The organism is Bordetella genomosp. 9, assembly GCF_002261425.1.
Lineage (GTDB): Bacteria > Pseudomonadota > Gammaproteobacteria > Burkholderiales > Burkholderiaceae_B > Bordetella_C.
On the sequence record NZ_NEVJ01000003.1, the window covers coordinates 3482118 to 3538013 of the forward strand.

A 55896-nucleotide genomic window follows, 5' to 3' on the forward strand; every position below is an offset into this window, starting at 1 on the left:
TGAGCCGCGCCTGATCAAGCGCTGCCAGGTCATGGCGGACAAGTATTTTCCGGAGGCGTTCGCAGGACGGACATGATCGCGCGCTCGGGACGACGAGCGGCGCCACATAAGCGGCCCACGCCGCCTACAACGAGGAGACAGACATGAAGGTACGAGACATGGCCGGCCGGGCACCGGCAGGAGACGCCGTGGCGAAGATGGCCATCGCGGCCGTCTTCGGCATCGCCGCGATGGCCGCGACGAGCGCCGCCGCGCGCGCCGATGACTATCCGTCGCGGCCGATACGCATGGTGGTGGGCTACGCCGCCGGCGGCCCCACCGACGTCATCGCGCGCGTCATGGCCAAGGAGATGACGGAAAGCCTGGGCGCTTCCGTCGTGGTCGAGAACAAGCCGGGCGCCAGCGCGTCGATCGCCGCCACCGATGTGATGCGCGCGCCGCCCGACGGCTACAAGCTGCTGGTCACGTCGCTGACGCTGAACGTGAATCCGCTGCTGTATCCCAAGCGCTATGACTACGATCCGGTGAAGGCGTTCGAACCGGTCACCAACTTCGCCAACAACCCGATGTTGCTGGTCACCCATTACAACTCGCCGTACAAGGACCTGCCCAGCTTGATCGCGGACGCCAAGGCGCATCCCGGCAAGCTGACGTTCGGTTCGTCGGGCGTGGGCGGTTCGGCCCACCTGGCCGCCGAAATGCTGGCGACCGAAGCCGGGATCAAGATGGTCCACGTGCCCTTCAAGGGCAACGGCCCGGCCCTGCAGGAGATGGTGGCGGGGCGCATCAGCTTCATGTTCTACCCCAGCGTGGGCATCGCCAACTATGTCGCCGCCAAGCAGTTGCGCGTGCTGGCCGTGGGCACGGACAAGCCGGAGAAAGACTTTCCCGGCGTCCCCACCATGGACAGCCTGGGCTACAAGGGCTTTGAGCAGGGCGCGCCCTGGGTGGGCATGCTGGCGCCGGCCGGCACGCCCAAGGCCATCGTCGACAAGCTGAACAAGGCGGCCGTGGACGCGCTGGCCAAGCCCGCCGTGCGCGAACAGCTGGCGCAACTGGGCGCCGTGGTGGTCGCAGACAGCCCGGCGCACTTCCGCCAGTTCCTGATCGAGGACAAGGCGCGCTGGGCGGACGTCATCAGGAAGGGCAACGTGACCGCCGACGATTCGGGAAATTGACCATGCGGCCCGGATCCCCTCGCCCCGAGGATGGCGCACCGTGAGCGGCATCGCGCTGGACGATTGCTACTCCGTCGACCGGCTGCGGGCGGCCGCGCGCGCGCGCCTGCCCGCGCCCGTGTTCGACTTCTTCGAAGGCGGCGCGGAAGACGAGGTCACCTTGCGCGACAACGTGGACGCGTTCCGCCGCGTCCGCCTGTTGCCGCGGGTGCTGCGCGATGTGTCGCGGGTCGACCCGAGCGCGATGCTGCTGGGCCGGCGCGCGCAGCTGCCGCTGGCCATCGGGCCCACCGGCGCGGTCGGTTTCGGCTGGCGCGGCGGCGACGTGGCGCTGGCGCGTGCCGCAGCCCGGCTGGAGCTGCCCTACGCGCTATCGACGTCGGCGACGGCGTCCATCGAGGAAATCGCCGAACAGGCGCCGGGCCGGCTCTGGTTCCAGGCTTATATCCTGCAGGACAAGGCCAGGCTGGACGCGTTGATCGGCCGCGCGCTGGCGGCCGGCTATGAAGGCCTGGTCATCACTGTAGACCTGCCCGTGGGCGGCAAGCGCGAGCGCGACCTGGCGCATGGGCTGGGCTTTCCGATGAAGATCACGCCGCGCAATTTCTGGCAGTTCGCGCGTCGTCCTGCGTGGTCGCTGGACATGCTGGTACGCCGGCCGCCCGTCATGCCCAGTCTGGCCGGCATGAAGAAAGTCGAAAGCAACCGCAAGGCCATGCAGTCCGTGGCGGGCCGCAATTACGATCCCGCCTTCGACCTGGCCGCGCTGGCGCGCATCCGCAACCGCTGGCCGCGCATGCTCATCGTCAAGGGCGTGGTGCATCCCGCCGACGTCGACGCCATCGTCGCATTGGGCGCGGACGCCCTGGTGGTGTCCAACCATGGCGGACGCCAGCTCGATACCGGTATCGCCACGCTGGACGCCCTGCCCGCCGTCGTGGCGGCGGCGCGGGGCCGGGTGCCGGTGCTGCTGGATGGCGGCGTGCGGCGCGGCAGCGACGTCTACAAGGCGCTGGCGCTGGGCGCGGCGGGCGTGCTGACGGGGCGCGCGACGCTGTATGGCGTGCTGGCCGGCGGCCAGGCGGGCGTGCAGCGCGCGCTGCACATCCTGGCCGACGAACTGGCGCGCACCATGCAGCTGTGCGGCACGCCGACGTTGGCGGGTATTTCGCGCGATGTCCTGCGCATGCCGGACGCCCTGACCATGCCCTGGGCCGCGTCCGCCCTGGCATGTGCCGAAGCACCGCGGCAGCCGCCGGATGCCGCGCACCGTTACGCCAAGGAGCTGGAATGAACGACACGATCAGCCTGTGCCGCAATCAGGTCATGGGCTTCTTTCGCGACCTGGACGACAATGCCTACGACAGCCTGGTCGGCCGCATGACGCCGGATGGCATATGGCATCGCCAGGGCAAGATCCTGAACGGCCGTGCGGACGTATTGCGGGCACTGTCGGCGCGATCGCCGACCATGCGCATCCATCACCTGATCAGCAACCTGTACGCCGACCAGGCGGACGAGCGGCGCTGCGTCATGCGCGGCTATATGCTGGTGGTGCGCCATGATTCCGGCCGCCCGCTGCAAGGCCCCGCGCCGCTGTCCGGGATCGAGAACATCCGTACGACGCATATCGAGCTGGTGCGCCTGGACGACGCCTGGCTGATCGCCCGCATGCGCAACGACGAACCGAGCTTCGCGATGCAGGCCCAGGCCAGCGAGGCCCAGACCATCACGAGGAACACGCAATGAAGTGGATACGCTATACGCAGGCGGGCCGCACCGGCTACGGCATCCTGGAAGGCGAGCGCATCGCCGCCGTGCGCGGCGATCCCTTCCAGGGATATGAGAAAACCGGCGAAACCGTCCGCCTGGACGACGTGCGCCTGGAAGTACCGGTAGTGCCTCCCACCTTCTACTGCGTGGGCCTGAACTACGTCACGCACATCGGCACCGAAGGCCTGAAGATTCCCACGCAGCCGGACGTGGGCTACCGCGCCAACAACGCGCTGCTGGCGCATGGGCAGGACGTCGTCATGCCCGCCGACGCCACCAAGGTTCATTATGAAGGCGAGCTGGTGGTGGTGATCGGCAAGAAGACGCGCAACGTCAGCGAGGCGGAAGCACGCCGCTGCGTGCTCGGCTACACCATCGGCAACGACGTCAGCGAACGGGTGTGGCAGGGTTCGGACCGCACATTCTGGCGCGCCAAGAACAGCGATACCTTCAAGCCCATGGGGCCTTGGATAGAAACCCAGGCCGATGTGGACGCGATGGAAACCGTGGTGCGGCTGAACGGCGAGGAACGCACGCGGTTTCGCACCGACGATATGCTGTTCGGCATCGACCGGTTCATCAGCACGATGAGCCGTTACCTGACCTTGTACCCCGGCGACATCCTGTGGATGGGGACCGACGGACATTCGCCGGACCTGCGCGACGGCGACGTGGTCGATATCTCCATCACCGGACTGGGCACGTTGACGAATCGCTTCGTACGGGCAAAATAGAAAGCCCCTTCATCCGGAGACCGCCATGCGCGCTGCCCTCTATTCCAGGAACGGACCCGCGCGGGACGTCCTGCAGGTGACCGACCTTCCGACGCCGGAACCCGGCCCGGGGGAAGTGCGAGTGAAGCTCGCCGTCTCCGGCGTGAATCCTTCGGACGTGAAATCCCGCGCCGGCAGCCGTCCGGTGACGCAAGGCTATGTGGTGCCGCACAGCGATGGCGCCGGCGTGATCGACCGCGTGGGCGGCGGCGTGGCGCAGGGCCGGGTGGGCGAACGCGTGTGGATATGGAACGGCCAGTGGCAACGTCCCATGGGCACGGCCGCCGAGTACATCGTCCTGCCTGCGGCCCAGGCGGTGCCCCTGCCCGGGGACGTGAGCTTCGAGGCCGGCGCATGCATGGGCATTCCCGGGCTGACCGCGATGCATGGCGTGATGCTGCTGGGCGACCTGGCGGGCAAGACCGTGCTGGTGACGGGCGGCGCGTCGGGCGTGGGCTACTACGCGGCGCAGATGGCGCGCCTGCGCGGCGCCCGGGTCATCACCACGGTCGGATCCGTGGAAAAGGCGGGCGTGCTGGAAAAGGCCGGCATCGCGGACAACATCCTGTACAAGCAGGAATCCGTGCCGGACCGACTGCTGGAGATGACCGGCGGCCGGGGCGTGGACGCCATCATCGATATGGATTTCTCCACCACCGCGGCCCTGGTGCCGGCGGGCGCGGTGGCGCCGCATGGCGTGATCGCGGTGTACGGGTCGAATCAGCGCGGCGATATCCCCTTGAACTTCGGTGCGTGGCTGCCGCGTTCGCTGGGCCTGCACTTCTACCTGGTCTACGACCTGCTGCCCGAACAGCGGCGGCAGACCGTCGATGCGCTGGATGCGCTCCTGCGCGGGAACGCGCTATCGCATCTGGTGGCGCCTGCGTATGCGCTGGATGACATCGCCGACGCGCACGAAGCGGTGGAGTCGGGACGCATCGTCGGCAACGTGGTGGTGGCCCTGCCGGCGTAGCACCGGTTCAATCGTCGTCCGGCCACATCAGCTTGCCGGCCAGTCCGGAAAACGTCGTGGCGGAGAACTTGGCCATCAGGCGAGACCGGTACATCTCGACCGTGCGAGGGCTCAGGTTGAGTTGCCGCGCGACCATTTTGCTGGTCTGGCCCTCGGCGATCAGCAGCGCGATTTCGCGCTCGCGGTCGCTGAGATCGGGCGTCACGGGATGCCGCGTGCTCAAGTCCTCGAAGGTCCAGATGCACAGCGCCAGCGGTTCGGCCGGCGTCAACGACCGGCCGATCAGCCGGCACCAGAACAGGTCGCCGTCCAGGCGTTTCATGATGCGTTCGCAGGCGTAGACGCCGTGGGCGTTCATCGCCGTCCTGGCGCCGTCGGTGGCGCGCACCGCGTCGCGCCGGGCCGGATACAGCGCGTCGAAGCTGGTTTCGTTCAGCGTGCCCGGGGGATATCGGAAGATTGCTTCCAGGCGCGCGTTCGCCTGTTGGATGATGCGCCAGCGCGCCACGCACAAGCCGGCGGGGGCCAGCATGAAGGCCTGTCGATAATCGAGCTGCGGCTGCACATCCATGCGGCCTCCCGGAATCGCGCCGGCGCGGCGCGTAAGCCGAAATCTACGCCACTAGTCGCCGGTCGTGATATGCGCCTTCTGTATGATTTCTCGCGCCGTTTCGATCTCGCGGCCCAGGAATTTGGCGTAGTCGTCCGCCGTTCCGCCGACGGGTTCGAAGCCCAGGTCGACGATGTGGCGGGCGACGTCGGGCGTCTTCAGGCGGGCACCGAAGCCGGCGGCCAGCTTGCGGATCACCGCGTCGGGCACACCCTTGGGCGCGATCACGCCATAGGAGATCACGCCGGCCACTTCGGGTACGCCCGCTTCCGCGAATGTCGGAACATCGGGCAGCGAGGCGAGTCGGTGCGCGCCGGTCACCGCCAGGGCGCGGAGCCGGCCGGATTGGATATGCGGCAGCACGGTGGAGGGCGCGGAGAAATTGACCTGGGTTTCGCCGGCCACCACCGCCATGACCGAAGGCGCGCCGCCGCGGTAAGGCACGTGGACCAGGCCCGCGCCCGTCACCATGTTGAACTGTTCGCCCGCCAGGTGCAGCGCCGTGCCGTTGCCGGCGGAGCTGAAATTGAAGCGCCCGGGATGGGCCTTGGCCATCGCGACCAACTCGGCGACGCTGCGAGCCGGCACGTCCTTGTTCACCGACAGCACGATGGGGGACGTGGCCGCCAGGATCACCGCGCGAAAATCCTTGCGCGTGTCATACGGCAGCTTGCTGCCCAGCAAGGTCGCGTTGATGGGAAACGCGCTGTCCACCACGCCCAGGGTATAGCCGTTCGGCTGCGCCGTGGCGACGACGTTGGTGCCGGCGACCGATGCGCCGCCGGCGCGGTTTTCAACGATGATGCGATCGCCCAGGCCGCCGCCCGGGGTGCTGGCCAGCAGGCGGGCGATGACATCGGAAGCGCCGCCCGGCGCATAGGGGACGACGATGCGTATCGGCTGGGCCGGGAAATCGTCGGCGGCATGCGCGGGCGCGCCGGCCGCGGCGGATAGCGCCAGGGCGGCGCCGAGCAGAGCGGTACGCGGAATCATCGCGGGTCTCCTGGTGGGTGTCGGGCTATTCCGTCGCGGCGTACGCGCGCAGGACGTCGGGGTCCGGTTCGAAGCCCAGGCCGGGCACGTCCGGCACCTGGACCATGCCGTCGCACGGCAGCGTGACGCCGCCGGACAATTCGACGGGCATGTCGCAATAGAAGCGTTCGAGTATCGGCGGCGTCTTCAAGGTGGCCAGCACATGCATCGTCGCCAGCAGGCCGGGCCCGAAGTACGCGCTGTGCGGCATCAGGCGGATGTCGCGCGCGCCGGCGTCGCGCGCGATTTCCAGCAGCGCCGTGATGCCGCCGGTCTTGATGGCGCTGGGCTGCGCGTAGGCGATGCCCGTACTGTCCAGCACACGCCGGAACTCGACGGGATTGCCGACGTTCTCTCCCATCGCCAGCGGGATGTCGATGCGGCGCGACAGCTCCGCCATGGCGCTGTAGTCGTCGACCGGGAACAGCGGCTCTTCCAGCCACATGGGATCGAAGGCGGCGACGTCGTGCGCGAACCGTTCGGCCGCCGGCAGGTCGAACGGGCAGTTCAGGTCCACCATGAGACCGATGTCCGCGCCGATCGCGGCGCGCGATTCGCGTACGGATGGGACGTCGCGTTCGTGCAGTTTCACGTACCGGTAGCCTTGATCCACGGCGCGCGCGGCATGGCGCGAGGCCAGCTTCGGATCGCGGTAAGGCAGCAGGCTGGCGTAGACGGGCATCCGCGCGTTGCGCAGGGGGCCGATCAGCGCGTGCACCGGGCGCTGGACGGCCTTGGCGGCGATGTCCCACAGGGCGATGTCGATCGCCGATATCGCATATTGCAGCGGGCCCGCGCGGCCGAAGTGGTAGAGGGTGCGATCGAGCTTGTCGATGACGTCCTCGCGCCGCAGCGCGTCCTCGCCGACGCACAGCGGCGCGACCAGGCGATCGATCAGCAGGCGGGTGACGGGCCAGATACGTACGCCGAACGCGTCGCCCCAGCCGACGATGCCGTCTTCCGTGGTGACCTTGACCAGCAGGCTTTCCATGTTGGTCCGCGGTCTGCCTCCCAGGGGCAAGGGCGGCGCCCCGCTGTCGTAGGGGATGGCGATCGGCAACGTTTCTATGGATGCTATTTTCATGGTCTTGCCTTCAGGCCGTGACGACTGCGTGGTGTCCCAGGTAGTTTTCCAACGCGTCGGGGTTGGCGTCGATGCCGATGCCGGGCGCGTCGTCGAGCACGATGCGGCCTTGCGCCGGCGCGGGAAAGCCGGGCGCGCCCAGGGTGCGCAAGGGGTTCGGATTGGCGTCGAGTTCCAGCACGCCGTCGCCGCCGGCGGCGCACAGCACGTGGGCGGCCAGCGCGGCGCCGATATGCGAGCCGAAGGCATGCGGGCAATAGCGCTTGCCGCGCGCCAGCGTCTCGCGCGCCAGCGGCAAGACCTGGCTGACGCCGCCCCATTTGCCCAGGTCGGGCTGGACCACGTCCAGCCACTCGAAGGCGGCGCGGAAGGCATCCACGCCCAGCAGGTTTTCGCCACCCGCCAAGGGATGGCTGGCGGCGCGCAGGGTTCGCCATTCCTGCGCCGGCCGCTCGGGACCGATGGGTTCTTCTACCCATTGCAGCGGCAAGCCGCGGATGCGTTCCAGCGCCCGGCTGGCGCTGTCGACGTTCCAGCCGCAGTTGGCGTCGATCATGGCGCTTTCATCGCCGTCCAGGCCCTGCACCGTGCGGCGCAGGTCGTCCAGCGCGCCCTCGTCCTGGAAGCCGGCCTTGAACTTGAACGCGCGAAAGCCGCGCTCACGCAGATCGTCCAGCGCCTGCCGCGACAATGACGGCGACACGCCGCTGGCGTACACCGGCAGGGCGCGCGGCTGTCCGCCCAGCAAGCGGTACAGCGGCATGCCGCGCACGCGCGCCGCCAGGTCCCACAGCGCGCAGTCCAGGCCCGCCAGCACGTGGGCGATGGGGCCGGGCTCGCCGGCAAGGCGCAGCATGGGAATCATCGCGGCGTGGAGCGCTTCCTGCAGCGCGGGGATGTCGGCGATCTTCCTGCCGATCACGCGGGGCGCCACCAGTTTTTCCAGGATGGCGGCGCGGTGGTAGGCGCCGAAGGGCGGATGGCCGCTCCATATCTCGCCCCAGCCGTGGTGCCCGGATGCATCCCGCACCCTGAGCAGCGCCGAGGTGCGTTGCGTCGACGTTCCGAAGGAGGACTTCACGGCGGGCGGTGCGTCGTCCTGGAAGACGTAGACCTCGATGCGGTCGACCTGGAGAGAGTCGCCGTCTGGCACGGCGGCGGGCAGGGCCGCGGACATAGGGTGGGAATGCGGGTCGGGAGACATCTGTGATCCTGCGGTGCGATGTGATGCGATGCGGTGCTATGTGGCGCCATGCAGTGCGTTGCCGTGCCAACGGGGTGCCATGCGGGGTGCTATGCGGGGCGTGGGGAAGGTCGCCGCGGGCTCACCGGTTGGTGAGCCCCGGTGAGCGCGCCACCACATCGGCCCACAGTCGCGACTGGGCCTGCCATTCCTTCTGGAAGTCGGCGCTGGAACCGCCGCCCGGCTCCAGGCCGCCGCCACGCAGCGCGGCCTGGATGTCGGGCACGGCCAGCGCGCGGTTCATCGCGGCATTCAGGCGGTCGACGCGATCGGCCGGTACGCCGACGCGGGCGAACATGCCGGCCCAGGACGATATTTCCATGCCTGGCACGCCGGCTTGCGCCATGGTCGGCACGTCGGGAAAGGCGGCCGAGCGCGCGCGGCCGGTGGTGGCCAGGCGCTTGACGCGCCCGGAACTGACGAAGGGTTCGGTGACCGCCTGCGTTTCGATCAACATGTCGGCGTTGCCGGACGCCACCCCCAGCGCCGCCGCCGGACTGCCGTTGAACGGCACCTGGTAGATGTCCGCCCCGGTCTGCTGCTTCAGGACTTCGGTGGCGAGCTGCGCGGCGCTGCCCGGGCCGCTGTTGGCCGCGACCAGCGCACCGGGTTTCTGGCGTGCGCGGGCGATCAGGGCCGCCATGGAATCGATGCCGCTATCGCTGCGCACGACCAGGAAGAAGTCGGTCGAGTACATCTTGCCGACGGCCTTCAGGTCCTTCAGGACGTCGACGGCCTGGCGCGGATAGACGTGGGGATTGATGGCCATGGTGCTGCCGGCGGCCACCAGCACGGTGTAGCCGTCGGCGGGGTTCTTCAGCACCTCCTGCGCCGCGATCTGGCCATTGGCGCCCGGGCGGTTCTCGATCACGACCGGCTGGCCCAGGGCCTGCGCCATCGATTGGGCGATCGCGCGAGCACCGGTGTCCGGCGTGGAACCGGCGGGCGAGGCGATCACCAGCGTGATGGGGCGTGTGGGGAAGTCCTGTCCCGCGGCGTGGACGCTTGCCACGCACGCCGTCAGACAGGCCACGACGAAAAGCAGTCGGCGCATGGTTGTCTCCAGTGCCGGGACGTCGCGTGCCTGGGGATCGGCGCGTCGCGTTCCGGTCGACTATCGGTCGATCGTAGGCCGATCGGGCATGGATGGTCTAATACCAAAATGATCCTGCGCGATACGTGCGGCGTTTCACCCCAACGGCGCGCGGGACGGCATGCATTGCAACCTTGGAAGGGTGATCGGAACGCCATGTCGACGCGCGCATCCAGCCTGGACCTGAGGATGGTCCAGCAATTCCTGGCGGTGGCCGAGACGCTGAGCTTTCGCAAGGCGGCGGAACAGATGCATATGGCGCAGCCGCCCTTGAGCCAGGCCATCATGCGCCTGGAGTCCCTGGTCCAGGCCAGGCTGTTCGAGCGGTCGCCGCGCGGCGTACGCCTGACGCCCGCCGGCGAGGTCTTCAAGCTGGAGGCCGCGCGGCTGCTGAACCAGGCCGACCGCGCGCTGGAGCGGACGCGGCGCGCGGGACGCGGCGAACTGGGCACGGTGCACGTGGGCTTCATCGGGCCGGCGATGATCGCGCTGCTGCCCAAGGTGATCCGGGCGTTCCGCGAACGCTACGCGGGGGTCGAGCTGGCGCTGCACGAAGGGAGCTCGATGCAGGTGGCGGGGATGATCCATTCGGATACCGTGGACATCGGATTCCTGGTGACGCCGGCGGAGCTGGAGCCGGACGTGATGACCGAGGTCATCGCCGTGGATACGCTGATGGCGATGCTGCCGGCCGGCCATCGCCTGGGCGGCGCGGCGAGCATCAGGCTGGAGGACCTGGCCGACGATGCCTTCGTGATGTTCTCCGCGCAGGGCGTGCCGACCTTGTCGTCGCGCATTGCCGTCCTGTGCCGGCAGTCCGGGTTCGAGCCGCGCATCGTGCAGGAGGCCGTGCAGATATCGACGGTGCTGGGCCTGGTGGCCGGCGGCCTGGGCGTGGCGATCCTGCCCGGGTCGATAGGGGGCTTGGCCGCCACCGGCGCGGTGGTCTGCAAACCCCTGGTCGCGGATGCGGCGTCGCTGCGCGTGCAGATATGCGCCGCCTATCGCGCGGAGCGGCTGAGCGAAGCCGCGCGGACGTTCCTGGTGACGGCGCGCGCCTGCGCGGGCAGTGCCTGATCGGATCAGTGCGCCGCGCTTGCGGGCACCAGCACCAGCCGGCCCTGCGCCGTGCGTGCTTCCAGCTGGCGCAGCGCGTCCTGTACCTGCGCCAGCGGCATCACCGTCGCGCGCGGCGCGGCCAGTTGGCCCGCCTCGTACAGGCGGAAGATCTCCTGGATGCAATGGCGCATTTCGTCGGGCGCCTTCTTGCGGTAGTCGCTGACCTGCACGCCGCTGACTTCCATATTCTTCAGCATGACGTAGTTGACCTTCAGCGTCGGGATGCGGCCCGCGGCGAAGCCGATGACGACATAGCGGCCGCGCCATGCCACCGCGCGGATGGCGGCGTCGAAGATATCGCCGCCCAGCGGGTCCAGCACGATGTCCGCGCCCGCGCCGCCGGTCGCGGCGTGGACCTGGGCGCGCAGGCCGTCGCGCAGGTCGGCAACCGAAAGGTCGATCACGGCGTCGGCGCCCGCGCGCAGCACGGTATCGGCCTTGGCGGGGCTGCTGACGGCGGCCAGCACGCGCAGTCCATAGGCCTTGGCCAACTGGATCGCGGCCATGCCCACGGCGCCCGTGGCGCCCAGTATCAGCGCGGTGTCGCCCGGCTTGGCGCGGCCGCGCTCGCACAGGGCGAACCAGGCCGTATCGAAGCCCAGCGACATCGCCGCGGCGTCGATGAAGGACAAGCCATCGGGCAGACGGAAGCAGCCGGTCGCCGCGACGGCGATCTTTTCGGCATAGCCACCATGTTCGGCCAGCGTCAGCACACGATCGCCGGGCCGCAGTCCCGTCACGCCGGCGCCGATGGCGCTGACGATGCCGGTGGGCAGCTTGCCCGGCGAAAACGGCCTGGGAGGCAGGAACTGGTATTTGCCGGCGACGACCAGCGTATCGACGAAGTTCGCCGCGATGGCCTGGATATCGACGACGACCTGGCCGGCCTGCGGAACGGGATCGTCGACGGTTTCCATGCGCAATTGGTCGATCGCGCCGAATTCCCTGAGGATAGCTGCCTGCATGGTGCGGGTCCTTTAAGATGCGGCGCGCGTTCAGGCGCCGCCGCGCGGGTCCAGGGTGCTGAAGGTGCCGCGCCCCACCGCGCAAGGCGCGGCGCCGGGCGCGTGCGCGACTTCGACGTCGGCACGGGCGATGGCGCGCCCGAGCCGCAGGACTTTGGCGGTGGCGTACAGGTCGGCGCCGGGGGCCGGCTTCAGGTAGTCGATGCGCAGGTCCACCGTGGGCGCCATGCGGCCGATCCGCACGGCGATGGCGGCGTGCGCGGCCATGTCGATCAGCGCCGCGATCACGCCGCCATGGATGTTGTCCGATCCCGCCGCGCGGCGCAGCGCGGGACTGTACGGCAGGCGGATCACCACCACGCCCGTTTCGGCGTCCGCCGACACGGCTTCCGGATTGAGCAGCGCGTGGAAGGGCGGGTGCGCCAGTTCATGGCGCAGCCGCTCCAGGACAGTGTCGGCGGGCGCGTTCATGGCACTCTCCATCGCACTCACTTGGCGGGCGCCGCGCTGGCGCCTTCCTTCGCCTGCCAGCGAACGGGGCTGGGCGTCAGGCGGCCCGCCTTGACGTCTTCCACCAGGTCGCGCTTGAAGATCTTGCCGCTGGCGGTCAGCGGGATTTCGGGCAGCTCGATGTAGTACTCGGGCATGTCGTAGCGCGACAGGCCGGAAGCGTCCAGATGCGCGAGCATGGCCTCGCCCGTCAGGCTGGCGCCCGGCTTCAGCATGACCGCCAGGCAGACCTTTTCGCCCAGCCGCGTGTCGGGCACGGGCAGTACCGCGGCGCGCGCGACCGCGGCATGCTGCATGGCGAGGTTCTCGATGCGGGCGGGATAGATGTTGTGGCCGCCGCGGATGATCAGGTCCTTCTTGCGGCCGGTAATGACCAGGTAGCCATCCGCGTCCAGCCGCCCGACGTCGCCGGTCATGAACCAGCCGTGCGAGTTGAAGGCGCTTTCCGTGGCTTTCTGGTTATCGAAGTAGCCGAGCATCAGGCTGGCGCCGCGGCCGCCGATCTGGCCGGTCTCGCCGATCGGGACTTCCTGGTCGGGGTCGTCGGTGGACCAGATTTTGATTTCGTAGCTGGCGCAGGCGCGGCCGGAGGTTTCGATGATGCGGCGCGGGTCGTCGTTCGGCAGCGTGTAGTGATGGGAGCAGGCTTCCGTCATGCCGTAGCCGCTTTGCGGCATGACGCCGTAGCGCAGCAGTTCGGCGACGACGTCCTTGGGGGCCGAGGCGCCGGAAATGCGGAAGCCTTGCAGCGCGCCGACGCGCGACAGGCCGCGGGCCTTGAGTTCGGCCAGCAGGTCGACGGCATGGGTGGGCACGCCGAACAGGAAGGTCGCGCCGGTATCGAGCAGGCGATCGAGCACGCTGGCGCCGCGCGGCAGGTCGTGCACGACCAGTTCGCCGCCGGTGGCCAATGCGCTGATCAAGGCGCCCAGGCCCAGGTTGTGGCTGAGCGGGCTCATGGTGTAGATGACGGAGCGGGGGCCGAAGAACCAGTCCTTGGCGATCTCGCGGGCGTTGGCCAGCAGCGTGTTGTCGCTGTGCATGACGCCCTTGGGGGCGCCGGTCGTGCCGGACGTGAAGGCCAGATAGACCAGCCGGTTCGGTTCGGTGGACCAGGCGTCTGGCGACGTGGAATCGGGCGCGGCGGCGAACGGCATGGCGTCGGCCGGCCTGTCCTTGACCGGCGGCAGGCTGATCACATGGCGCAGGGTCGGCAGGCGCTCCAGCATGGCGAAGATGTCGTTGCGGCCGGCATCGGCGCCGTAGCCTGTTTCGCCGATGAAGGCGGCGGCGCTGACGCTTTCCATCAAGGCCAGGACATCGGCGGCCGTATGGTCGCGATGCAGCGACGGGCAGCAGGCGTAGGCGTTGCGCGAGCAGGCTAGCAGCGCGATCGCGGTTTCCACACGGCTGGACATCCAGACGCCGACGCGCTGGCCGGCGCGCACGCCGGCGGCCTGCAAGGTGGCTGCCAGGCGGTCCGCCGCGGCGATCAGTTCGGCATAGGTCAGACGCACGCCCTGGTCGCGCACCGCGCAGGCGTCGGGCGCGGACTGCGCGTGGCGCCTGGCCGCCATGTATATCGTTTCGTCCCGCCAGAAACCTGCTTCATGGAACGCCGCCATCCGCTCGGCGCTCAGCAGGGTCAGTACGGTGTTGATGGAAGGCTTGGTCAAGGATCGCTCCGTGCAACGCAGGCGCCGTGGGCGGTTTCGCATGCGCTACGTGAAAATCGGGAAAAGTTTCTTTTTTTGTACTGGCTGGGCGCGACAGGCGGCCGGCACGCGCCGGTCGCCTGCCGCGCCGGTCGTGTCAGCGTGAAGAGCCGCCGAACCATCCGCGGATCATGTTCCACAGGGACGACATGATCAGCGAGAAGCCGCTGATGGGTTTGGCGGGCTTGGCCGGCGGCCGCGGCGTGCGCGGGCCGGTCGCCGGCGCCAGGCCCGGCGGCATGCCGCCGGTGCCGCCTGCTGGCGGCGTTGCCGCCGCGGCTTGTGCGGCACCGGCCGCGCCGTTCAATTCACCCGCCTGGCGGCTTTGGGATATCTGCGCTTCCAGGTTCTTGGAGAACTGCGAAATGATCTGGTTGGCCACCGTCTGGATCATGCCCACGCCGCGGCCGTACTGCGCCACCGCGCCCGACAGCGTCAGGTCGGTATCGATGATCACCTTGGAGCCCTTGGCGCTGGGCTGCAGCCCGAAGCGGATGGTGGTGTTGGCATTGCCGCGACCCTTGGCGTCGGCGCCGCTGGCCTTGATACGAGCGGTATGCGCGGTGTTGTCGACTTCCTCGAACACCGCGTTGCACAGGAAGGACAGCGCCACGGGCCCCAGCTTGACGGCGACCTTGCCCTTGAAGGTCTTGTCGTCGACGATTTCCACCAGCTCGGCGCCCGGCATGCAGGGCACGATGCTTTCGATGTCCATCAGGATCGGCCATGCCTGATCGGGAGGCAGCGATACTTCGAAGTTGTTGCTGAATTGCATGGCGGTTGTCCTCCCCGGGGGCGCCGTGCGGCGCTGGTCAAATTTGAGGCAGTGTAGCAGGTCTATGCCAAATTAAGTACAAGTACCAAAAATAATACAAACGCGTCAGATCGGCTGGCGCTCGGACCGCAGCATGCGCGCCGCCTCGCGCGCCGCGATATGCCGGCGCACGTCCAGCGGCTTGATCGGCAGGCGCGTCACGAAGCCCGGCGCGCCCAGGGCGTCGTCCACGGCCGCGGCGATGGCGGCGCCGGCCGCGTTGGTGCCGCCCTCTCCCGCGCCCTTCAAGCCCATGGGATTGAGCGGGCTGGGCGCGTCTTCCGTGATCAGCACGTCGACCGGCGGCATTTCATGCGCGGTGACCATGACGTAATCCGCGAAGGTGGTCGACAGGGGCTGGCCGTCCGCGTCGTAGGTGAATTCCTCGAAGAGCGCACCGCCTATGCCTTGCGCCAAACCGCCGACGATCTGGCCTTCGATCAGCATGGGGTTGACCGCGCGGCCCACGTCGTAGGCCACCAGGTATTTTTCCAGGCGCACCTGGCCGGTGTCGGCGTCGATGCACACCTGCGCGGCATGCACGCCATAGGGATAGTTCATGTGGTCGCTGTAGAACCAGCCTTCGGCGGACAGGCCCGGCTCGTGGCCGTCGCTGGTGCGCGAGCCGGGATGCAGATAGCGCGCGACTTCGTCCAGGCCGATGCCGCGGCCCTGCGCGTCGTCGGCGCGGCGGATGCGGCCGTCCGCCATCGTCAGGTCGGCCGGCGTGGCGTCCAGCAACTTGGCGGCGACATCCAGGGCCTTGGCGCGTACCTTGCGCGCGGCGATCTGCGTCGCCGAGCCGGACATTACGGTGACCCGGGACGCGTGCGCGCCGTTGCCGAATTCGATCAGGTCGGTGCGCCCGTGGATCACGCGCACGCGGCGATAGTCCACGCCCAGTTCCTGCGCGCAGATCTGCGCCAGCGCGGTTTCCATGCCCTGGCCGACCGAACCCGCGCCGGTGACCAGCTCGATCGCGCCGCTGACGTCCACCGTCAGCCGCACCATGTCGGAAGGACCCAGGCCGGATTTCTCGACGAACATCGCCAGGCCCAGGCCCACGCATTGGCCGCTCGCGCGGCGGCGCGCCAGGTCTTCGCGCAGGCGGGGCCAATCCAGCCGCGCCAGCGTCTTGTCGATCAGGCCATCGTAGTCGCCGGAATCCAGCACCACGTCGGTACCCAGCGCGTCCAGCGGGCGCGCGTAAGGCATTTCGTCGGCCTTGATCAGGTTGCGGCGGCGCGCTTCGACCGGATCGATGCCGACGCGCTGCGCGATCGCGTCCATCAGGCGTTCGCGTACGAAGGTGGTTTCGTAGCGGCCCGGCGAGCGATAGGTGGCGGCGGGCGTTTTGTTGACCAGGCGATAGTGGCCCGCGACCTGATAGGCGGGCACGCGGTAGGGCCCCAGCAGCAGGCCGGCCGACATGTCGGCGACGCGCGCGCCGTGCGTGCGCGTATAGGCGCCCTGCGCGTGGAAGAAAGTATTGCGTATGCCGAGTATGCGGCCGTCCGCGTCGACGGCGGCTTCGACCTGATGGCGCTGCTCGCGCGAATGGTTGGTCGCCATCAGGTTTTCGCGGCGGTCTTCGATCCACTTCACGGCCCGGCGCAGGCGCAGCGCGGCCAGGCAGACCAGCACGTCTTCGGGATAGATTTCGCCGCGCACGCCGAAGCCGCCGCCGACGTGGCCTTCGTACAGATGGAAACTGCTGGGGCTGCGGCCCAGCATCTTGGCCATTTCATCGCGATTCCAGTGCGATTTCTTGGCGGCCCCGTACATTTCCAGGATGTCGCGGGCGGCGTCGTAGCGCGCCACGGCGCCGCGGCATTCCAGCGGCACGCCGGAATGGCGGCCCACCGAAAGATCCAGCGCGACGACCGCATGCGCGGCGGCGAAGGCGGCGGCGACGTCGCCATAGCCCTTGCGGATGACGGTGGGTTCCGTATTCAGGCCCGGCAGGAATTCGCCCGGTTCGTCATGCGCGGCCAGGATGGGCGGCAGCGGCTCGATCTGGACGTCCACCAGGTCCGCCGCGTCTTCCGCGACGTAAGGGCTGTCGGCGAAGACGACGGCGACGGGTTCGCCCACGTAGCGCACGCGCTGCTGCGCCAGGATGGGCTGGCAATAGGGCTCCAGGCCCGTGACCTTGGTGGCGCGAAAAGGAATCGGCGGGATATCCGCCACGTCGGCGCCCGTCCAGGCCGCGACCACGCCGCGCAGCGCCACGGCGGCCGTGGTATCGATGGCGACGATGCGGCCATGCGCGGTCTGCGCGCGCACCACCCGCATATGCAGCTGGCGTGGAAAGTTCACGTCGCCGGCGAAGCAGGCTTCGCCGCGCACCAGCGGGGGGTCTTCCAGGCGCGAGACCGAACGGCCGACGATGCGTTCGCCGGTCGCAGGCGCATCGACGCGGGGCTCATCGTATACGTGGGCGCTCATGGCTCAGTCTCCGGAAGACGCGGCGTGCGCCGCCATGGCGGCGCGGGCGGCCCGTACGGCGGCCAGGATGTTCTGGTAGCCGGTGCAGCGGCACAGGTTCGACGACAGTACGTCCAGCAGTTCGTCGTCGCTGATGTCGGGATTGCGCTCCAGCGCGCCCGTCGCCAGCATCAGGAAGCCCGGCGTGCAGAAACCGCATTGCAGCGCGTGATGATCCATGAAGGCCTGCTGCATGGGATGGAATTCCGGCTCTTGGGCCAGGCCTTCCACCGTGCGGATGCAGCTGCCTTGCGCCTGGACGGCGAACATCAGGCAGGACCGCACGGGCTCGCCGTCGACCAGCACGGTACAGGCGCCGCATACGCCGTGCTCGCAGCCGATGTGCGTGCCCGTCTGGCCGCAGTCGTCGCGTATGGCGTCCACCAGGGTCTTGCGGGACTCCACCCGCACAGGATATTCGGCGCCATTGATGTTCAGCACCACGTCGTGCCGAGGGTCGTCGGTCTCGTCCCAATCTTTCATCGATATCCCCTGCTATGCCTGCGATGCGGCCGTGGCGGCGTGCGCCTGCGCCAGCGCACGGCGCACGACGGCGCGTACGAGGTCGCGGCGATAGGCGCGTTCGTCGTCGCCGGCGTCGGTGGGCTCGCACTCCACCGCCGCGGCTTCGGCGGCGCGCGCGAACGTGTCGCTGTCCGGCGCTTCACCTTCCAGGCAGGCCTGCGCCGCCTGCATGCGCCGCGGCCGGTCTTCCACGCCGCCCACGCCGATGCGCACATTGCGCATCAGTCCGTCGCGGATTTCATAGGTGGCCAGCGCCATGGCCTGCGCGAAGTCGCCGGCGCGCCGGCTGTATTCATGGAAGCCGAAACGCGTGTCCATGGCCAGCACCGGCAGGCTGGCGCTGACCAGCAACTCGTCCGGCGCCAGCGCGGTCGCCATATAGCCGTGGAAGAAGTCGATCGCGTCGATGTGCCGCGTGCCGCGCAGGCTGCGGGCTTCCAGCACCGCATCCAGCGTGGCCGCCACCAGGCACCATTCGGACGCGGGATCGGCGTTGGCGATGCTGCCGCAGAACGTGCCGCGCGTGCGTATCGGCAGGTGGGCGATATGGTGCACCACCGTGGCCAGCAGACGGCCCAGCGGCCCGGGCTCCGGCGCCTGGTGGAAATCGGCATGGCGCACGCAGGCGCCGATGCGCAGCCGGCCTTCGTGGACGGCCAGGCTGCGCAGTTCTTCTATGCGGTTGATGTCCACCAGATACGCCGGACGCGCCAGGCGCAGCGCCATGGCGGGGACCAGGGTCTGGCCGCCGGCCAGGACCCGGCCGTCCTGCTCGCAGACGTCGGCCAGGATCATCACCGCCTGGTCCACGGAGGTCGGCTCGTAGTGCACGAATCTGCTCGGTTTCATGGCCGGTTTACCCCTGTGGCTGGTGTCCGGTTGAGGACGTGCGGTGTTATATTTATGGAATTATAACTATTTTTGGTACGGTCGGCCGCGCGGCCGGCCCGGCGCGGGCGCGCAGGTCCGCAACCCCTGGCTTCGGCCGCCCGAACAGAACCGGAGAATTCGCCATGCTGCTGCCTTCCCATGATCGCTATCCCTATCGCGCCATCGGCGCGCGCAAAGACTACAGCTGGCCCGAAGGCAAGCGCATCGCGATGCACATCGGCTTGAACATCGAGATCTTCGCCTTCGGCACGGGGCTCAGCCACAACCTGACCGTGCCGCTGCCGGCGCCCGACCAGCGCGCCTTCGCCTGGACCGATTATGGCAACCGTATCGGCGTCTGGCGCATCCTGGACATGCTGGACGAACTGGGACTGCCCGCCTCGCACCTGTGCAACACCGAGATCTTCAAATACTGCCCGGAACTTATCGCGCCGATCAAGGCGCGCGGCGACGAGTTCATCGGCCATGGCCGCACCAATGCCGAACGCCACGGCACCATGTGGGAAGCGGACGAAGCCCGCTTCCTGGCCGAGGTGCGCGACGCCATCCTCGAGCATACCGGCCAGGAAGTGCGCGGCTGGATGGCGCCCTGGATGTCGCATAGCCGCCATACGCCCGACCTGCTGCAGGAAGCCGGCTACAAGTTCCTGATGGACTGGCCCGCCGACGACCAGCCCATCTGGATGAAGACCCGCGGCGGCCGCATCATGTCGGTGCCCTATCCGCTGGAGCTCAACGACTCTCCGCAGATGCTGGTGCGGCATCACACGCCGGACCAGTTCAGCCAGATGATCATCGACCAGTTCGAAGAAATGCTGGACCAGAGCGCCAAGCAGCCGCTGGTCTTCGGCGTCGCGCTGCACACCATGGTCACCGGCCAGCCCTATCGCCTGCGCGCCATGCGGCGCGCGCTGAAGTACATCGCCGAGCACCCGCGCCGCAACGAAGTCTGGTTCACGCGGCCGGGCGCGATCTACGACCATTGCCTGAATCTGCCCGAAGGAACGATGTAGGCGGGAGCGGGCCATTGCCCGCCCCGCGGACCCATGCGGCGCCCCATGCGACGTCATGTTGCATGGGTGGGCAACCTAGTCCAGCGACACGTTCGCCTTCTTCACGATCGCGTCGAAGCTGGCGAAATTCTTCACCGTGCGATCGGTGAATTCGGCGGGCGTCGTGTACTGCACTTCCAGCCCCTGCGATTCCAGCATCGTCTTCAGGTCGGGACGCTGCAGCGCCGACTCGATGGCCTTGGAAAGCGCAGCGACCACGTCCGGCGGCGTATTCTTCGGCGCGTAGAAGCCGAACAGGTTTTCCGCGCTGAAGTTCTTCACGCCGGCCTCGGTGATGGTGGGCACGTCGGGCAGCATGGGCAGGCGATGGTCGCCGGCCACCGCCAGCACGCGGACGGCGCCGCTCTTCATATGCGGTACCGCCGCGGGCGCGCTCAGGAACATCATGCTGGAGTTTCCGGAGATCAGGTCCATCAAGGCCTGCGATCCGCCGCGATAGGGTACGTGCGTGATCTGCACACCGGTGGTGATCATCAGCAGCTCGCCTTCCAGATGCGACAAGGTGCCGATGCCGATCGATGCGAAGTTGTGCTTGCCGGGCTCGCGCTTGAACAGCTCGATCAGCTGCTGCAGGTTCTGCGGCGCGGACTTCGCCGGCACCACCAGGATGTGCGGCGCCAGCGCCACGCCCGCCACGGCGGCGAAATCGTCGCGCAGGTTCACCGATGGCGGCGCCTTGGACGCGGCCTTGAAGATCGCCGAATCGGTGGTGCAGCCGAACAGGATGGTGTAGCCGTCCGCCGGCGCGTGCGACACCACCGACATCCCGATGAGTCCGCTGCCGCCGGTGCGGTTTTCCACCACGACGGATTGCTTCATCGTTTCCGAGATCCGCTGCCCGATGCTGCGGGCCAGCGTGTCGGTCGCGCCGCCGACCGGATACGGCACGACGATGGTGATCGGCCGGTCGGGAAAGGCGGCATGCGCCGGCGCGACCGGCGCCACGGCGGCAATCGCGCCAGCCAGGACCAATGAACTCAACGACAGCATGCGGCGGGCGTGGCCAGCCAGGCGCCGCGCTTTGGCGATGCTATTCGGAAGGGTGATGCCGCCGGTGGCGGGCCGGCGATGAGGCGTGGCGGACATGGGTTACCTGACGGGAGAAGGAGGCTGTCGAAGCCCGGACGCTCGGCGGCTGCCGAAACGGGTATTAGTGCAACTGTTGGGATTTTTCCCGATTTTGGTACGTGACGGTACGTGGGAATACCCTAGCCGGGTCGGGGCCCGGCGATTGGGATCAGCGTCCTAGCGCGCTTCCAGGGCTTGCAGCAGATCGACCGGCGAAATCGGCACCCGTGTGATGTGCACGCCCGTGCCTTCCAATGCGTTATCGACGGCGGACGCCACGGCCGCCGTGATCGGCAGTACCCCTGCTTCGCCTACCCCTTTCACGCCCAGTTCGTTGAGCGGCGTGGGGGATTCGAGATGCGCCAGCGCGATGGACGGCATTTCGGTGGCGGTCACCAGCAGGTATTCGGCGAGATTCGTCGTGACCGGTTGCGCGTTTTCGTCATAGCCCATCTGTTCGAACAGCGCGTTGCCGACGCCATGCGCGATTCCGCCGAGCAACTGACCTTCGACGATCTTGGGATGGATCACCCGTCCGCAGTCGTGCGCGAAGACGATCTGGCGCAGCGTGACCTCGCCGGTCTCGACGTCGACTTCGACCTCGGCGACCGCGGTCGCGTTGCCATAGGCCATGTCGTTGATGATCACCTGCTCGGTGGCTTCCAGTCCCGGTGTCGCCCCCGGCATCATGAAGCCCGGCAATCCCACCGCCGCGCGCGCCAGGTCGCCCAGGCTGGCGGTGGCGCCGGTGTCGCGCGCCACGACCTGCCGGCCTTCGATGTCCAGCGCCTGCACCGGCAGCCGCATCACCGACGCGGCGACCTCGAGCACCTGGCGGCGCAGCGCGAGCGCGGCCTTGTGCGCCGAACTGCCCGCCATGACCGCCTGCCGGCTGTTGAAGCCGCCGAAACCCTGCACGGACGAGCGGCTATCGCCCGCCGTCACCCGTACGTTGTCCATGTCGCCGCCCAACTGTTCCGCGACGATCTGCGTCAGCATCGTGCGCGTGCTCTGGCCCATCGCCGCCGCGGCGGATTCGACCTGCACCGTGCCTTGCGTGGTGATCCTGACGCGGATCTGCTCGTACGGTCCACGGCCCGTGCCTTCCACGGAATTGGCCAGCCCTATGCCCAGCCGCTTGCCCTGTCCGCGCGCGATCGCCTGGCGCGCCGGGAAGCCGTTCCAGTCAGCCCGGTCCAGCGCCATCGCCTGGCAGCGTGGGAAATCGCCGCTGTCCAGGACCACCTGCATGCCGCCGCGTGTCTTCATGGGCGTGGCGTAAGGCATCAGCTCCGCCGGCACCAGGTTGCGGCGGCGTACTTCGGCCCGGTCCAGGTTCAGCTCGCGCGCCACGCGGTCCAGCAGCCGCTCCATCGCGAACACGCCCTGGGGCTGGCCCGCGCCGCGCACCGGCGTCACCGGGACGCGGTTGGTCGCCACGCATTTGATGTCCAGCCTGTAGGCCGGCACGCGATACGCCAGCGTCATGGCCGCGCCCGCGCCATACGGCACGTTGGTGCCGCGCACGTTGTAGGCGCCATGGTCATGCAGCAGGGTGCCGCGCACGCCCAGGATCCGCGCGTCGTCGTCGACCGCGATCTCCACGTCCCAGATCTGGTCGCGTTCCTGCGTGGTCGAGATGAAGTGTTCGCGGCGGTCCTCGATCCATTTGACGGGACGCCGCAGCATCAGCGCCGCGACGGCCACGACGGCTTCCTCCGGATAGAACACCAGCTTGGGTCCGAAGCCGCCGCCTACCTCCGGCGTGATGACGCGCACCTGGTCCGGACCACGGCCCAGCAGGTCGCACAGGATCTGCCTGGCCGGCAAGGGCGTTTGTGTGGAGCTCCATACCGTCAGCACGTCGTCCAGCGCGTCGTAGCGCGCCACCACGCCGCGGCATTCGATGGAATGGCTGCCGCCGCGATGCTGCAGCAGCGACTCGCCGTAGATGTGCGGGGCGGCGGCGAATACGGCGTCGACGTCGCCGTAGGCGAGGTCGAACTCCGCCACCAGGTTGTGCGGGGCGCTGCTGTGCACCGTGGGCGCGCCTTCCATCAGCGCCGCGCGGCAATCGGCCACGGCCGGCAAGGGTTCGTAGTCGATTTCGACCAGCGCGGCGGCGTCTTCCGCCAGGTAGCGGTCTTCGGCGATGACGACGGCGATGGCTTCGCCGACGTAGGCGGCTTCGGTCGATGCCAGCACCGGACGATGCAGGTTCATGCGGAAGCTGGGGCTGGGCAGCGCCGTCACCAGCTCGGCGCTGGTCAGGTAAGGCATCAGGTCGGCCAGCGTCAGGACGGCATGGACGCCGGGCGCCGACGCGGCGGCCGCCGTGCCGATGCCGCGTATCGCCGCGTGCGCGTTGTCGCTGCGCACGAAGGCCGCGTGCAGCATGCCGGGCGCGCTGATGTCGTCGACGAAGCGCGCGGTGCCGGTCAGCAGCGCCTGGTCTTCCACGCGCGGCACGTTGACGCCGAAGGTCTTGCCGGCGGGCCGTGCGCCATGCGGGCCGGGCGCCGCGCCAGGGGCGGGTTGCGTGGCGGGCGCTATTGCCGGCGGGGTTTCAGCGGGCGTCTTGACGGGCGTTTCGACGGGTGCGGCAACCGGCGCATCTACGGACGTATCGATGGCGCTGACATGATCGCGCGGGCTCATGCCTGCGCTCCTTCGCCGCGCAGCCGCGCGGCGGCGGCCAGCGTGGCCTTGACGATGCCGTCGTAGCCCGTGCAGCGGCACAGGTTGCCCGAGATCGCCACGCGGATCTCGGCTTCCGTCGGGTGCGGGTTGCTGTTCAGCAGTTCGGCCAGCGTGGTCAGCATGCCCGGCGTACAGAAGCCGCACTGCAGGCCGTGTTCGTCCTTGAAAGCCTGCTGGATGGGATGCAGCCTGCCTTCGCAAGCCAGGCCTTCGATGGTGGTGATGTCATGGCCGTCGGCCTGCACGGCCAGCGTCAGGCAGGCGCGCACGGACAGGCCGTCCATCAGCACCGTACAGGCGCCGCAGACGCCGTGCTCGCAGCCGACGTGGGTGCCGGTCAGGCCCAGCTGGTGGCGCAGGAAATCCGCGAGCGTGAGGCGGACGCGGACCTCTTCCGCGTGTTCCTTGCCGTTGACGCGGACGGCGATCTGGCGGGTTTGTTCGTTGACGGCAGTAGTCATGGCGATACCTTGCGGCGACGATGCGGTACGGCGCGCCGGGCTGGCGTCGCCGTGCCGGCGTTCATGCGGGGATGCGAACTTCGGCGATGGGCGCGCCGGCGCGCGTACAGGCGGTGACCAGCGCGCGGCGCGCCATGACCACCGCCAGGCTCTGGCGATAGGTGGCCGGCACCAGCGCATCGTCCAGGGCCTCGACGGCGCGGCATTGCTCGGATGCCTGGCGCAACAGTTCCAGGGATGGCACGTTGCCCGCCAGGACGTTTTCCACATCGGCCATGCGCAAGGGCACGGCGCCGACGCCGCCCAATACCAGCGCGCTGCGGGCGATGCGGCCACTGCCATCCAGCGCCACCAGGGCGGCGGCGGACACGATGGCAAAGTCGCCGTGCCGACGCGAGAACTCGAAGAACGCGGCACCGTGTCCGCGCGGCCACAACGGAAAGCGCGCGCCGACGACAAGCTCGTCGGCTTCCACCGATGGCATCATGAAGCCCAGCGGAAAGGCGTCGAAGGGAATATCGCGGCGGCCATTGGGCCCGGCCACTTCGACCACCGCATCACAGGCGGCGGCGACGGCGACCAGTTCGGCCGCCGGGTCCAGGTGGCACAGCGAGCCGCCCAGCGTGCCGCGGTTGCGCGTCTGCCGATGGCCGACGTGCAGCAGCGCTTCGCTCATCAGCGGGATGCGCGCGCCGATCAGCGCGGAAAATTCCAGGTCGCGCTGGCGCGTCATGGCGCCGATGCGGATCTGGTCGGCGGATTCGTGGATGCCGGCCAGTTCGTCGACCTTGTTCAGGTCCACCAGATGGTCCGGCTGGACGAAACGCATATTGATCATCGCCATCAGCGACTGGCCGCCGGCCAGTGGCCGCGCGTTATCCAGCCGCCCGAGCAGGCCGACGGCATCGTCGACGGTGCGGGGATCGTGATAGGTGAAAACCGATGGCTTCATACCGCCTGCGACGTGGGGAGGATGGCGGCGGGAAGCCACCATGCCCCCTGACCGCAATGTATTTTTATTGGAATGCTATACAAATTTTGGTACGACCGCAACGCGCGTCCCAGGCGTATTCCGCCGGGCGCGCGAGCCATTCAGTCGACCTTGATATTGGCGTCCTTGACCACCGTCGCCCACATCTTGCTTTCCGCCTGGACGAAGTCCTGGCTCTGCGCCGACGTCATGACGGGCGCGGGTGTTTCGCCTATCTTCTTCAGGGCTTCCTGCGCTTCCTCGCCCTGCCAGACCTTGGCGACGGCGGCGTTCAGTTTGGCCACGACGTCGGCGGGCGTCTGCGCGGGCACGAACAGGCCGGTCCAGAATAGCACCTTGAATCCAGGGACGGTTTCGGCCACCGTCGGCAGTTGCGGCCAGTCCGGGCTGCGCTTGTCGCCCGTGGTCGCCAGCGCGCGGATCTTGCCCGTGGTCACGAAGGGCGAAGCCGCCGCGATGGTGGAGAAGGAAAACTGCACCTGGCCGGAGATCAGGTCCGTCATGGCCGGGCCCGAACCTTTATAGGGCACGTGGATGAAGTTGCCCTGCGTCTTGAGCTTGAACAGTTCGCCCGCCATGTGCGGCGTGGTGCCGATGCCGGCGGACGCGAAGCTCAATCCTTGCCCGCCCGATTTCGCCAGGGCTTGCAGCTCGGCGACGCTCTTGGCGGGGAGGCTGTTGGTGACCGACAGCATCAAGGGAGAGACCGTCAGCATGGATACCGCCTTGAAGTCCCGCAGGGGCTCGTAAGGCAGATTGGGCATCAGGCTGGGATTGATGATCAGCGCGGGGTCGACGACCATGACCGTATAGCCGTCGGCGGCGGCGCGCTTGACGTAGCCGGCGCCCACCGTGGCCCCCGCGCCGGGGCGGTTTTCCACCACCACGGATTGGTTCAATTCCTTGGCCAGCCCGCGGCTGAGGATACGCCCGACGGAATCGACACCGCCGCCGGGGGCGTATGGCACGACCAGGGTGATCTGATGGTCGGGATAGGCGGCCGCGGCGGCGCCCGAGCCCAGCGCCAGGGCCGTGCAGAGCGCGGCGGCCAATGCCGGTGCGGCGCGCCCGAGGGCGCGGATGTGGTGTCGTTGCATCATGGTGGAATTCCCCTTGTTCCCCCCGGATCGCGGGGTTGTGCGTACAAGATACCATTTTTGGTCTGTGTACCATATTTGGGACTTACCCGTAGCGGTCTCCGAGGGGGGCGGGCTGCCGGCGGCAGGTGCGGTTTTTGCGCCGGCGCAGGCGGGGGATGCGGCATTCGCGCCGCGCCCGGCGACTTGCGTGGGCCCGCCATGGCAACCCGAACGACCCGAACGATCCAAACGACCCAAACGACCCGAACCACCCGAACGACCCGGAACGCCGCGTCCGAAAGCCGCGGACAGCCGCCTGATCGTGGGGACGCTCCCTTGATCGTGCCCGACCAGCACCCGACGACCCTGCGGGATTGCCGGCGCTGCGGCTTGTGGCACGACGCGACCCAGCCGGTGCCGGGCCAGGGGCCGCGCCGCGCTTCCATCCTGCTGGTGGGGGAGCAGCCCGGCGACCAGGAGGACAAGGCCGGCTTGCCTTTCGTCGGGCCAGCGGGCGGCCTGCTGGACCGCGCGCTGGCGGATGCCGGGGTGCGGCGCGACGACGTCTTCGTCACCAACGCCGTGAAGCACTTCAAGTGGATCCCGCGCGGCAAGCGCCGTATGCACAAGACGCCGGCGCAGCGGGAAGTGATGGCCTGCCGCTACTGGCTGGAGAAGGAGCTGGCGTCGGTGCGCCCGGCGGTGGCCGTCAGCCTGGGCGCGACCGCCCTGCGTTCGCTGATGCAGCGCGCCGACGTGCGCCTGGGCGCCATGCTCGGGGAGCCGGTCAATGTGGGCGGACTGGTGGTCGTCCCCACCTATCACCCTTCCTTCATATTGCGCGCCCCTGATCCGCGGGCTCGCGAGGCGGCTTACGCGGTCCTGGTGCAGGCCCTGGAAACCGCGGGCAGGATCGCCGCGGGCGATGCGGCGGCGGAAAAGACATCGGCCCCGTGAGGGCGGGGCCGATGGTACTGCACGAGAGGAGCACCGGAAGACGCCCCGCCTCTCTTCGGGGCTGCCGCCTGGCCTTGTGAGCCGGCGGCCGGTCTGGTCGGCCGGCGTGTCCGCCGGCGCCTCGCCGTTCCGGGGCTTAGACGCCTTGGAACGGCTGGTTGTCGATGTCGCCGAAGGCGACGTCACCGTGCACGCTGCCGGTTTGCGCGATCGCGGGCGCCGAGGCGCTTTCCGCTTGCGCGGTGAACGGCGCGTTGTCCACGTCGTCGTTGCCGGTCAGGCCGGCGGCGCGCGCTTGCTGCAGCTGGGCAACCACCTGGTTACGGCTGGCGGCACTGGTGTCAACCTGGCCGTAGACGCCTTGGAACGGGACGTTGTCCGTATCGCCACGCGGCGTGCCGGCTTGGGCGCCAGCCACCAGGGCCAGGGACAGGGCAACGGAGGAAACAATGGTTTGGATCTTCATGGCACTTCTCCAATAGTCGATTTGGGGAACCGGGGGCTGTTGTTTTGCTCTGGTTCCCGACGCATGGAGATTGTGCATCCCAGGATCGTAGGGATAAACCCGTGATTGACGAATACACTATCCCAATTCCAGGACTAATCCTGGAATATGTGAGGATAAAAAAGTATAAATCGATAGTGGCAATCTATGTAAGCAGGGATTTCATTCGTAGGACGTATCCTGAGTCCTCTGCCTATCCCTGTCGGTCGCGCCCACGGGCGCCGTGGCGGGGTAAGACAGCGTGAAGCGGATATGCCCGTCGGGCGCCGATTCCGCCCATGCCCTGCCGCCGTGCAAGGCCATGATCGCGCGCACGATGGCCAGCCCGAGGCCGCTGGCGTCCGAGCCCGCGCTGCGCGACAGGTCGGCGCGATAGAAGCGATCGAAAAGCTTGTGCAGCCTGTCCGGGGGGATGGGCGTGCCGCGATTGTCGACCTGGACCTGGACCGTATCGCCGGTGGCGCGCGCCGACAGGCTGATCTCGGTTTCCGCGTCCGCATAGCGCACGGCATTGGCCACCAGATTGCCCAGCGCGCGCCGGAACAGCATGGCGTCGGCCCGGACGACGCCGCTGCCGCTGCATTGCAGCCGCAGCCCGCGCTCTTCGGCCAGTCCTTCGAAATACTCCGCGACGCGGCGCAGTTCCGTATCCAGATCGAGTTGCACGTAGTCCAGGGCCGATTGCGCGTTTTCCGCGCGCGCCAGGAACAGGATGTTCTCCACCAGCCGCGACAGGCGCTCCAGTTCTTCCAGGCTGGACGCCAGCACGCTTTCATACTCGGACGGGGTGCGGCGCTGGTACAAGGCCACCTGGCAGTTGCCCATCAACGCGCCGATCGGCGTACGGATTTCGTGCGCCAGGTCGGCGGAAAACTGCGCCAGGCGTTCATAGCCGTCGGCCAGCCTGTCCAGCATGGCATTGAAGGACGCCGTCAGCTCGCGCAGTTCGTGCGGCGTGTCGGCCAGGTTCAGGCGCTGGTCCAGGCTGGCGGGCGTCACGCGCGCGGCCTGGCGCGCCATGGCTCTCAAGGGGCGCAGGCCGCGCCGCAGCGCCAGATAGCCCAGTACGGCGATGGAAAGAAAGGCAGCCGCGACGGCCAGCGCGATCTGTTCGCGGTACAGCGCCAGCATGCGCGTTTCGTTCACCAGCAGATGCGCGGCCTGGACTTCCACCGGCGTGCCGTCCATGGTGCGCGCCATGGCCGAGACCACGCGCATGCCGCCGCCCGCCGTGGTCGTGCCGTCGCGGATGTTCTCGCGTGCCAAGGGCTGGTCTTCCGCCACCGGGGCGACGGGGGGCAGCGCCTGGTGGCCGGGATTGACGTCCATGACCGGTTCGGCGCCGGGGATGCGGAACACCAGCACGTCCTGTTCGTTGCCCAGCATGTTCTCGAACAGGCCGGGCCGCGCCCGGATTTCATCCAGGGTGAGCGTGTCGCGCAGCAGTGCGCGGAAACGGTCGACGCGGCCGATCAGGCCGATGTCGCTGCGCGCCATCATGCTCGATTCCATCGCCTTGTACAGGTACATGCCGGCGACGCTGACGACCAGGGCCGACAGCAGCGCGAACGACAGCGCCGTGCGCAGCGTCAGGGAGCGTCGCCATCGTCGGCGCATTCGCGCACCTCGCAAACGTAGCCTATGCCACGTACCGTATGGATCAATTTGGGTTCGAAGGGCTTGTCGATCTTGGCGCGCAGCCGCTTGATGGCGACGTCGACGACATTGGTATCGCTGTCGAAATTCATGTCCCACACTTCCGACGCGATGATGGCGCGCGACAGGACTTCGCCTTCGCGCCGCACCAGCAGGTGCAGCAGCGTGAACTCCTTGGTGGTGAGCGCGATGGCGGTTTGCGTGCGCGTGACGCGTCGGCGCAGGACGTCGATGTGCATGTCGGCCAGGCGCAGGTGATCGGCCTCGCGCACGACGCCACGGCGCAGCAGCGTGCGGACGCGCAGCACCAGTTCGGTAAAGGAAAACGGCTTGACCAGGTAGTCGTCGGCGCCGAGCTCGAGGCCGCGTATGCGGTCCTGCAGCTGGTCGCGCGCGGTCAGGAACAGCACGGGCACGTCCTGCTGCTTGCGCAGCGCTTCCATGATCTGCCAGCCGTTCATGCCGGGCAGCATGACGTCGAGCACGATCAGGTCGTAACGCTGTTCGAGCGCCATGTGCAGGCCGTCGGCGCCGTGGCGCGCCAGATCCACCGCGTAGCCCGATTCGCCGAGGCCCTTCTTCAGGTATTCGCCGGTTTTGAGGTCGTCTTCGACCACCAGTATGCGCACGCAGCACCTCGCTTGCCAGGCGTCGATTTTATCGGGGCGCGCCGGATCGTTCATGACATTATTGTCATCCGCGCGTCATGCTGCCGTCCCCGCGCCGCCGTCACGATAGCGACGCGAGCTTTCTTGAACGCATCGAGAACCGCGTCGCCGCGCTGCTTCCGCGGCCGGCGATACCTGACGGAGAAACGGATGAACAAGCATTATCGGATTGGAGCGTGGTGCGCCGGCGTCCTGCTGGCGGGCGGCATGGCCGCCGCGCAGGCACAACAGGCCGGGCAGGCGCCGGCCAATCGCCTGGCGGTGCGCGGCACGATCGAGCAGGTCACGGATACCACGCTGAAGGTCAAGGCGCGCAACGGCAAGGACGTCAGCCTGGCGCTGCCGTCCAATGTCGCGGTGCGCGCGGTGTCCCTGGCCAAGCTCGGCGACATCAAGCCGGACAGCTTTATCGGCACGGCCGCCACGCCGCAGCCCGACGGCACGCTGAAGGCGCTGGAAGTGCACGTGTTCGCGGCGTCGCTGCGCGGTTCGGGTGAAGGCAACCGGCCCTGGATGGGTACGGACGGCAAGACCGGCCAGATGACCAACGGCACGGTCGGCAGCCTGGTCGGCACCAATGGCACGACGATGAAGGTCAAGTACAAGGACGGCGAGAAGACCGTGGTGGTGCCGCCCGATGTGCCCATCGTCTACATGGAACCGGGCGATCGCGGCCTGCTCAAGACCGGCGCGCCGGTGCTGGTGTTTCCGACCAAGAACGCCGACGGCAGCCTGACTGCCGCCACGGTCATCGCCGGCAAGGACGGCACGATCCCGCCGATGTAAGCCTTGGCATACGGCAAAGAAGCATCCGGCGCAGGAGACCCGTCTTGTCCTCATTTTCGGTAAACGACGATGGCGCGGTCGCGCCGGTACGGCGCCGCCCTGTTCATCCGCGCTATGTACGCATCACGCATTGGCTCAATGTCTATGCGATGGCCTGCATGTTCATGAGCGGATGGGGCATCTACAACGCCTCGCCCATCTTCCCTTTCAGCTTCCCGCAATGGGCGACGCTGGGCGGCTGGCTGGGCGCGGCGACCATCTGGCATTTCGCCGTCATGTGGCTGCTGGTCGGCAATGGCCTGGTCTATCTGCTGGCGGGCATCGCGTCGGGGCATCTGCGCCGTGACCTGATGGACGTGACGCCGCGCGCCGTGCTGCGCGATGCCGCGGCCGCTTTGCGCCTGCGGCTGCGCCACGCGCCCGGACGCTACAACGCGGTGCAGAAGGTGCTGTACCTGGGCGTCCTGCTGCTGGGGGTGCTGATCGTGCTGTCCGGCCTGGCGATATGGAAGCCGGTGCAGCTGGACTGGCTGACCAATCTGTTCGGCGGTTTCGCCGCCGCGCGCGTGGTGCACTTCTGCGCCATGGCCGGCATCGGCCTGTTCGTCGTCGTTCACCTTCTGCTGGTCATCCTGGTGCCGCGCACCCTGCCGCCGATGATTATCGACCGAACCCATGGAGCCCACGATGCCTGAGCGCAATGATGGCCCGCGCGGAAAGCGCCTGATCCTGGAGCCGGCGCAGCGCAGCCAGCTGCATCGCGCGCAACGCCGGCTGTTCCTGCGCGGCGGGCTGTCGCTGGGCGCGCTGGCGATGATCAGCGGCTGCAACATGCAGGACGGCGATACCTTCGACAAGGTGCTGTGGGCGATGTCGCGCTGGAACGACCGCGTGCAGGCCTGGCTGTTCAATCAGAACAAGCTCGCGGCGACCTACCCGGCCAGCCAGGTCACGGACCCCTTTCCCTTCAACGCGTACTACCCCGAGTACAGCGTGCCGGACATCGATCTTTCCGCATGGAAGCTGGAAGTGTCCGGCATGGTGGCGGACAAGCGCGCCTGGACGCTGGAAGACCTGCGCCGCCTGCCGCAGGCCAGCCAGATCACGCGGCTGATCTGCATCGAAGGCTGGAGCGCGATCGGGCAGTGGAGCGGCATACCGCTGAAGACCTTCCTGCAGCGCGTCGGCGCCGACCTGAGCGCGCGCTATGTCGGTTTCAAATGCGCCGACCGCTACTACGGCAGCATCGACATGCCCACGGCCTTGCATCCGCAGACCATATTGGCGCTGGATTTCGGCGGGGCGGAGCTGCCGCCGGACTACGGGCAGCCGTTGCGGCTGCGCGTGCCGACCAAGCTGGGGTTCAAGAACCCCAAGCACATCGTGGCGATGTTCGTCACGAACACCTATCCCGGCGGGTATTGGGAGGACCAGGGCTACAACTGGTTCAGCGGGATATAGCGCCACCCCATCCGTGGCGGGCGACCGCCAGCCTCTGTCTGCCCGTCCTGCCCTGTCCGCCGCAATAGGCGGCCGGGGCGAATTCATTGGTCGAAAACCACGAATGATCCAAGATTAGTGCGAAAAATGGAAAGATGATTTTCGCATATGCGGGTTTATCCCTAGGTCTTGCCGGCGCAGAATGCAGTCATCGGGAACAGCAACGGACATCGCGAAGTTCTCCACACAGCAAATCGCGATGCACGGCCCGGATCACTTAACCAGGACTAGGAGTACTGCCATGAATGCCAAGACCATCGTTTCCGCTTTTGTTCTTTCCTTTGCCGCCATCGGCGCCGCGCAAGCCGCGAATAGCGAACCGAACAACGTGCCCTTCCAGGGCGTGTACGGCCAAGCCGCCAATAGCGCGAGCCGCGCTCAAGTCGTCGCCGAGCTGCAACAAGCCCGCGCCGCCGGCCTGACCGCCAACAGCGAATCGAACAACGCGCCCTTCGTCGCGCAAGCCGACACCGGCGTGAGCCGCGCGCAGATCGCGCTGGGCTCGGACTTCGGCGATAGCAACAACCAGCCCTTCCAAGGCTGATCGCCGCAAGCGCTGGAGCGCGGGCCGGCCCCCCAAAAGGGGGCCGGCCTTTTTCATGCCGGCGGCAATCGCGCCATATCCAAATTTGGAAAAGCGCCAAAACTGGGGCAAACTCATCGGGCGCCCGCGAACGATGGACAGGGGCGCGTCCGTTACTTCGCCGGCGGCGCCGGCAGGCCGACAGTCCCCTGTGCAGGGACTTTCAGGATGAACGCTCGATGAACTCCCTGGATATCGATGTACTGCAACATGCACGCGACTGGGTTGCCGAAGGCCATCGCGTCCATCTGATCACGGTCGTGCAGACCTGGGGCTCGGCCCCGCGGCAGGCGGGCGCGCTGGCGGCCTTGCGCGGCGACGGCCGGCTGGTCGGTTCGGTGTCCGGCGGATGCGTGGAAGACGACCTGATGGCGCGCGCCGTGGCCGGTACGCTGCCGGTGGCGGCCGACCGCGTCACCTATGGCATCACCAGCGAAGAGGCCGCCCGCTTCGGCCTGCCTTGCGGCGGCACGCTGCGGCTGGTGGTGGAGCCGCTGCGCGACACCGAGTGGCTGGATCCCGTATTGGCGGACGTGCGCGCCCATCGCCTCGTCATGCGGACGGTGGACCTGCAGACGGGCGCCTGCACGCTGGCGCCCGCCAGCCCTATCGACGGCCCGGATTTCGACGGCCGCACCTTCCGTTCGGTCTACGGGCCGCACTGGCGGCTGCTGGTCATCGGCGCCAACCAGACGGCGCGCGTGTTGTGCGAAATCGCCACGGCGCTGGATTTCCACGTCATGGTGTGCGATCCGCGCGAAGAGTTCTTCGCCGATTGGAATATGCCCAACGTCACGCTGTTGACGTCCATGCCGGACGACACGGTGACCGAAATCGGCACCGACGAACGCACCGCCATCGTGGCCGTGACGCACGATCCCAAGCTGGACGATATGGCTTTGCTGGAAGCGCTGAAATCGCCGGCGTTCTACGTGGGCGCGCTGGGTTCCGCGCCCAACCAGGCCAAGCGGCGCGAGCGCCTGCGCATGTTCGACCTGACCGAGGAAGAAATCGGCCGCCTGCACGGGCCCGTGGGGCTGCGCATCGCCAGCCGTACGCCCGCCGAGATCGCCGTGGCGATCGCCGCCGAGCTGGTGTGGGTCCGCAACACGCTGGGCGGCGCGGACGCCTGCGCGCCCAATCCGACCACTGCTTCGCGCGAAGATTCCTAGCGCGTCCGCGCTCGGCGACGCAGCCCCTGCCCCCTGTCCCTGCCCCCTGGTGCCCGAAAGCGCGCCGAGCGCCGTCAGGGCTGGCCCAGCGCGATGGTGTCGCCGTTGCGCGGCGCCTCGATCACCCGTTCCGGTATTTCCCAGATCAACAGCTTCGGCGGCGTCTGCCTGAAGGCGGGGCTGCCGAAGTACGCGTTCGCGGCGCCGGCGAAATCGCCGCCATCGCGGGCGAAGTCGGGAATGCGGGCGTGCAGCGCGTTTTCCAGGAAAGGCACGAAGTTGCTGTTGCGCGAGAACGACGTGCCGATCAGCGCCGCGTTCGGCAGATTGTCGTCGCCGAAAAGGTCATCGGCGCCGGACCCGGCGGACGCCGCGGGTTTCTGCGTGAAGACGGAAACGCGTGTGGTGTCGTGCGGCGGCTGCAGGCGGGCGGGCAGCCAATCCAGGCCCGCGAGCCGGATCAGGTCGCCGGGCCGGTCCTCGGTCTGCGTGCGTATCGTCCAGTCGGTGCGCGGCGTCACCGTGATCCCGGCGCCGCGTATCGCCTGGGCCACCGCTTCGGCGGCCGCCTGGGCGCCTGTTTCGTTCCAGTGCGTGTCGGTGCGCAGATAGGCGCCGCCGTCGCCGATGGCGGCCAGCACGGGCGCCAGGTTGATGGCGTCGACGCCTTCGGCGCGCAGCGTGGCGACCCAATCGTCCAGGCGCGTCGCGGATGCCGCCGGCCGCTGCAGGCCGCACAGATGCGCCGCGTCGATGCGGCTCTTGTCGGGCACCACCGCCACCACCAGGGCGATATGCCGCTGCGCCAGGGCGTTCTTGATGCGCAGGACTTCGCGGGCGCGAGACTGCGCGTTGTCGGCCGCATGCGGGTAGCGCATGAATTCATCGCTCAGGAACAGCCAGCCGGGGCAGCCCTGGCGCACGCGCGGGCCCAGGTCGCCCGCGGCCAGCCAGCTCAGGCCGCGTTCCAGCCGCGCGGATTCCGCCGGCAGGGGCGCGTTCGATAGCGCATGGGCCAGGTCGCGGGTGGTATCGCCTTCCAGGAAGGCGTGCCAGCCCAGGCCTTGCGGGAACAGGTCCAGATCGCCACGCGCCACCTGGTACGCGGTGGTGGCCAGTCCGGCCATCAGGAACGCGATCAGCGCGACGCCGGCCAGGCGGCTGGTCCAGCGGGCGATGCGGCCGGGATGGTCCACGGGCGGAATGGCGCTTTGCATGGCTCAGAACTGGAAATAGAGAAAAGGAACGGCGCCGCGGCTGGCGATCAGGGCGAAGGAAAACAGGAAACCCAATACCGGCCACAGCGCGCCGGCCGCGAGGATCAGCGGATTGCGATGGCGCTCCGCCCAGGGCGCCAAGGCCGGCGCGAACGCGCAGCATACGCCCAGCACCAGGGTCATGACGTGCACCGGGCGCAGCGCCAACCGCATTTCGTCGCCCAGCGCGACGCCATGCAGGCCGAACTGGCCGGCGTACATGGTCAGGGCGCCATCGAAGGTGTGCGCGCGGAAGATGGTCCAGGCCAGCATCACGAACAGCAGCGTCAGCACGCGCGCGGGTAGGCTCGGCAGCGGCGGCAGGCCGCTGTTCAGCCAAAGGCGTTCCGCGCACAGGGCCAGGCCGTGCGCGATGCCCCACAGCAGGAAATTCCAGCTGTCGCCGCCATGCCACAGGCCGGCGATGGCCATGGTGAGCAGCAGGTTGCGGTAGGTGCGCCATACGCCGCCCCGGTTGCCGCCCAGCGGGATATATAGATAGTCGCGCAGCCAGGTCGACAGCGAGATGTGCCAGCGCCGCCAGAAGTCCTGGATGCTGCGCGCCAGGTAGGGGTGCAGGAAGTTTTCAGGAAAGTGGAAGCCCAGCATCAGGCCCAGGCCGATGGCCATGGCGCTATAGCCCGCGAAATCGAAGAACAGCTGCAGCGTATAGCCCAGGCAGCCGAGCCAGGCATCGGCCAGCGTGGGGTGCGGCAGCGCGAACGCCGTGTCCACCAGCGGCGCCAGCGTATCGGCGATCAGCACCTTCATGCTCATGCCGATCATGAAGCGCCGCGCGCCCAGCGCGAACTGCGGCCAATCCACCGTGCGGGCGACCAGTTCGCGCTTGACCCAGTCGTAGCGGATGATGGGGCCGGCGATCAGGTGCACGAACATGGCCTGGTAGGCGCCGAAGGTGATGAAGCTGTAGTCCGCCGGTACGGTGCGGCGGTAGACATCGATCAGGTAGGAGATCGATTGCAGCACGATGAAGGACAGCCCGATGGGCAGGATCACCCGTTCCCAGCCGATGGGCTGGCCGCCGGCGGCGCCGATGGCGGTATTGAGCGTCTCGACCAGGATATTGGCGTACTTGTACCAGCACAGCGTACCCAGGGCGATGGCGATCAGCAGGGCGAGCATCCAGCCGCGCCGCGCGCCGTCGCCGGCCTTGTCGATCAGGATGCCGCCCAGCCAGCCCAGCAGCGTGAGCGCGATGAACAGCAGCAGGAAGACGGGGCTCCACCAGCCATAGAACACCCAGCTGCTGAAGAGCAGCACGGCGTTGCGGCGATGAACGGCGCGGCCGCCCCCCAGCCCCGCCAGGACGTAAAGGATCAGGAACGCCGGCAGGAACAGCGTCAGGAATTCCAGCGACGCGAAGACCATGGAAGCTGCTTACCTCGCCAGGGTGTCGTCGGCGCGGATCAAGCGCGGGCCGGCGGACGCGGCGGCGCCGCTTGCGTTGCCGGGCACCAGCAGCACGCTGTAGCGCTTGCCGGCCTGCAACTGGCCCAGGTCCAGGGGCGCGCCGGCCGCCTGGCCACCGCATGCGCCCTGCACGGCCAGCGCGACGGCATTGATGTCGCGCCGCTTCAACGATCCCGCGGCGACGTCCTGTGCGATGGCCACGTTGCGTCCCGCCGCCATCAGGGACGCCTGCGTGCACGAGGGGTCCAGGTTGTAGAAGGCCAGTGACGCCTTCAGGCCGTTGAAGTCGTCGGGTTTTTCCGCGATGGTCACGGTCTTCAGTCCACCCGCGGCGTCCGCGAGCACGACCACCGTGGCGAAGGCGCCGGCGTCCACGCGCACGGAGACGGCCGCGCGCGCCGCGGCCTGCTCCACCGTGCCGGCGATGGCGGTGCGGGCCTTCACGGGCAGGAAGTCGGTGGCCGGCTTGGCGTTGTCCAGGACGATGCGCGCCTGCCGGTTCTCGGGGATGACCGTGACGGGCGCGCCGGTGCCGTTGACGAACCTCAGGAACGAGGCGTCATCGGACGGGCCGGTTTCGTAGAGCTGCGTCTCGGCCGCTTGGGCCGCGTGCGGCGCGTAGCCGTACAGGACAAGGGCGGCGAGCGCCAGCGCCGCGCCGTGCGTCGCGATGGATTTCATTTCTTCTCCATGCCCTTGATCACGGGCAGGTCGAGGACGGCCTTGGTGATGGCGTCGCCCCACTGCTTGTAGCCGGGCGCGGTGAAGTGCTGGCCGTCGACGGTGCCCCACTGACCCGGCTTCGAGAAATTGAGCGAATCGATGTATGCGCAAGGCGCGACGTTCGCCGCCAGGAAGCTCGACATCAGCTTGACGCGCGCGAAGGTCTTGCCGAACTTGCCGCCTTCGCTGCCCCATGCCGGTCCGATCCAGACGCAGGCGGTATTGGTGGCCGCGATATCGCCGGTCAGCGCGGTGACCTGCTGCCATACCCAGGTCTTCGGAAAGTCGGGCTTGTCGTAGGCCGCCATGGTGTCGCCCATGACGATCAGGACGACGTTCGGCTTGTCGGTGGCGATCAGCTGCTTGATCGGCGTGGTTTGCGGATTCGCGCCCAGCACCTTGATCGGGCCCTTGTCGACGCGCTCGGCGCCGCCGCAGGTGCCCGTGGTGACCTTGGTCCAGTCGCCGGCATTGGCGCCGCAGATGCCCAGGGAATGCACGCGTGCGCCCTGCTGCACCAGATCGTCGTGCAGCGTGGTGATCAGGTGCGTGGGGACGGTCATGTGGCTGTCGCCGATGATCAGGATGGACAGTCCGGCGAGTACGGCAGGTAGCATGTGTTTCTCTCTTCGGTAAACGATCGGGGACGCAGTATCGAGTTTGGCGCGAGGCGCGTGGTGCTCACTGCGCGTAAGGCGATTTGAAGGCGGTGGGGGGCAGGCTCACGCCGCCTGGCATGGGGTCGAAGGTGTAGCGCGCATACAGGCCGCCCACCCACTGGCGGTAGTCGCGCGAGTTGTCGATGGACGCCATGCCGCCCAGGAACAGCTGCGGACCCACCTGGTATTCCGCGCTGGTCAACAGGCTGTAGCCCACGCCGGTCTTGCTCTGGCCATCGTAGCGCGCGTCCGGCGAACCGGTCAGTCCCTGGGCGTAGGCCTGGGCCGCGGCGGTGTTGGCGGCGTTCTGCAGGCTGCCGTTGTTGGGGAAGTAGGGCGAGGAGTCGGTGCGGAAGTACTGCAGGCCCAGGGAGCCTTGCACCTGGTAGCTGAAGTTGCCGCGGCGCTGCGCCCAGTTCAGCGGCACGCTCAGCGCGTAGTACTCCTGCGGGCTGAAGTAGCCGCCCTGTCCATAAGTGAAGAAGCTGAGGTTCTTGTCATACGACATGGCCGTCACGTTCACGCCGCTGGACAGTTGGTAGCCGGTGTCGCGCAGCAGATACTTGTAAAGGCCGACGCCGCCTTCCAGGCGCGTGTTCGATTCGACGTTGCGGCCGTCCAGCGATTGAAAGGAGCCGTATCCGTACACGCCGTAGTCGCCGTAGTCCTGCGTCAGCTGCAGCCGCACGCCGGTGGCGGCCACCGCGCCCCAGGACTGCCCTGTGCGCGCGTCGCGCGCGCCGGCGAAGGACAGCAGGCTGTCCGTCACCGGGCGGCGCGAAAGCTCGGCCGTGTAGGACAGGCCGCTGTCGTCCAGCGGACGGTTCAGTTTCACGCCCCCTATCACGTTGGTGTAGCGAAAGCCGATGGGTGTGCTGCCGAGGTCGGCGGACAGTCCGTCCGTTTCATAGGCCACGGACACGCCCACGCCATGATCGCTTTGCGAACCGGCCGAGCCGGCGGTGCCGTTCTGCTGCGCCAGCGCCGCGGCGGGGCCGCCGCCGAAGCGGCTGCCCGAGCCGTAGCCATTGCCCACCGATCCGGCCTGCAAGGTGGTCGGCGTGACCTTCAGGAACAGGTTGCCGTCGCCGACGGGCAGGCGGGCCTGCGCGGGCGCTTCGATATCGCTGAGCTTGCCCATGCCGGATTCGCCGTTGCGGCTGCGTCCCAGGAGGCCGACCTGCGCGTAGGGCGTACCGGTCCGCATCAACTGGTCCAGCTCCTGCTGGATGGAAGGCGGCGCCGCGTCCTGTCCGGACGCGGCGGACGTGGCCGGTGCGGGCTGCGCATAGCCGTTGGCGGGCGCGTAGCCCGGCGGCGGCGGATAGCCGGCCTGGGCCGCATAGACGGGTGGCGCGCCATAGCCGGGCGCTGGCGCGTACCCTTGCGGCGCGGGGTAGCCCGGCGCGGGGGTGTAGCCCGGCGGCGGCGCCGCATAGCCCGGCGCCGCGCCGCCCGCGTAGGCATACTGCACCGATCCCGCCGCGGCGGGATAGGGCTGCGGCGGACGCAGCGACGAAGCGGGCGCGGGGATGTACGCGCCGCCGCTGTCGCCATTGCCGCCACTGGCGCTGGCCAGGGCCTGCGGCAGCGGCAGGGGCGCCATGCCCAGCGTCGACTGGCTGCGCTGGCCCGGCAGGCCGACAAAGGGGTTGGAAGCCGTGGGCGAAGCCGCGGCCACCTGCGTGCCCGCGCCGCCGGATTGTTGCGCGGCGAGCGCCGCCTTCAGCAACTGGGTCGCCTTCGCGGTCTTGCCCTGTTCGCGATAGATGCGCGCGGCCGAAGCCAGTACGTCGGCATTGTCGGGCGCCAGCGAAATCGCCTTCTGCGCCGACTTGTCGGCGAAGTCGTAGTCCTTCACGCGATTGGCCATCTGCGCCGCGCCGAGCTGCACGTCGACGTTGTCGGGATCCGTGCGCTGCAGCCGCTTGTAGATGTCCAGCGCCTTGGGGTATTCCTGCGCGGACGCGTACATGCGGGCCAGGGTGCCGGCCACCAGCGGATCGTCGGGACGTTCCTGCAAAACCGGCGCCAGGATGTCGTACGCCGCGACCAGGTCGTCGCGCTGGCGCAAGGCTTCGGCCTGGCGGACGATGTACAGCACGCGCAGATTGTCGAAGCTGTCTTGATCGGCCTGCGACAGGTGCTGGCGCTGCAGGGACCGCAAGACATCGACGAGCTCGGCGTCGCGTCCGGTCTTCAGCAACAGCGACGCGTATTGCAGGGATAGCGACGGCGGCGGCGGATTGCGTGCCGCCAGCGCGTCGCGCAGCATGGCCGTGCCGGTCGCCGGGTCGCCGGCGTCCACATAGGCCAGGGCCAGCGCGCCCAGCATGTCGGGATCCTGGCCGGCATAGGACGTCGCCTGCGCAAGCAGGTTCGACGCTTCCTTGCGCCGGCCGCTCTGGGCCAGGCGCGTGGCCAGGGCCGCCTGCGACTGCACCCAGGTACGGCGCTCCAGCAGCGTCATGTCGGCGGTACGCGCCGATTCGGGGATGCGCCGCAACGTGGCCAAGGCGCCGGAATAGTCTTTGGCTTGCGAGGACACCAGCGCGCTGGCGTAAAGCGCTTCGTTGTCGCCGGGCCGCGCCGCGACCAGGTCGTCCATCAGGCTCGATGCGCGGGCCTTGTCGCCGGCCTTCATGTACAACCGGGCCAGCGATACCCGCATCCATGGATCGCCGGGCGCTTCCTTGACGGCCTGCTGCCAGGCCGCCTGCGCCGCGGCCGTGTCGCCGCGCGCCAGCGCGGCCTGGGCGCGGCCATCGTCCAGCGCCGCGCGCAGGATATCCGCGCCGCCGACCGCGGTGCGTTGCACGGGCGTCAGGCCGTCGACGATGCGCTTCGCCTCGGCGTCCTTGCCATTGCGCGCCAGCACGGACACCAGTCCGCGCAGCGTATCCGCATCGTTCGGCGAACTGGCGATCGCGCTGCGATACAGGCGCTCCGCGTCGTCCAGGCGGCCTTCGCCGGCGGCGATCGCGGCCAGCTGGTTGGCGGCCGCGGGATCGCGCGGAGACAGGCTCATGGCCTCGCGCAGCAGGCGGTCGGCGGTGGCGGTATCGCCGGCCTGGCGCGCCGTGTTGGCGCGCGTGACCAGCGCCCAGTACGAGGCGCTGTCCAGCGCGCTCTTCCAACGCGTGCCGCCGTTGCGGACCGCGCGATCCAGCAGGTTCCTGGCATCGTCATAGCGTTGCTGGCGCAGCCGCACAACGCCCAGGCCGCCCAGCGCATCGGCGTAATCGGCGCGGGACTTGAGCACCGCGTTGAAGCCCGTTTCCGCCGCCGTCAGATTGCCCTGCTCCAGCGCGCGCAGGCTGGCGTCCGTGCGGACGCGCAGCGGATCGAGCGGCGCGGCGGCCGATGCCGCGGGCGCCTTGCCGATATCGGCGTACTGCTGGCGGATTTCGTCGTCTTCCGGATGCGCCTTCAGGTAGGACTCGAACAAGGGGGCGTCGGCCTTGCGCGGCGGATTGCCCAGGAATCCCAGCGCCTCGCGCCAGCTTTCGGTGGCCGCGCCGCCCACGTCGGGCAGCGTCGACAGCTTTTCGAGGGCGCGTATGCCGTCGGCGCGCGTGTTTTCGTCCAGCGCCGTGATCTGCGCGATGTTCAGCCGGATCTCGTTGTTGTTCGGCTCTTCGCGCGACAGCCGCTGCAGGTTGCGCAGGGCCTCGGCACGACCGGCCGCCGTATAGCCCAGCCGGCTGTAGTACTCCAGCGCGATATCGCCGGTGGGCTGCGGCACGTTCTTGAACGCGGCGCGGTAGTTGTCCAGCGCGCCGTTCAGGTCATTGGATTGCACGGCCAGGCGGGCCTGCTCCAGCCGCCGCTTGCCTTCGCCGCTGCCCAGTTCGATGGCCTGGGTCAACCGGGCGACACGCAGGCTGTTCGGATCCTGCGCGCGCAAGCGGTCGAGATACTTGCGCGCGTCGGCCGGCTTGTTGGCCTTGACCGCGTCGATGCCCAGGCCATACAGCGCATCGGGCTGGTTGGGATCGATGCGCAGCAGCTTCTGCCAGGCTTCGTTGGACCGCTCCGCGTTGTTGCGCTGCTGCCAGTACTGGCCTTGTTTCACCAGTACGTCGATGGCGCTGTCCTGCGCCCAGGCCGCCAGGGGCAGGGACGCGGCGAGCAGACCGGCGGCTAGGGAGCTGAGGCGCGGCGGCATGATGTTTCCCAGGATGGTTGGACGGTGCCGGTGGGGTGGAAGCGATAACGTCCTTCGCTCCAGCCCAGGCCGAACAGCGTCAGGACGTAGTCGTAGTAGGGAGCCTGCACGCCGGTGGCATCCGCCTTTTCGCGGGCCTGCGCCAGCAGCGTCTGCACGCGGGCGCGCTGTTTCTGCAGCAGATCGTCGCGGCGGGTGGCCTGCAGATAGGGCAGCAGCGCGGCGGAAAAGCCGAAGGGGCCGGTGCCGTCGGTGACGCCGGTGGCCGTGCGTACCGATTCCGGCGGATATCCCAGCGTCGCGGTCGCCGCGGCCAGGCCTTGGGTGGCGGCGCGCAGCGGCATCGCCAGCGGGTCTTCATCCGGCGTCAGGCCCGCCCACATGTAGGTGCGGATGGCGTCGTAGCTGCCGATATCGCCCTTGACCGGATCGGTGGCGAAGCGGCCGGGCGTGGAAGCTCCGCTGGCGGACGTCCTGGGCGCCATGTAGGCCACCCAGTCGGCCACATAGCCCGTGTCCTGTCCGCCGGCGTAGACCGCCGGGGTATTGCGGGCGATCTCCTGCCAGAGCGCGCGATTGCCGGCATTGGCCAGCCTGCGCAATACGGGCGGCGGCAGGTAGCTGGCGTTCAGGCGCCAGATGTTGCCCGGCAGGGCGAAGCCCTTGGGTCCTGGCAGCAGCATGCGGCCCAGCCCTGGCAGCTCGACGGTCTCTTCGGCCTCGATGCGCGCGAGCAGGGCATGCGCGCGGTCCGCGTAGTCCTTGCGGCCCCACAGCCTGGCGGCTTCCAGCAGGTCATAGGCGATCCAGAGGTCGGCATCGGCGGCGGAGTTGGCGTCCAGCACCCGCCAGCCGCCATCCGGCGCCAGGCCCCAGAACCAGGCCGGCAGGCGCTTGCCGATATCGCCGCCGGCCAGGTTGGCTTCGGTCCATGTCCACAGCCGGTCGAAGGTGGCCTGGTCGCCCGCCACCAGCGCGAAGAACATGCCGTAGGACTGGCCTTCGGACGAGCTGTGGCGCTGCGGGGTGCTGGCATCGAGCACCCGTCCATCCGGCTGGATGAAGCGGGCCTGGAAGTCTTGCCATAGCGGCCAGGGCGCGGCCACGCAGCTTGCCGGACTCGCGCCCGTGCCCGTGGTCGCGGCGGCCGTGGCCGCGGACCCGGCGCCCGCCGCGCCGGCGACGCAGGGCAGCCATACCGATAGCACCGCCAGCGTCCGGCGCCAGGCCGGCGCGCGGGAGGCCGGTCGGCGTGCCCGTGCCCTGTCCATCATTGCTTCAGGCGCCGCTGCGCGCGCGCATGCAGCGACCAGTACAGGACCGCCGCCAGCAGCAGCGCGCCCAGCAGGCAGCAGGCCAGGAAAAGCAGCAGGTGGCGGCTGAAGAACCACTCCGCGTATTCCACCGGCCCCAGCTTGCCCACGTAATAGCTGTCCTGCGCCAACAGGCTTTCGACCTGCTTGCCGCGCACCATCGCCAGCGAGCCCCTGATGCCGTGGTCGCTGCTGCTGTCGTCCAGCAGCACGTCCAGCGCGTCGGCCAGGCCCTGCGGCTTGTTGCCCGAAACGACGACCACGCTGCGGCCCGCGGTGAGCGGCGACTCGAAGCCCGCCAGCATGGCGTCGGCGCTATCGCTGTTGAAGGAAACGACATCGCGCGGCCGTTCGGGCGTGCCCAGCCAGGCGGAGGTCTTGTAGACCAGGTCGGACAGGCTGAAGCGCTTGTCCTTGCCGTCCACCGACGCCGGCATGTATTGCGCCCACTGCTTGAGCAGCGGCTGGTTGTCGCCGGAGGCGATCACCAGCAGGTCCTTGTCCGCCAGCTTGGCCGCTTGGCCGGCCTGGCTGACGGTCACGGCGGTGGCGGGATAGCCCGTCGATGCGCCCAGGCGTCCCAACAGCGTCAGGTAGGCGCTGTAGTCGGATACCGCGGGCTGGTCGGGCAGCACCACGGCGGTCTGCGACAGGTCGGCCATCCGCGTGAACGGAAAGCCGGCCTTGTCGAAGGCGGCCAGGTCGGGCATGGCGATGAAATGCGGCAGTTGCGAGATATCGATCGTCGAATCCGGATCGATCGCGCCGCGCACGTTGTCCAGCAGCGCGTCCTTGCAATCGCCCTGCTTAAGCACGTCGTAGGAGTAGTACAGCTGCAGCTGCGAGCGCGGCGGCAGCAGGAACAGCGGCAGCTCCAGTCGCTTTTCGGCGGGCAGCGTGCTGTCGGACATCAAGGTGTCCGTCAGCGACGGCGCCTTGGCGGCGGGCAGCGGGATGCCTTGCACGAACTGGTCGTTCAGGCTCACGCTCAGCACCGATTTGTCGCTGGTCGGCCTGGGCGTATAGCGGTACTTCAAGTCCACCGGAACGCGCTTGTCGCGCCAGGCGAACAGGTCCGGCGGCAGGCGCAGGTTCACCCGTATCAGGTCGGGACGATAGCCCGCGACGTTCAGCGCGCGGGCCTCGGCGAGTTCGCCGAACTTGACCGGGCGGTCGCTGGGCAGCCAGTTCGGCGCGTCGTAGGGCTTGCGCGGCTCCAGGGGCTTCAGGCCCGTGATCGTGGCGGTCGCGCCGGACAGGGTCTGGCTGCCCAGGGCCAGCGCATTCGCGGCGGTCTTCAGGTCGGCGCCGTCGCGCCCCTGGATCACCAGCAGCTTGCCGTTGGGATCGTTGGGATTGGTGACGATGGAGATGGTCGGCCCATTGACGGCCGCCTGCCCCGCGCCGCCCGCCTGCACGCCGGGGACGGCCGTGCCGCCGGCCACCAGCACGATGGCGTTGCCTTCCTTCGGCAGCTGGCCGATGGATGCGGGAAAGCGGGCGCCGCGATAGTCGGCCAGCGCGCCGAACCACGACGACAGCGCGCCGGCGGCTTCCAGCGTGGCCGTGTCGGGATTGGCGGCGAACACCATGGGCAGCACCAGCCGGCGCACGTCGCGGCGGTCGAAGAACGGCAGCGGCAGGGTCGACAGGTCGTTGCGCATGCGCAGCGGCGCCACCGTCAGCTCCAGCACGCTCTGGTTGCCGATATTGGCCCACAGGCTGGAGTGCAGCGGATCCTCGCACTGCATCGTGTAGTGGCCGATCAGCTGCAGGTTCAGCCGGTTGAAGTCGGTGATAAGGCGGGCCGGGATATCGACCGTGCGCTGCAGGTTCTTGCCGCCGTCTTCCTTGGGCACCGGAATGCTGTAGGCGACCTCGCCATTGACCATCACGTTGATGTGCGACAGGTCCGGCAGCAGCGCCGGCGAATAGGCATAGTCCAGCTTCAGCTTCGCCCCGGTGACCACCTCATCGGCGCGCACGCTGAACGGTACCCCGTTGCTGCCATCCACGCCGGTGATGTTCAGCGGATACTGGGCGCCCAGTTGCTTCAGCGACAGCGAGTAGGTGCGCGAGCCGTCCGGCGCCGGGGGCGCGGATGCCGCGGCGGCTGGCGTGGACTGCATCGCCGCAGGGTCGGCGGCAGGCGCGCCGGCGGGCGCGGCCCAGGCGGTGTGGAAAGCGCTGGCCAACAGCGTGCCGGCGAGCGTGCCGCATACGCCGCGGCGTATGCGGTGGACGCGATTGTGGAACACGGTCATCTATTTCTCGCAGTGCCGTTGGGACTTTGCGCCGCAGCCGCGGCAGGGGGCGTGGCCGCCGGCGCCGGGCGGCGCTGGCGGAAGGGTTCGTAGAAGGTGTGGCGCAACACCAGCGCGAAGCCGTGTATGCCTATCCGGGTCACCTCGGCCAAGGCCGCCAATGGGGCATCCGGCTTGCGGTTGCCCCAGCCCGACGCCCAGGTATCGGCGCGCGCGAAGGTCAATTGGGACAGCTGCACCTGCTGGGCGACGCTCAGGCCGTCGAAGCGCAGCCCGACCCGTTCCGCGCGGCTGAACACCACGGTAGCGGGAAACACGCCTTCTTCGTCGCCGCGAAAAATCGAGATATGGACTTTGTCGTGCAGCGGCACGTTGGCGCCGTCCGGCAGCAACAGGCCCAGCCCGGTCTGCGAGAAATCGCTGGTCTCGCAAACGACGGTCTTGCCGTTCGCCAGTTTCACCATGGCGGGCAGCTTCGCCGCCACGCGCGGGTCGTTGCGCAGTTGGCGGCTTTCGGCCGCCACCGCCACGCTGGCGCTGGTGATGATGATGTTGTAGACGGTCCAGGCCAGGTTGATGCAGATGGTGGTGGTGACGTCGGCGTCGCCATGGCCCAGGGCCAGCATGGTCAGCCCCGCGATCATGCCCGCCACGTTGAGGGCCAGCAGCACGATGTACGGCCGCGCCATGGTCCAGTCGAAATACGACTGCTCGATGACGCCGCCCTTGGACGTGACGTTGAACTTGCCCAGCTTGGGATTGACCAGCGCCAGCACGACGGGCCGCATGATGTACCACGCCAGCACCGATTCGTAGACTTCGTTCCAGAAGGAATGGCGGAAACGCCCCTGGATGCGCGAGTTGGTGATGCTGGCATGCAGCAGGTGGGGCAGCGCATAGACCGTGATCATCAGGGCCGACGCCTGGAAGACGTGGGCGCCGAAGAACAGATAGGCCAGCGGCGCCGTCAGGAACACGATGCGCGGCAGCCCGTAGAAGAAGTGCAGCATCGCGTTCAGGTAGCACAGCCGCTGGCCGAACTTCAGCCCCTTGCCCACCAGCGGGTTGTCCACGCGGAATATCTGCGCCATGCCGCGCGCCCAGCGTATGCGCTGGCCGATGTGCGCGGCCAGGCTTTCCGTCGCCAGCCCCGCCGCCTGCGGGATGCCCAGGAACGCGGTGTTGTAGCCGGCGCGGCTCAGTTTCAAGGCGGTGTGGGCGTCCTCGGTGACCGTTTCCACCGCCACGCCGCCGACTTCCTCCAATGGCGCGCGGCGCAGGATGGCGCACGATCCGCAGAAGAAAGAGGCATTCCACAGGTCGTTGCCGTCCTGCACCAGGCCGTAGAAGAGCTCGCCTTCGTTCGGTACGGCCCGTCCGGTCTTGAGATTCTTTTCGAAGGGGTCGGCCGAGAAGAAGAAATGGGGCGTCTGCAGCATGGCGAGCTTGCGGTCCTTCAGGAACCAGCCCATGCAAAGCTGCAGGAAGGAGCGTGTCGGCACGTGGTCGCAGTCGAAGATCGCGACGTATTCGCCCTGGGTCTGCTTGAGCGCCCAGTTCAGGTTGCCGGCCTTGGCGTGACGGTTGTCCTCGCGGGTGATGTAGCCCGCGCCGACCTCCTGGCAGAAGTCGCGGAATTCGGCGCGGCGGCCGTCGTCCAGCAGATAGACGCGCAGCTTGTCGGCGGGCCAGTCCATGGTGAGCGCGGTGTAGACCGTCTGCCTGACCACGTTCAAGGGCTCGTTGTAGGTCGGGATGAAGATATCCACCGACGGCCACAGCGTGATGTCGGCGGGCAGCGGCGTGGGCTTGCGGCGCAGCGGCCAGGCCGTCTGCAGATAGCCGAGCAGCAGGACCGCGAGCGCGTAGCACTCCGCCAGCACCAGGCCCCAGCCGAACAGCGTATCGACGGTGTTGTCGAAGTCCAGCGTCGCCGTCACGCGCCAGTACATGTAGCGCAGCGACGCCGTGCAGGACAGCACGATCAACGTGAGCACCGCGAGCTGTCCGCGGATGCGGCGCACGCAGAGCGCGAACAGGAAGGTCACCACGCAGAACACCAGCTGCTGTTCCAGCGTCAGCGGGATGATGACCGTGAGCCATACGAGCAGCACCGCCACGATGCCGATCGCCACGCGCAGCGGCAGGCTGGTCCAGAGGCCGCGCTGCAGCAGCCGGTCCCCGGGCGCCGGACCGGCCGGCGGATAGTGGAACGACTGCGTCGGCCCCTTCATGGCGTCGGGCTCCCCGTATCGGCCAGGCGCGCCAGCACGTGGCGCGCGCATTGCTGAAGGTCATGCGCCGCGCGTCCGTTCGGATCGTAGTCCAGCACCTTCATGTTGCAAGCCAGCGCTTCGCGCACGGACTCGTCGTCGTGGATCACGCCCACGGTCCGGGCGCCCAGCTGGTGCCGCATGACCTCGACCACGTCCTGGGTCAGGCGGCGCGAGCGGTCCACCTGGTTGATCGCATAGACGCAGGGGGTGTCGCCGCGCGCATTGGCGCCGCCGAACGCTTCCACCATCGACGCGGTCGCCGGCAGCGTCGCATACGACGCCGCGTCGGCCAGCGTGACGGCCACGACGAGATCCGCGGCCGCGATCGCCTGCCGCGTGTAGACGGACGGGCCGGGCGGCGTATCGATCAGCACGATGGCGTCGTCGGGCAATTGCATGGCGCGCAGGCGCGCGGCCAGCAGGCCCGGCTCGTCGCGCAGGCGGCGCTCCAGGCGCTCGCGGTCGCTTTCCGGCAACTGGCCATGCGGGACCACGTCGACACCGTCCTTGCCGGGCAGGCGCGCATCGTCCCAGCGCCGGTCGGACAAGGTCGCGCGGGCCAGGCCGTCCATGCCGTTCGAGCCGGCGTCGGCATGCAGGCGCAGGGCATTCTGCGGATCCAGGTCGACCGCCACCACCGGCCGCCCCATGCGGGCCAGCGCCGCAGCGATGTTGGCGCTGATCGTCGTCTTGCCGACGCCGCCCTTGGCGGATATCACGGCGATGGTTTTCACGATGAAAGCAGCCGTTTGAACAGGTCGGGCAGGCGCCCCGAGGCCGGCTCGGACGGGCTGTCCGCCACCAGGCGGCGGAAGGGGTCCCCGGACGCGCCGGGAAGTCCGGCCGGCGCGGCCATTTGCTCGTTCGCGGCGGCCTCGGCGGCCGGCGCCGCGACAGGGCCGCCGGCTGGTGCGGCGATCGCCGCGGGTGTCGCGGTGAAGGAGGGGGCGGACGGCGCGGCCGAAGGCACGGCAGCGGATGCGGCCGAGAATGCGGCGGCGGGCGGCACGACCGGGTCGGCGACGTGGCTCGCGGGCGCCGGCTCAGGCGGCTGCGGAACCAGGAAGGCGCGCGGCACGTCGCGGTTGAATGGCTTCGGACTGGGCGCGATGAACTGCGGCTGCGGCCGGACGGGTTCGGCGGCGGCGCCCTGCGCGTCGGCCGCCCGTTGCGCGGCCTGCGCCATCACGGCGCCGTCATCCACGCCGACCGCGGGCGCCGCGACGGGCTGCAGGGGGTCGAAGGCCGCCAGCATGGGCCAGCGCGCCCGGGCCTGGCTGGCCGCCGCCAGCGTGGCGATTTCCTGGTAGCCCGCGGGATCCCCGCCGAACTGCGCGTAAAGCCGCGCGATATCGTTGTCGTCATCGGAATGCATGCGCCGGGCCCCTCATTTGGAAAAAACGAAACGCAGGCTGCCCGTTTCCGGGTCGGCGTGTTGCAACCGGACCTGCAGCGTGTCACCGGCCCCCGCGGCCGACATCCATCCCTGGTAGACGCCTTCCAGGAAAGCGGGCGTCCATTCCAGTTCGCCCGCGCCGAAACCGGCGGCCAGGGGCGTGCAAAAGTGTTCGATCAGCAGCGCGGCGTCGTCCTGTTCGGCCAGTGCGACCAGGCCCCAGTCGAGCGGCGCCCATGCGGCATTCATGGCATCGCGCAGCTCGGCTATGCTGGCGCACGGCGGCAGGGGATACAGCGCGGCGTAGCGTCCGCCGATGCGGTGCATGAGGCCGCGCAGCTCCGCGGTCGACAGGTGCGCGCGGAACTCCTCGGCCTGGGCGCGCAGAAATCCCCGCCACTGCGGCGTGCAAAGGCGGCCATGCAAATACTCCAATTCGGCGCCTTGCATTCAAGATCCCCAAACGAGTTGCATTGCGTGCGCGCGACCAGCAAAAGACCCTAGCGGGCGCATGTGCGACTGATTGTGAATTAGGGGTCTTTGTTTAACAAGGCTTGATCGCGTGTAACTCCACAAGCTTCTAGGCTTTGTCGATTTATTTCCGGCCGTTCTTGGGGGTTGTTGCGCTGCCGCGAAGCTAATATCACAGAAGTTGCTGATTTCGTGCGCAAAATAACATAATCTTGCCGAAACACTTTGTGGTGTCTTGCCAACGTAAATTCAAAAAAAACCGCACCGGCGCAGCCGGTGCGGCATCCCTCCCGCTACATCAAACGATTCAGGGCCGGAGCATGACGCCGTCCTTTAGTCCTGCGCAGTGGTCGTAGATTTCGCCCGGACGCGTGAACCAAACCTTGTCGCGCTGGGGATGGTCCACGATGTATTTCAAGGCCCGGCGCAGCGCGCGCAGGCGATACGGCTGCCCGACGATCATGGTGTGCAGGGCGATGCCGCATACCAGCGGCTGCTTTTCCGACTGGGCCAGCATCTCCTCGAACTGCTCGATGATCATCTGTTCGAAGTCCTGCGCGGTGTGGCGGCGCACCAGCATCTGGGGTGAATCGTTGATCTCCAGCGGATACGGCACCGACATCAGCGGGCCGGAGCGGGTCTTCATCCACACCGGCTGATCGTCGGCCGGCCAGTCCATCACGAACTTGTAGCCGGTATCCACCAGCAGCTCGGGCGTCTGCGCGCTTTGCGACATCCACGGGCCCATCCAGCCGCGCACGTCCTGCCCCGCGTGCTTCTTGATGGCGTCGCGCACCTCGGTCAGCAGGCGGGCTTCGTCGGCGGGCCACAGGTGGCCCTGTGCTTCGGCGTTGGTGCGGCCGTGCCCGATGAGTTCGTCGCCGCGCTTGAGGATGGGCTCGAGCACATCGGGGGCGTACTCGAACAGCACCGTATTCATCAGGTGCGACGCCGGCAGGCCGAGCTCGTCGAACAGCTCCAGCAGGCGCCAGACGCCCACCCGGTTGCCGTAGTCGCGCCAGGCGAAGCCGCGCGCGTCGGGCTGCGGCAGCTCGGTGCCCAGGTGATGGCCCTTGCCGGTGCCGAAGGCGAAGTGCTCGATATTCAGGCCCAGGTAGACGGCCAGCCGCTTGCCGCCCGGCCAGCTGTAGTCGGGGCGTTTGGTGATGGCGCTGTACGGATACCGGTCGTGGTAGGGAAGTAGCATGGGATCGATCCGAATGGGTGTGTCGACGTCAGGTTGATGGGGGCGGGGGTATGGCGCGATGGCCACGGCGGGCGGCCGCGCGGGAGGGTCCCGCCGGCCCTGCTCCGCCGCTATACCCCCAGGAAGGCGGTCTGTACCTTGGGGTCCTCCAGCAGGGCGGCGGAGGCGTCGTCGAACAGCTTTTCCCCCAGCTGCAGGATGGCTGTACGCCGCGCCACGCGCATCGCCCAGTTGGCGTTCTGCTCCGCCAGCACGAAGGCCAGGCCTTCGCGCTGCTGGATTTCCAGCAGGATGTCGCCGATGCGCTCGACGATGATGGGCGCCAGTCCCAGCGAAGGCTCGTCCAGCAGGAAGAGCCTGGGGCCGCTCATCAGGGCGCGGCCGATGGCCAGCATCTGCTGTTCGCCGCCGGACAGGCTGCCCGCTGCCTGCCGGGCCCGTTCCTTCAGGCGCGGAAAGTAGCCGAACATCTGTTCCATGCGCTCCGCCAGGCGATCGCCGCCGCGGCCGAAGGCGCCCATCTTCAGGTTCTCCTGCACCGTCAGCGAGGGGAACACCCGGCGGCCTTCCGGGGAGAAGCCGATGCCCAGCTTCACCACTTCCGACGCGGCCATGCCCTTGATGCTTTTGCCTTGCCACAGGATGTCGCCGCCGTAGCCGGTGACGAGTCCGGTGATGGCTTTCAGCGTGCTGCTCTTGCCGGCGCCGTTGGAGCCGATCAGCGCCACGGTTTCGGCCTCGCCTATGCTCAGGTTCAATGCGCGCGTGCCGGCCACGCGGCCGTAGCGCACGTCCAGGTTACGCAATTCCAGCAGTGACATTCCTAGTTCCCAAGTAAGCCTCGACGACACGGCGGTCGCGCAGGACTTCATCCGGCCGGCCGCGCGTCAGTTCCTGGCCGGAGGCCACCACCAGCAGGCGGTCGCACAGGCCGGCGATGAAGCGCATGTTGTGGTCGATGACCATGACCGTGACCCCCGACTCGCGAACACGCAGGATGGCGTCGCGCACCTGGTCGGTTTCCTCGGCGCTGAGACCCGCCACCGGTTCGTCCAGCATCAGCAGCGTGGGCCGCGCGGCCAGCGCGATGGCGATGCCCAGGATCTTCTGCATCCCGTAGGGCAGGCTGCCGGCGGCGTCGTCGGCCACCGCGGCCAGGCCCATGCGATGCAGCAGTTCTTCGACCTGGGCGTCCGATTCGGCGCGCTTGCGCTTCGCGCGCGGCGTATCGAACAGGGTGGCCAGGAAACCGGGATAGCGCGTCAGGTAGGAGCCGCGCACGATGTTCTCGCGCACGCTGCGCTGCGCATAGACCGCGGTCGACTGGAAGGTGCGCACCAGGCCGCGTTCGGTCAGGCGCGAAGGCGCCATGCCGGTGACGGCTTCGTCGCGGAACACCACGGTGCCGCGCGACGGCTTGATGACGCCGCTGATCAGGTTGACCAGCGTGGTTTTGCCGGCGCCGTTGGGACCGATGACGCCCAGGATCTCGCCTTCGTAGACTTCGAAGGTGACGCCATCGACGGCCTTCAGCCCGCCGAAGCTGATGCCGATGCCGTCCACATTGAGCAGCTTGTTCATGCGCGCGCCTCCTTGCGGCCGCGCCGCGCGCCGCGCAGCATGGCGGCCAGCCCGACCAGTCCCGACGAGAACGAGGCCATTACCAGGATCAGCGCCACGCCGAACAGGATGCGCTGAACTTCGACATAGCCGCGCAGCAGTTCGGGAAGCGCCACCAGGAAGACCGCGCCGACGATGGGGCCGACCACGTTGTACATCCCGCCCAGCACGTTCATCACGACCAGGTTCAGCGATTCGGTCATGCCGAAGGAGGTCGGGTCGATGTAGTGCATGAAGAAGGCCAGCAGGCCGCCCTGCAGGCCGACCAGCGCGCAGCCCAGCACGAAGATGCCGACCTTCAGCCGGATGACCGGCACGCCGGCGCACTCGGTGACCCGTTCGGCTTCGCGCGCCGCATCCATGGCGCGTCCGACCTCGGACATCAGCAGGCGGATGCACAGGGCCGCCACCAGCACGGCGGCGACCAGGGCGATGTAGTACTGCGCCAGCGGCGAGCTCCAGCCGGCATGCAGGTCCGGCAGGTTGGACAGGCCGTTGGACCCGCCCGTGACGCTTTCCCATTCCACCAGCACCAGGCGGATGATTTCGCCCAGCAGGAAAGTGACCAGCACGAAGTACTTGCCGGTCAGGCGCAGCACGATGGGACCGACCAGCAGGGCCAGCAGCGCCGAGGCGCCGGCGCCGATCGCCAGGCCGGCGAAGGGCGACACGCCCAGCTTCAGCACCGACAGCGCGCAGGCATAGGCGCCCACGCCCATGAACCCGGCATGCGAAAACGAGATATGGCCCGTGCGGATGATCAGGTGCAGGCTGAGCGCGCCGATGACGTTCAGCAGGATCAGCGCGCCGATGGCCAGGATGAAGGCGTTGTCGGCCACGTGCGGCAGCACGGCCAGCACCACGGTGGCCAGCACGCCCATCGCCAGCACTTTCATGCCGCGAGGCGCGCCTTCGGTCTGGCGCGCGATGGGAGCATTCAGGGAAGTATTCGACATGGCGGCCTCAGCGTTCCGGTTTTCCAAGCAGGCCCCAGGGGCGCACCACCAGCAGCGCGATCACCACGCCGAAGGATACGAAGGTGGACGTGGCCGAGCCGTAGAAGGTGGACAGGAAGCTTTCGCCGAAACCGAACAGCACGCCGCCCAGCGCCGCGCCGGGAATACTGCCCATGCCGCCCAGGATGACGACGATGAAGGCCACCATCAGCGGGCGCTCGCCCATGAACGGCGACAGCGCATAGGTTTGCGCATAGATGGCGCCGGCGATGGCGGTCATGAACGCGGCCAGGAAAAACGCCAGCTGGTAGATGCGGCGCGTATTGACGCCCTGCGCCTCGGCGATCTCGATGTCTTCGGACGCGGCGCGCACGGCCAGGCCATAGCGGCTCAGGCTCATGAAGCCCCAGAACGCCAGCAGCACCACCACCGCGATGCCGATGATCATCAGCTTGTCGGCCGGGATCGACACCGCCCCGATGGGGACCATGCTGTCCAGCGCGGCGGGAATCGAACGTTCGTAGACGTCGAAGATCAGCACGCAGCTGTAGACGATGGCGATGTCCAGGCCCAGCAGTCCGATCATGCTCTGGAACATCTTCTGGTAGAAACGGCGATACACCAGCCATTCCAGGATCATGCTGCCGGCGGCGACGGTCAGCCCGGCCAGCAGGATGGCCACCACGTAAGGCAGCTTGAATTCGCCGAAGTAATAATGCAGCGCATAGCCGCCCAGCATGGCCAGGCTGCCATGCGCGAAGTTGACCACTTTCATGATGCCGAACAACAGCGTGAACCCCAGCGCGATCAGGACGTAGATCGCGCTGAGGCTCAGGCCGTTGATCAGCACCTGGGTCAGGACCGGTGCGGAAAACATGCAATCCCCTAGAAGGCGGAATGTCCGTCGCGACGGCCACGCACGGGCCGCCGCGACAGACGGATAAGGCTTATTCCTTGACGGGCGTCAGGGAGGTGATCGTCTGCGGCTTGCCGTCCTTGATCTGGGTGATCCAGAACTTGTTCAGCAGTTGGCGGTTCACGCCGTAGGCCTTCTGGCCGCCCCAGACCACCGGGCCATAGATGCCGGCGTCGTAGCCGCTGACGTTCTCCAGCGCGGTGCGGACCTTGTCCGTGTCGGTGACGGTGCCGGCGTTTTCCAGCGCCTTGAAGAGGATCTTCGCGGAGTTGTACCAGCCGGGGGTCTGCGCGTTGATCACGCCGCTCCAGCGCTTCTTGTAGGCGTCGATGAACTTCTGCGCGCCGGGCTCGCGGAAGTCGAACACGTCGTAGGACATGAAGCCTTCGGCATTGGGGCCGGCGATGTCGTTGATCTCGTCGATGCCGGGGCCGCCGACCTGCCAGATCAGGCCCTTGTAGCCGATCTGCCGCGCCTGCTTGACCAGCAGGCCCGCTTCGCCGGGCGCGTTCAGGTTCAGGTCCAGGATGTCCACGCCCTGCGCCATCATGCGCGTGAGCAGCGGCGTGAATTCCTTGGAACCGCGCTCATAGCTTTCCGACCACACGGTGTAGCCGTTGTCCTTGTAGGTCTGGCCCAGCGTGGGCAGCACGACCTGGCCGGTGGCGTCGTTGGGAACGATCAGCGCGACCTTCTTCACCTGGGGATGCGTCTCCTTCAGCCACTTGACCATCGCGGGGCCGAATTCGATGTTGCTGTTCATCGAGCGGAAGTTGTAGCCGTTGGCGCCGCCCTGCTTCAGGATGTCCGGCGCGTAGCCGTTGGACAGCACGATGACCTTGGCCTGGTTGGTGATGGGCACCACCGACATGGCGGACGGCGTGCCGATGGGACCGATGACGAACTTGACCTTGTCGTAGTTGACCAGGCGCTCGGCCGCGGTGCGGCCGCCGGTGGCGGTGTACTTGTCGTCGTACATCACCAGTTCGGGCTTGTAGGTCTTGCCGCCGACCTTGAGTCCGCCCTGCGCGTTGACTTCGTCGATGGCCATCTGCACGCCGCGCTGGACGGCCAGGCCCCAGGCGGTGCCGCCGCCGGACAGCGGCCCGATGCCGCCGATCTTCAGTGCTTCCTGTGCGTGCGCGGACAGCGCGGCGCCGGTGCCCAGTGCGGCCAAAATCAGGCTACCAAGCAGTTTCTTCGCGTGCATGAGGCATACCCCTTGTTCTGGAAACGATATGGTTGGAGAAGGTCAG

The 55896-nt window shown here is 68.2% G+C and carries 52 protein-coding genes (2 of these 52 running past the window's edge); 14 read left to right on the forward strand and 38 right to left on the reverse strand.

What is annotated here, in order from left to right:
- The 6 genes from CAL26_RS26935 to CAL26_RS26960 form a co-directional block, all read left to right on the forward strand.
- Positions 1-76, forward strand: partial view of a TauD/TfdA dioxygenase family protein gene (locus CAL26_RS26935; RefSeq protein WP_094849637.1) — the final stretch only. Its footprint begins 812 nt before the window's first position; the window shows 76 of its 888 coding nt (coding positions 813-888); the start codon falls outside the window, past its left edge; it ends in the stop codon at positions 74-76.
- Positions 77-143: 67 nt separating this feature from the next.
- On the forward strand, positions 144-1178 hold the full coding sequence (locus CAL26_RS26940) for a Bug family tripartite tricarboxylate transporter substrate binding protein (RefSeq protein ID WP_306437110.1): 1035 nt from the start codon (positions 144-146) through the stop codon (positions 1176-1178).
- 40 nt (positions 1179-1218) lie between these two features.
- A complete protein-coding gene (locus tag CAL26_RS26945) occupies positions 1219-2472 on the forward strand; it encodes an alpha-hydroxy acid oxidase (RefSeq protein ID WP_256988601.1) in 1254 nt (417 codons plus the stop codon).
- The gene (locus CAL26_RS26950) at positions 2469-2927 is read left to right on the forward strand and encodes a nuclear transport factor 2 family protein (RefSeq protein ID WP_094849638.1); all 459 of its coding nucleotides are present in this window, start codon (positions 2469-2471) and stop codon (positions 2925-2927) included. Before CAL26_RS26945 ends, CAL26_RS26950 begins: the two co-directional genes overlap by 4 nt.
- The gene (locus tag CAL26_RS26955; RefSeq protein WP_094849639.1) at positions 2924-3685 is read left to right on the forward strand and encodes a fumarylacetoacetate hydrolase family protein; all 762 of its coding nucleotides are present in this window, start codon (positions 2924-2926) and stop codon (positions 3683-3685) included. Before CAL26_RS26950 ends, CAL26_RS26955 begins: the two co-directional genes overlap by 4 nt.
- A gap of 25 nt (positions 3686-3710) precedes the next feature.
- Complete coding sequence (locus CAL26_RS26960; protein WP_094849640.1) at positions 3711-4697, forward strand: NADPH:quinone reductase; 987 nt, start codon at positions 3711-3713, stop codon at positions 4695-4697.
- Between the two features lie 7 nt (positions 4698-4704).
- Here the strand turns inward: CAL26_RS26960 and CAL26_RS26965 are convergent, their stop codons facing one another.
- From CAL26_RS26965 to CAL26_RS26985, 5 genes are all read right to left on the reverse strand, one after another.
- On the reverse strand, positions 4705-5268 hold the full coding sequence (locus CAL26_RS26965) for a helix-turn-helix domain-containing protein (RefSeq protein ID WP_094849641.1): 564 nt from the start codon (positions 5266-5268) through the stop codon (positions 4705-4707).
- A 51-nt stretch (positions 5269-5319) separates the two neighbouring features.
- Positions 5320-6300, reverse strand: a complete 981-nt coding sequence (locus tag CAL26_RS26970) for a Bug family tripartite tricarboxylate transporter substrate binding protein (protein WP_094849642.1) — start codon at positions 6298-6300, stop codon at positions 5320-5322.
- 25 nt (positions 6301-6325) lie between these two features.
- A complete protein-coding gene (locus tag CAL26_RS26975) occupies positions 6326-7423 on the reverse strand; it encodes a mandelate racemase/muconate lactonizing enzyme family protein (protein WP_094849643.1) in 1098 nt (365 codons plus the stop codon).
- Positions 7424-7433: 10 nt separating this feature from the next.
- Entirely contained in the window at positions 7434-8600 is a 1167-nt protein-coding gene (locus CAL26_RS26980; protein ID WP_179283495.1) for a mandelate racemase/muconate lactonizing enzyme family protein, read from the reverse strand.
- Between the two features lie 148 nt (positions 8601-8748).
- The gene (locus CAL26_RS26985) at positions 8749-9720 is read right to left on the reverse strand and encodes a Bug family tripartite tricarboxylate transporter substrate binding protein (protein ID WP_094849645.1); all 972 of its coding nucleotides are present in this window, start codon (positions 9718-9720) and stop codon (positions 8749-8751) included.
- Positions 9721-9915: 195 nt separating this feature from the next.
- On the opposite strand from CAL26_RS26985, the gene CAL26_RS26990 reads away from it, so the two are divergent.
- Complete coding sequence (locus tag CAL26_RS26990) at positions 9916-10836, forward strand: LysR family transcriptional regulator (RefSeq protein ID WP_179283496.1); 921 nt, start codon at positions 9916-9918, stop codon at positions 10834-10836.
- Positions 10837-10841: 5 nt separating this feature from the next.
- On the opposite strand, the gene CAL26_RS26995 is transcribed toward CAL26_RS26990, so the two are convergent.
- From CAL26_RS26995 to CAL26_RS27025, 7 genes are all read right to left on the reverse strand, one after another.
- On the reverse strand, positions 10842-11843 hold the full coding sequence (locus CAL26_RS26995) for an NADPH:quinone oxidoreductase family protein (RefSeq protein WP_094849647.1): 1002 nt from the start codon (positions 11841-11843) through the stop codon (positions 10842-10844).
- A 30-nt stretch (positions 11844-11873) separates the two neighbouring features.
- Positions 11874-12314, reverse strand: a complete 441-nt coding sequence (locus CAL26_RS27000) for a PaaI family thioesterase (RefSeq protein ID WP_179283497.1) — start codon at positions 12312-12314, stop codon at positions 11874-11876.
- A gap of 17 nt (positions 12315-12331) precedes the next feature.
- Entirely contained in the window at positions 12332-14029 is a 1698-nt protein-coding gene (locus CAL26_RS27005) for a class I adenylate-forming enzyme family protein (protein WP_256988604.1), read from the reverse strand.
- A 136-nt stretch (positions 14030-14165) separates the two neighbouring features.
- Complete coding sequence (locus CAL26_RS27010) at positions 14166-14843, reverse strand: SRPBCC family protein (RefSeq protein WP_094849649.1); 678 nt, start codon at positions 14841-14843, stop codon at positions 14166-14168.
- Positions 14844-14948: 105 nt separating this feature from the next.
- Entirely contained in the window at positions 14949-17330 is a 2382-nt protein-coding gene (locus CAL26_RS27015) for a xanthine dehydrogenase family protein molybdopterin-binding subunit (protein WP_094849650.1), read from the reverse strand.
- A gap of 3 nt (positions 17331-17333) precedes the next feature.
- Positions 17334-17852: a (2Fe-2S)-binding protein gene (locus tag CAL26_RS27020; RefSeq protein WP_094849651.1), complete on the reverse strand. Its 519-nt coding sequence runs from the start codon at positions 17850-17852 to the stop codon at positions 17334-17336.
- Positions 17853-17864: 12 nt separating this feature from the next.
- Positions 17865-18743 (reverse strand): FAD binding domain-containing protein, encoded by an 879-nt coding sequence (locus CAL26_RS27025; protein WP_094849652.1) that lies wholly within the window; start codon positions 18741-18743, stop codon positions 17865-17867.
- A gap of 164 nt (positions 18744-18907) precedes the next feature.
- On the opposite strand from CAL26_RS27025, the gene CAL26_RS27030 reads away from it, so the two are divergent.
- A complete protein-coding gene (locus CAL26_RS27030) occupies positions 18908-19798 on the forward strand; it encodes a polysaccharide deacetylase family protein (RefSeq protein ID WP_094849653.1) in 891 nt (296 codons plus the stop codon).
- A gap of 75 nt (positions 19799-19873) precedes the next feature.
- Here the strand turns inward: CAL26_RS27030 and CAL26_RS27035 are convergent, their stop codons facing one another.
- From CAL26_RS27035 to CAL26_RS27055, 5 genes are all read right to left on the reverse strand, one after another.
- The gene (locus CAL26_RS27035; protein WP_094849654.1) at positions 19874-20944 is read right to left on the reverse strand and encodes a Bug family tripartite tricarboxylate transporter substrate binding protein; all 1071 of its coding nucleotides are present in this window, start codon (positions 20942-20944) and stop codon (positions 19874-19876) included.
- Between the two features lie 159 nt (positions 20945-21103).
- Positions 21104-23584 carry a molybdopterin cofactor-binding domain-containing protein gene (locus CAL26_RS27040; RefSeq protein ID WP_094849655.1) on the reverse strand — a complete coding sequence of 827 codons (2481 nt, stop codon included), beginning with the start codon at positions 23582-23584 and terminating at the stop codon, positions 21104-21106.
- A complete protein-coding gene (locus tag CAL26_RS27045) occupies positions 23581-24087 on the reverse strand; it encodes a (2Fe-2S)-binding protein (protein WP_094849656.1) in 507 nt (168 codons plus the stop codon). The genes CAL26_RS27040 and CAL26_RS27045 overlap by 4 nt, the downstream gene beginning before the upstream one ends.
- A gap of 61 nt (positions 24088-24148) precedes the next feature.
- The gene (locus tag CAL26_RS27050) at positions 24149-25039 is read right to left on the reverse strand and encodes an FAD binding domain-containing protein (protein WP_094849657.1); all 891 of its coding nucleotides are present in this window, start codon (positions 25037-25039) and stop codon (positions 24149-24151) included.
- A gap of 140 nt (positions 25040-25179) precedes the next feature.
- Complete coding sequence (locus tag CAL26_RS27055) at positions 25180-26178, reverse strand: tripartite tricarboxylate transporter substrate binding protein (protein WP_094849658.1); 999 nt, start codon at positions 26176-26178, stop codon at positions 25180-25182.
- A 198-nt stretch (positions 26179-26376) separates the two neighbouring features.
- Here CAL26_RS27055 and CAL26_RS27060 point away from each other — a divergent pair, with 198 nt between their 5' ends.
- Positions 26377-27114: a UdgX family uracil-DNA binding protein gene (locus tag CAL26_RS27060; protein ID WP_094849659.1), complete on the forward strand. Its 738-nt coding sequence runs from the start codon at positions 26377-26379 to the stop codon at positions 27112-27114.
- Positions 27115-27250: 136 nt separating this feature from the next.
- On the opposite strand, the gene CAL26_RS27065 is transcribed toward CAL26_RS27060, so the two are convergent.
- From CAL26_RS27065 to CAL26_RS27075, 3 genes are all read right to left on the reverse strand, one after another.
- Positions 27251-27580, reverse strand: a complete 330-nt coding sequence (locus tag CAL26_RS27065) for a DUF4148 domain-containing protein (protein WP_179283498.1) — start codon at positions 27578-27580, stop codon at positions 27251-27253.
- A gap of 201 nt (positions 27581-27781) precedes the next feature.
- Positions 27782-29236: a heavy metal sensor histidine kinase gene (locus tag CAL26_RS27070; protein WP_094849661.1), complete on the reverse strand. Its 1455-nt coding sequence runs from the start codon at positions 29234-29236 to the stop codon at positions 27782-27784.
- Positions 29209-29904, reverse strand: a complete 696-nt coding sequence (locus tag CAL26_RS27075) for a heavy metal response regulator transcription factor (protein WP_094850113.1) — start codon at positions 29902-29904, stop codon at positions 29209-29211. The genes CAL26_RS27070 and CAL26_RS27075 overlap by 28 nt, the downstream gene beginning before the upstream one ends.
- A 189-nt stretch (positions 29905-30093) precedes the next feature.
- On the opposite strand from CAL26_RS27075, the gene CAL26_RS27080 reads away from it, so the two are divergent.
- The 5 genes from CAL26_RS27080 to CAL26_RS27100 all read left to right on the forward strand — a co-directional run bounded on the left by CAL26_RS27080 (position 30094) and on the right by CAL26_RS27100 (position 33984).
- The gene (locus CAL26_RS27080) at positions 30094-30729 is read left to right on the forward strand and encodes a hypothetical protein (RefSeq protein WP_094849662.1); all 636 of its coding nucleotides are present in this window, start codon (positions 30094-30096) and stop codon (positions 30727-30729) included.
- Positions 30730-30773: 44 nt separating this feature from the next.
- Positions 30774-31424, forward strand: coding sequence for a cytochrome b/b6 domain-containing protein (locus CAL26_RS27085; RefSeq protein WP_094849663.1), 651 nt, complete (start codon positions 30774-30776; stop codon positions 31422-31424).
- Positions 31417-32190 carry a molybdopterin-dependent oxidoreductase gene (locus tag CAL26_RS27090; protein ID WP_094849664.1) on the forward strand — a complete coding sequence of 258 codons (774 nt, stop codon included), beginning with the start codon at positions 31417-31419 and terminating at the stop codon, positions 32188-32190. Before CAL26_RS27085 ends, CAL26_RS27090 begins: the two co-directional genes overlap by 8 nt.
- Before the next feature lie 280 nt (positions 32191-32470).
- Complete coding sequence (locus tag CAL26_RS27095) at positions 32471-32773, forward strand: DUF4148 domain-containing protein (RefSeq protein WP_094849665.1); 303 nt, start codon at positions 32471-32473, stop codon at positions 32771-32773.
- 218 nt (positions 32774-32991) lie between these two features.
- Entirely contained in the window at positions 32992-33984 is a 993-nt protein-coding gene (locus CAL26_RS27100) for an XdhC family protein (RefSeq protein WP_094849666.1), read from the forward strand.
- Positions 33985-34058: 74 nt separating this feature from the next.
- Here the strand turns inward: CAL26_RS27100 and CAL26_RS27105 are convergent, their stop codons facing one another.
- The 18 genes from CAL26_RS27105 to CAL26_RS27190 all read right to left on the reverse strand — a co-directional run.
- A complete protein-coding gene (locus tag CAL26_RS27105; protein WP_094849667.1) occupies positions 34059-35201 on the reverse strand; it encodes an alginate O-acetyltransferase AlgX-related protein in 1143 nt (380 codons plus the stop codon).
- Positions 35202-35204: 3 nt separating this feature from the next.
- Positions 35205-36629, reverse strand: coding sequence for an MBOAT family O-acyltransferase (locus CAL26_RS27110; RefSeq protein WP_094849668.1), 1425 nt, complete (start codon positions 36627-36629; stop codon positions 35205-35207).
- Between the two features lie 9 nt (positions 36630-36638).
- The gene (locus CAL26_RS27115; protein ID WP_094849669.1) at positions 36639-37352 is read right to left on the reverse strand and encodes an alginate O-acetyltransferase AlgF; all 714 of its coding nucleotides are present in this window, start codon (positions 37350-37352) and stop codon (positions 36639-36641) included.
- Positions 37349-38011, reverse strand: a complete 663-nt coding sequence (locus tag CAL26_RS27120; protein ID WP_094849670.1) for a cell division protein FtsQ — start codon at positions 38009-38011, stop codon at positions 37349-37351. The genes CAL26_RS27115 and CAL26_RS27120 overlap by 4 nt, the downstream gene beginning before the upstream one ends.
- A 64-nt stretch (positions 38012-38075) precedes the next feature.
- Entirely contained in the window at positions 38076-42221 is a 4146-nt protein-coding gene (locus CAL26_RS27125; protein ID WP_094849671.1) for a cellulose biosynthesis protein BcsC, read from the reverse strand.
- Positions 42197-43495, reverse strand: coding sequence for a cellulose synthase complex periplasmic endoglucanase BcsZ (bcsZ, locus tag CAL26_RS27130; protein ID WP_179283499.1), 1299 nt, complete (start codon positions 43493-43495; stop codon positions 42197-42199). The genes CAL26_RS27125 and bcsZ overlap by 25 nt, the downstream gene beginning before the upstream one ends.
- A complete protein-coding gene (bcsB, locus tag CAL26_RS27135) occupies positions 43492-45798 on the reverse strand; it encodes a cellulose biosynthesis cyclic di-GMP-binding regulatory protein BcsB (protein ID WP_094849673.1) in 2307 nt (768 codons plus the stop codon). Before bcsB ends, bcsZ begins: the two co-directional genes overlap by 4 nt.
- On the reverse strand, positions 45795-48032 hold the full coding sequence (bcsA, locus tag CAL26_RS27140; protein WP_094849674.1) for a UDP-forming cellulose synthase catalytic subunit: 2238 nt from the start codon (positions 48030-48032) through the stop codon (positions 45795-45797). Before bcsA ends, bcsB begins: the two co-directional genes overlap by 4 nt.
- On the reverse strand, positions 48029-48808 hold the full coding sequence (bcsQ, locus tag CAL26_RS27145) for a cellulose biosynthesis protein BcsQ (RefSeq protein ID WP_094849675.1): 780 nt from the start codon (positions 48806-48808) through the stop codon (positions 48029-48031). Before bcsQ ends, bcsA begins: the two co-directional genes overlap by 4 nt.
- Complete coding sequence (bcsP, locus tag CAL26_RS27150) at positions 48805-49449, reverse strand: cellulose biosynthesis protein BcsP (RefSeq protein WP_094849676.1); 645 nt, start codon at positions 49447-49449, stop codon at positions 48805-48807. The genes bcsQ and bcsP overlap by 4 nt, the downstream gene beginning before the upstream one ends.
- Before the next feature lie 12 nt (positions 49450-49461).
- On the reverse strand, positions 49462-49920 hold the full coding sequence (bcsD, locus tag CAL26_RS27155; RefSeq protein ID WP_094849677.1) for a cellulose biosynthesis protein BcsD: 459 nt from the start codon (positions 49918-49920) through the stop codon (positions 49462-49464).
- Positions 49921-50248: 328 nt separating this feature from the next.
- Positions 50249-51148, reverse strand: a complete 900-nt coding sequence (locus tag CAL26_RS27160; protein WP_094849678.1) for a polysaccharide deacetylase family protein — start codon at positions 51146-51148, stop codon at positions 50249-50251.
- A gap of 110 nt (positions 51149-51258) precedes the next feature.
- Positions 51259-51969: an ABC transporter ATP-binding protein gene (locus CAL26_RS27165; protein ID WP_094849679.1), complete on the reverse strand. Its 711-nt coding sequence runs from the start codon at positions 51967-51969 to the stop codon at positions 51259-51261.
- Complete coding sequence (locus CAL26_RS27170; RefSeq protein WP_094849680.1) at positions 51947-52729, reverse strand: ABC transporter ATP-binding protein; 783 nt, start codon at positions 52727-52729, stop codon at positions 51947-51949. The genes CAL26_RS27165 and CAL26_RS27170 overlap by 23 nt, the downstream gene beginning before the upstream one ends.
- Entirely contained in the window at positions 52726-53724 is a 999-nt protein-coding gene (locus tag CAL26_RS27175; RefSeq protein WP_094849681.1) for a branched-chain amino acid ABC transporter permease, read from the reverse strand. The genes CAL26_RS27170 and CAL26_RS27175 overlap by 4 nt, the downstream gene beginning before the upstream one ends.
- A 7-nt stretch (positions 53725-53731) precedes the next feature.
- Positions 53732-54601, reverse strand: coding sequence for a branched-chain amino acid ABC transporter permease (locus CAL26_RS27180; RefSeq protein WP_094849682.1), 870 nt, complete (start codon positions 54599-54601; stop codon positions 53732-53734).
- A gap of 70 nt (positions 54602-54671) precedes the next feature.
- Complete coding sequence (locus CAL26_RS27185) at positions 54672-55850, reverse strand: ABC transporter substrate-binding protein (RefSeq protein WP_094849683.1); 1179 nt, start codon at positions 55848-55850, stop codon at positions 54672-54674.
- A gap of 42 nt (positions 55851-55892) precedes the next feature.
- Positions 55893-55896, reverse strand: partial view of an amidase gene (locus CAL26_RS27190; protein ID WP_094849684.1) — the 3' end only. The gene runs 1304 nt beyond the window's last position; the window shows 4 of its 1308 coding nt (coding positions 1305-1308); its start codon lies beyond the right edge, outside the window; its stop codon occupies positions 55893-55895.

Excerpts from the sequence above, each read along its gene's own strand:
- CAL26_RS27050 (WP_094849657.1), bottom strand. The coding sequence starts at position 25,039 with ATGAAGCCATCGGTTTTCACCTATCACGATCCCCGCACCGTCGACGAT.
- CAL26_RS26950 (WP_094849638.1), top strand. The coding sequence starts at position 2,469 with ATGAACGACACGATCAGCCTGTGCCGCAATCAGGTCATGGGCTTCTTT.
- CAL26_RS26985 (WP_094849645.1), bottom strand. The coding sequence starts at position 9,720 with ATGCGCCGACTGCTTTTCGTCGTGGCCTGTCTGACGGCGTGCGTGGCA.
- CAL26_RS27080 (WP_094849662.1), top strand. The coding sequence starts at position 30,094 with ATGAACAAGCATTATCGGATTGGAGCGTGGTGCGCCGGCGTCCTGCTG.
- CAL26_RS27110 (WP_094849668.1), bottom strand. The coding sequence starts at position 36,629 with ATGGTCTTCGCGTCGCTGGAATTCCTGACGCTGTTCCTGCCGGCGTTC.
- CAL26_RS27000 (WP_179283497.1), bottom strand. The coding sequence starts at position 12,314 with ATGAACGCGCCCGCCGACACTGTCCTGGAGCGGCTGCGCCATGAACTG.
- CAL26_RS27040 (WP_094849655.1), bottom strand. The coding sequence starts at position 23,584 with ATGAGCCCGCGCGATCATGTCAGCGCCATCGATACGTCCGTAGATGCG.
- CAL26_RS26965 (WP_094849641.1), bottom strand. The coding sequence starts at position 5,268 with ATGGATGTGCAGCCGCAGCTCGATTATCGACAGGCCTTCATGCTGGCC.
- CAL26_RS27165 (WP_094849679.1), bottom strand. The coding sequence starts at position 51,969 with ATGTCACTGCTGGAATTGCGTAACCTGGACGTGCGCTACGGCCGCGTG.
- CAL26_RS27010 (WP_094849649.1), bottom strand. The coding sequence starts at position 14,843 with ATGCAATTCAGCAACAACTTCGAAGTATCGCTGCCTCCCGATCAGGCA.
- CAL26_RS27125 (WP_094849671.1), bottom strand. The coding sequence starts at position 42,221 with ATGCCGCCGCGCCTCAGCTCCCTAGCCGCCGGTCTGCTCGCCGCGTCC.
- CAL26_RS27175 (WP_094849681.1), bottom strand. The coding sequence starts at position 53,724 with ATGTCGAATACTTCCCTGAATGCTCCCATCGCGCGCCAGACCGAAGGC.
- CAL26_RS26955 (WP_094849639.1), top strand. The coding sequence starts at position 2,924 with ATGAAGTGGATACGCTATACGCAGGCGGGCCGCACCGGCTACGGCATC.
- CAL26_RS27060 (WP_094849659.1), top strand. The coding sequence starts at position 26,377 with ATGGCAACCCGAACGACCCGAACGATCCAAACGACCCAAACGACCCGA.
- CAL26_RS27160 (WP_094849678.1), bottom strand. The coding sequence starts at position 51,148 with ATGCTACTTCCCTACCACGACCGGTATCCGTACAGCGCCATCACCAAA.
- CAL26_RS27090 (WP_094849664.1), top strand. The coding sequence starts at position 31,417 with ATGCCTGAGCGCAATGATGGCCCGCGCGGAAAGCGCCTGATCCTGGAG.
- CAL26_RS27070 (WP_094849661.1), bottom strand. The coding sequence starts at position 29,236 with ATGCGCCGACGATGGCGACGCTCCCTGACGCTGCGCACGGCGCTGTCG.
- bcsZ (WP_179283499.1), bottom strand. The coding sequence starts at position 43,495 with ATGATGGACAGGGCACGGGCACGCCGACCGGCCTCCCGCGCGCCGGCC.
- CAL26_RS27180 (WP_094849682.1), bottom strand. The coding sequence starts at position 54,601 with ATGTTTTCCGCACCGGTCCTGACCCAGGTGCTGATCAACGGCCTGAGC.
- CAL26_RS26995 (WP_094849647.1), bottom strand. The coding sequence starts at position 11,843 with ATGCAGGCAGCTATCCTCAGGGAATTCGGCGCGATCGACCAATTGCGC.
- CAL26_RS27105 (WP_094849667.1), bottom strand. The coding sequence starts at position 35,201 with ATGCAAAGCGCCATTCCGCCCGTGGACCATCCCGGCCGCATCGCCCGC.
- CAL26_RS27015 (WP_094849650.1), bottom strand. The coding sequence starts at position 17,330 with ATGAGCGCCCACGTATACGATGAGCCCCGCGTCGATGCGCCTGCGACC.
- CAL26_RS27100 (WP_094849666.1), top strand. The coding sequence starts at position 32,992 with ATGAACTCCCTGGATATCGATGTACTGCAACATGCACGCGACTGGGTT.
- CAL26_RS27045 (WP_094849656.1), bottom strand. The coding sequence starts at position 24,087 with ATGACTACTGCCGTCAACGAACAAACCCGCCAGATCGCCGTCCGCGTC.
- CAL26_RS27055 (WP_094849658.1), bottom strand. The coding sequence starts at position 26,178 with ATGATGCAACGACACCACATCCGCGCCCTCGGGCGCGCCGCACCGGCA.
- CAL26_RS27170 (WP_094849680.1), bottom strand. The coding sequence starts at position 52,729 with ATGAACAAGCTGCTCAATGTGGACGGCATCGGCATCAGCTTCGGCGGG.
- CAL26_RS26990 (WP_179283496.1), top strand. The coding sequence starts at position 9,916 with ATGTCGACGCGCGCATCCAGCCTGGACCTGAGGATGGTCCAGCAATTC.
- CAL26_RS27120 (WP_094849670.1), bottom strand. The coding sequence starts at position 38,011 with ATGCTACCTGCCGTACTCGCCGGACTGTCCATCCTGATCATCGGCGAC.
- CAL26_RS27020 (WP_094849651.1), bottom strand. The coding sequence starts at position 17,852 with ATGAAAGATTGGGACGAGACCGACGACCCTCGGCACGACGTGGTGCTG.
- CAL26_RS27115 (WP_094849669.1), bottom strand. The coding sequence starts at position 37,352 with ATGAAATCCATCGCGACGCACGGCGCGGCGCTGGCGCTCGCCGCCCTT.
- CAL26_RS26980 (WP_179283495.1), bottom strand. The coding sequence starts at position 8,600 with ATGTCCGCGGCCCTGCCCGCCGCCGTGCCAGACGGCGACTCTCTCCAG.
- CAL26_RS26975 (WP_094849643.1), bottom strand. The coding sequence starts at position 7,423 with ATGAAAATAGCATCCATAGAAACGTTGCCGATCGCCATCCCCTACGAC.
- bcsD (WP_094849677.1), bottom strand. The coding sequence starts at position 49,920 with ATGCAAGGCGCCGAATTGGAGTATTTGCATGGCCGCCTTTGCACGCCG.
- CAL26_RS27025 (WP_094849652.1), bottom strand. The coding sequence starts at position 18,743 with ATGAAACCGAGCAGATTCGTGCACTACGAGCCGACCTCCGTGGACCAG.
- CAL26_RS26940 (WP_306437110.1), top strand. The coding sequence starts at position 144 with ATGAAGGTACGAGACATGGCCGGCCGGGCACCGGCAGGAGACGCCGTG.
- bcsP (WP_094849676.1), bottom strand. The coding sequence starts at position 49,449 with ATGCATTCCGATGACGACAACGATATCGCGCGGCTTTACGCGCAGTTC.
- bcsA (WP_094849674.1), bottom strand. The coding sequence starts at position 48,032 with ATGAAGGGGCCGACGCAGTCGTTCCACTATCCGCCGGCCGGTCCGGCG.
- CAL26_RS27035 (WP_094849654.1), bottom strand. The coding sequence starts at position 20,944 with ATGTCCGCCACGCCTCATCGCCGGCCCGCCACCGGCGGCATCACCCTT.
- CAL26_RS27030 (WP_094849653.1), top strand. The coding sequence starts at position 18,908 with ATGCTGCTGCCTTCCCATGATCGCTATCCCTATCGCGCCATCGGCGCG.
- CAL26_RS26970 (WP_094849642.1), bottom strand. The coding sequence starts at position 6,300 with ATGATTCCGCGTACCGCTCTGCTCGGCGCCGCCCTGGCGCTATCCGCC.
- CAL26_RS27065 (WP_179283498.1), bottom strand. The coding sequence starts at position 27,580 with ATGAAGATCCAAACCATTGTTTCCTCCGTTGCCCTGTCCCTGGCCCTG.
- CAL26_RS27185 (WP_094849683.1), bottom strand. The coding sequence starts at position 55,850 with ATGCACGCGAAGAAACTGCTTGGTAGCCTGATTTTGGCCGCACTGGGC.
- bcsB (WP_094849673.1), bottom strand. The coding sequence starts at position 45,798 with ATGACCGTGTTCCACAATCGCGTCCACCGCATACGCCGCGGCGTATGC.
- CAL26_RS27095 (WP_094849665.1), top strand. The coding sequence starts at position 32,471 with ATGAATGCCAAGACCATCGTTTCCGCTTTTGTTCTTTCCTTTGCCGCC.
- CAL26_RS26960 (WP_094849640.1), top strand. The coding sequence starts at position 3,711 with ATGCGCGCTGCCCTCTATTCCAGGAACGGACCCGCGCGGGACGTCCTG.